General features: G+C 64.6%; 48 protein-coding genes and 1 pseudogene (1 of these 49 running past the window's edge). 16 read left to right on the plus strand and 33 right to left on the minus strand.

The window, feature by feature from the left end; translation table 11 throughout:
• The 6 genes from A3AC_RS0125755 to A3AC_RS0125780 all read right to left on the minus strand — a co-directional run.
• Positions 1-599, minus strand: the 5' portion of a protein-coding gene (locus A3AC_RS0125755; protein WP_025602320.1) for an ABC transporter ATP-binding protein. Its footprint begins 511 nt before the window's first position; only the first 599 of its 1,110 coding nucleotides appear in the window; its start codon is at positions 597-599; the stop codon falls past the left edge of the window.
• A gap of 108 nt (positions 600-707) precedes the next feature.
• Positions 708-1,409 carry an HAD family hydrolase gene (locus A3AC_RS0125760; RefSeq protein ID WP_025602321.1) on the minus strand — a complete coding sequence of 234 codons (702 nt, stop codon included), beginning with the start codon at positions 1,407-1,409 and terminating at the stop codon, positions 708-710.
• Positions 1,406-2,239 (minus strand): carbohydrate ABC transporter permease, encoded by an 834-nt coding sequence (locus tag A3AC_RS0125765; RefSeq protein WP_232231988.1) that lies wholly within the window; start codon positions 2,237-2,239, stop codon positions 1,406-1,408. Before A3AC_RS0125765 ends, A3AC_RS0125760 begins: the two co-directional genes overlap by 4 nt.
• Positions 2,240-2,277: 38 nt before the next feature.
• The gene (locus tag A3AC_RS0125770) at positions 2,278-3,213 is read right to left on the minus strand and encodes a carbohydrate ABC transporter permease (protein ID WP_013340363.1); all 936 of its coding nucleotides are present in this window, start codon (positions 3,211-3,213) and stop codon (positions 2,278-2,280) included.
• A gap of 193 nt (positions 3,214-3,406) precedes the next feature.
• Positions 3,407-4,729: an ABC transporter substrate-binding protein gene (locus A3AC_RS0125775; protein WP_025602323.1), complete on the minus strand. Its 1,323-nt coding sequence runs from the start codon at positions 4,727-4,729 to the stop codon at positions 3,407-3,409.
• Positions 4,730-4,808: 79 nt separating this feature from the next.
• Entirely contained in the window at positions 4,809-5,591 is a 783-nt protein-coding gene (locus A3AC_RS0125780) for an L-iditol 2-dehydrogenase (protein ID WP_025602324.1), read from the minus strand.
• 372 nt (positions 5,592-5,963) lie between these two features.
• On the opposite strand from A3AC_RS0125780, the gene A3AC_RS0125785 reads away from it, so the two are divergent.
• Genes A3AC_RS0125785 through A3AC_RS0125795 form a run of 3 tightly spaced genes read left to right on the plus strand, consistent with a single transcriptional unit; the run spans position 5,964 to position 8,660 of the window.
• The gene (locus tag A3AC_RS0125785; protein ID WP_025602325.1) at positions 5,964-6,923 is read left to right on the plus strand and encodes a metal ABC transporter solute-binding protein; all 960 of its coding nucleotides are present in this window, start codon (positions 5,964-5,966) and stop codon (positions 6,921-6,923) included.
• Entirely contained in the window at positions 6,920-7,885 is a 966-nt protein-coding gene (locus tag A3AC_RS0125790; RefSeq protein ID WP_025602326.1) for an ABC transporter ATP-binding protein, read from the plus strand. The genes A3AC_RS0125785 and A3AC_RS0125790 overlap by 4 nt, the downstream gene beginning before the upstream one ends.
• Positions 7,878-8,660 (plus strand): metal ABC transporter permease, encoded by a 783-nt coding sequence (locus tag A3AC_RS0125795; protein WP_025602327.1) that lies wholly within the window; start codon positions 7,878-7,880, stop codon positions 8,658-8,660. The genes A3AC_RS0125790 and A3AC_RS0125795 overlap by 8 nt, the downstream gene beginning before the upstream one ends.
• A gap of 55 nt (positions 8,661-8,715) precedes the next feature.
• Here the strand turns inward: A3AC_RS0125795 and fghA are convergent, their stop codons facing one another.
• The 3 genes from fghA to A3AC_RS0125810 form a co-directional block, all read right to left on the minus strand.
• Positions 8,716-9,567: an S-formylglutathione hydrolase gene (gene fghA, locus A3AC_RS0125800; RefSeq protein ID WP_025602328.1), complete on the minus strand. Its 852-nt coding sequence runs from the start codon at positions 9,565-9,567 to the stop codon at positions 8,716-8,718.
• A gap of 37 nt (positions 9,568-9,604) precedes the next feature.
• Entirely contained in the window at positions 9,605-10,711 is a 1,107-nt protein-coding gene (locus A3AC_RS0125805; protein WP_025602329.1) for an S-(hydroxymethyl)glutathione dehydrogenase/class III alcohol dehydrogenase, read from the minus strand.
• Between the two features lie 188 nt (positions 10,712-10,899).
• A complete protein-coding gene (locus tag A3AC_RS0125810) occupies positions 10,900-12,414 on the minus strand; it encodes a xylulokinase (RefSeq protein ID WP_025602330.1) in 1,515 nt (504 codons plus the stop codon).
• Positions 12,415-12,851: 437 nt separating this feature from the next.
• Between A3AC_RS0125810 and A3AC_RS0125820 the strand changes: the two genes are divergently transcribed.
• Positions 12,852-14,261, plus strand: coding sequence for a nucleobase:cation symporter-2 family protein (locus tag A3AC_RS0125820; protein ID WP_025602332.1), 1,410 nt, complete (start codon positions 12,852-12,854; stop codon positions 14,259-14,261).
• Positions 14,262-14,421: 160 nt separating this feature from the next.
• Here the strand turns inward: A3AC_RS0125820 and A3AC_RS0125825 are convergent, their stop codons facing one another.
• Genes A3AC_RS0125825 through A3AC_RS0125835 form a run of 3 tightly spaced genes read right to left on the minus strand, consistent with a single transcriptional unit; the run spans position 14,422 to position 20,398 of the window.
• Positions 14,422-15,951 (minus strand): efflux transporter outer membrane subunit, encoded by a 1,530-nt coding sequence (locus A3AC_RS0125825; protein ID WP_025602333.1) that lies wholly within the window; start codon positions 15,949-15,951, stop codon positions 14,422-14,424.
• Position 15,952: 1 nt separating this feature from the next.
• The gene (locus A3AC_RS0125830) at positions 15,953-19,147 is read right to left on the minus strand and encodes an efflux RND transporter permease subunit (protein ID WP_025602334.1); all 3,195 of its coding nucleotides are present in this window, start codon (positions 19,145-19,147) and stop codon (positions 15,953-15,955) included.
• An 18-nt stretch (positions 19,148-19,165) separates the two neighbouring features.
• Complete coding sequence (locus tag A3AC_RS0125835) at positions 19,166-20,398, minus strand: efflux RND transporter periplasmic adaptor subunit (RefSeq protein ID WP_025602335.1); 1,233 nt, start codon at positions 20,396-20,398, stop codon at positions 19,166-19,168.
• Positions 20,399-20,825: 427 nt separating this feature from the next.
• Here A3AC_RS0125835 and A3AC_RS0125840 point away from each other — a divergent pair, with 427 nt between their 5' ends.
• Positions 20,826-21,458 (plus strand): TetR family transcriptional regulator, encoded by a 633-nt coding sequence (locus tag A3AC_RS0125840; RefSeq protein ID WP_025602336.1) that lies wholly within the window; start codon positions 20,826-20,828, stop codon positions 21,456-21,458.
• A gap of 58 nt (positions 21,459-21,516) precedes the next feature.
• On the opposite strand, the gene A3AC_RS0125845 is transcribed toward A3AC_RS0125840, so the two are convergent.
• Complete coding sequence (locus A3AC_RS0125845) at positions 21,517-22,143, minus strand: cysteine hydrolase family protein (RefSeq protein WP_025602337.1); 627 nt, start codon at positions 22,141-22,143, stop codon at positions 21,517-21,519.
• Between the two features lie 207 nt (positions 22,144-22,350).
• Between A3AC_RS0125845 and A3AC_RS0125850 the strand changes: the two genes are divergently transcribed.
• A complete protein-coding gene (locus A3AC_RS0125850) occupies positions 22,351-23,334 on the plus strand; it encodes a helix-turn-helix domain-containing protein (RefSeq protein WP_035475879.1) in 984 nt (327 codons plus the stop codon).
• A gap of 332 nt (positions 23,335-23,666) precedes the next feature.
• Here the strand turns inward: A3AC_RS0125850 and A3AC_RS0125855 are convergent, their stop codons facing one another.
• The 6 genes from A3AC_RS0125855 to A3AC_RS0125880 form a co-directional block, all read right to left on the minus strand.
• The gene (locus A3AC_RS0125855) at positions 23,667-24,401 is read right to left on the minus strand and encodes a CoxG family protein (protein WP_025602339.1); all 735 of its coding nucleotides are present in this window, start codon (positions 24,399-24,401) and stop codon (positions 23,667-23,669) included.
• 31 nt (positions 24,402-24,432) lie between these two features.
• Complete coding sequence (locus A3AC_RS0125860) at positions 24,433-24,825, minus strand: DUF427 domain-containing protein (protein ID WP_025602340.1); 393 nt, start codon at positions 24,823-24,825, stop codon at positions 24,433-24,435.
• A 126-nt stretch (positions 24,826-24,951) separates the two neighbouring features.
• Positions 24,952-25,449 carry a hypothetical protein gene (locus A3AC_RS0125865; RefSeq protein WP_025602341.1) on the minus strand — a complete coding sequence of 166 codons (498 nt, stop codon included), beginning with the start codon at positions 25,447-25,449 and terminating at the stop codon, positions 24,952-24,954.
• 255 nt (positions 25,450-25,704) lie between these two features.
• On the minus strand, positions 25,705-27,213 hold the full coding sequence (locus tag A3AC_RS0125870) for a DegQ family serine endoprotease (protein ID WP_025602342.1): 1,509 nt from the start codon (positions 27,211-27,213) through the stop codon (positions 25,705-25,707).
• Between the two features lie 152 nt (positions 27,214-27,365).
• Positions 27,366-28,667: an ATP-binding protein gene (locus A3AC_RS0125875; RefSeq protein WP_025602343.1), complete on the minus strand. Its 1,302-nt coding sequence runs from the start codon at positions 28,665-28,667 to the stop codon at positions 27,366-27,368.
• Positions 28,668-28,671: 4 nt separating this feature from the next.
• Entirely contained in the window at positions 28,672-29,334 is a 663-nt protein-coding gene (locus A3AC_RS0125880) for a response regulator (RefSeq protein WP_025602344.1), read from the minus strand.
• Positions 29,335-29,803: 469 nt separating this feature from the next.
• Here A3AC_RS0125880 and dacB point away from each other — a divergent pair, with 469 nt between their 5' ends.
• The 3 genes from dacB to A3AC_RS0125895 all read left to right on the plus strand — a co-directional run bounded on the left by dacB (position 29,804) and on the right by A3AC_RS0125895 (position 34,036).
• Positions 29,804-31,519 carry a D-alanyl-D-alanine carboxypeptidase/D-alanyl-D-alanine endopeptidase gene (gene dacB, locus A3AC_RS0125885; protein WP_025602345.1) on the plus strand — a complete coding sequence of 572 codons (1,716 nt, stop codon included), beginning with the start codon at positions 29,804-29,806 and terminating at the stop codon, positions 31,517-31,519.
• 157 nt (positions 31,520-31,676) lie between these two features.
• Positions 31,677-32,690 (plus strand): sterol desaturase family protein, encoded by a 1,014-nt coding sequence (locus A3AC_RS0125890; protein ID WP_025602346.1) that lies wholly within the window; start codon positions 31,677-31,679, stop codon positions 32,688-32,690.
• Positions 32,691-32,785: 95 nt separating this feature from the next.
• Positions 32,786-34,036: an SGNH/GDSL hydrolase family protein gene (locus tag A3AC_RS0125895; protein WP_025602347.1), complete on the plus strand. Its 1,251-nt coding sequence runs from the start codon at positions 32,786-32,788 to the stop codon at positions 34,034-34,036.
• A gap of 149 nt (positions 34,037-34,185) precedes the next feature.
• Here A3AC_RS0125895 and A3AC_RS0125900 read toward each other — a convergent pair whose 3' ends face one another.
• From A3AC_RS0125900 to A3AC_RS0125940, 9 genes are all read right to left on the minus strand, one after another.
• Positions 34,186-35,256, minus strand: coding sequence for an L-threonylcarbamoyladenylate synthase (locus tag A3AC_RS0125900; RefSeq protein WP_025602348.1), 1,071 nt, complete (start codon positions 35,254-35,256; stop codon positions 34,186-34,188).
• A gap of 10 nt (positions 35,257-35,266) precedes the next feature.
• Positions 35,267-36,463: a 5-(carboxyamino)imidazole ribonucleotide synthase gene (locus tag A3AC_RS0125905; RefSeq protein ID WP_025602349.1), complete on the minus strand. Its 1,197-nt coding sequence runs from the start codon at positions 36,461-36,463 to the stop codon at positions 35,267-35,269.
• Between the two features lie 206 nt (positions 36,464-36,669).
• Positions 36,670-37,188, minus strand: coding sequence for a 5-(carboxyamino)imidazole ribonucleotide mutase (purE, locus tag A3AC_RS0125910; protein WP_025602350.1), 519 nt, complete (start codon positions 37,186-37,188; stop codon positions 36,670-36,672).
• 69 nt (positions 37,189-37,257) lie between these two features.
• A complete protein-coding gene (locus A3AC_RS0125915; RefSeq protein ID WP_025602351.1) occupies positions 37,258-38,148 on the minus strand; it encodes a phosphoribosylaminoimidazolesuccinocarboxamide synthase in 891 nt (296 codons plus the stop codon).
• Positions 38,149-38,290: 142 nt separating this feature from the next.
• The gene (gene fba / locus A3AC_RS0125920) at positions 38,291-39,355 is read right to left on the minus strand and encodes a class II fructose-bisphosphate aldolase (protein ID WP_025602352.1); all 1,065 of its coding nucleotides are present in this window, start codon (positions 39,353-39,355) and stop codon (positions 38,291-38,293) included.
• 226 nt (positions 39,356-39,581) lie between these two features.
• Complete coding sequence (gene pyk, locus A3AC_RS0125925; protein WP_025602353.1) at positions 39,582-41,018, minus strand: pyruvate kinase; 1,437 nt, start codon at positions 41,016-41,018, stop codon at positions 39,582-39,584.
• A gap of 535 nt (positions 41,019-41,553) precedes the next feature.
• On the minus strand, positions 41,554-42,747 hold the full coding sequence (locus A3AC_RS0125930; RefSeq protein WP_015003666.1) for a phosphoglycerate kinase: 1,194 nt from the start codon (positions 42,745-42,747) through the stop codon (positions 41,554-41,556).
• Between the two features lie 268 nt (positions 42,748-43,015).
• Positions 43,016-43,339 (minus strand): AzlD domain-containing protein, encoded by a 324-nt coding sequence (locus tag A3AC_RS0125935; RefSeq protein ID WP_025602354.1) that lies wholly within the window; start codon positions 43,337-43,339, stop codon positions 43,016-43,018.
• The gene (locus tag A3AC_RS0125940) at positions 43,336-44,082 is read right to left on the minus strand and encodes an AzlC family ABC transporter permease (protein WP_025602355.1); all 747 of its coding nucleotides are present in this window, start codon (positions 44,080-44,082) and stop codon (positions 43,336-43,338) included. Before A3AC_RS0125940 ends, A3AC_RS0125935 begins: the two co-directional genes overlap by 4 nt.
• Before the next feature lie 286 nt (positions 44,083-44,368).
• On the opposite strand from A3AC_RS0125940, the gene A3AC_RS0125945 reads away from it, so the two are divergent.
• The 6 genes from A3AC_RS0125945 to A3AC_RS0125970 all read left to right on the plus strand — a co-directional run bounded on the left by A3AC_RS0125945 (position 44,369) and on the right by A3AC_RS0125970 (position 49,154).
• On the plus strand, positions 44,369-45,292 hold the full coding sequence (locus A3AC_RS0125945) for a branched-chain amino acid transaminase (protein ID WP_025602356.1): 924 nt from the start codon (positions 44,369-44,371) through the stop codon (positions 45,290-45,292).
• Between the two features lie 44 nt (positions 45,293-45,336).
• Complete coding sequence (locus tag A3AC_RS0125950) at positions 45,337-45,531, plus strand: zinc-finger domain-containing protein (protein WP_013340400.1); 195 nt, start codon at positions 45,337-45,339, stop codon at positions 45,529-45,531.
• Between the two features lie 191 nt (positions 45,532-45,722).
• The gene (waaF, locus tag A3AC_RS0125955) at positions 45,723-46,748 is read left to right on the plus strand and encodes a lipopolysaccharide heptosyltransferase II (RefSeq protein ID WP_025602357.1); all 1,026 of its coding nucleotides are present in this window, start codon (positions 45,723-45,725) and stop codon (positions 46,746-46,748) included.
• A 168-nt stretch (positions 46,749-46,916) separates the two neighbouring features.
• Positions 46,917-47,363, plus strand: coding sequence for a nuclear transport factor 2 family protein (locus A3AC_RS0125960; protein ID WP_025602358.1), 447 nt, complete (start codon positions 46,917-46,919; stop codon positions 47,361-47,363).
• A gap of 50 nt (positions 47,364-47,413) precedes the next feature.
• Entirely contained in the window at positions 47,414-48,562 is a 1,149-nt protein-coding gene (locus tag A3AC_RS0125965; RefSeq protein WP_025602359.1) for a YheT family hydrolase, read from the plus strand.
• Positions 48,555-49,154 (plus strand): DUF2946 family protein, encoded by a 600-nt coding sequence (locus A3AC_RS0125970; RefSeq protein WP_025602360.1) that lies wholly within the window; start codon positions 48,555-48,557, stop codon positions 49,152-49,154. The genes A3AC_RS0125965 and A3AC_RS0125970 overlap by 8 nt, the downstream gene beginning before the upstream one ends.
• A 119-nt stretch (positions 49,155-49,273) precedes the next feature.
• On the opposite strand, the gene A3AC_RS0125975 is transcribed toward A3AC_RS0125970, so the two are convergent.
• A complete protein-coding gene (locus A3AC_RS0125975) occupies positions 49,274-51,034 on the minus strand; it encodes a M48 family metalloprotease (RefSeq protein WP_025602361.1) in 1,761 nt (586 codons plus the stop codon).
• 184 nt (positions 51,035-51,218) lie between these two features.
• Here A3AC_RS0125975 and moaC point away from each other — a divergent pair, with 184 nt between their 5' ends.
• Positions 51,219-51,695, plus strand: a complete 477-nt coding sequence (moaC, locus tag A3AC_RS0125980) for a cyclic pyranopterin monophosphate synthase MoaC (protein ID WP_025602362.1) — start codon at positions 51,219-51,221, stop codon at positions 51,693-51,695.
• 58 nt (positions 51,696-51,753) lie between these two features.
• On the opposite strand, the gene A3AC_RS0125985 is transcribed toward moaC, so the two are convergent.
• From A3AC_RS0125985 to A3AC_RS30575, 4 genes and pseudogenes are all read right to left on the minus strand, one after another.
• Entirely contained in the window at positions 51,754-53,538 is a 1,785-nt protein-coding gene (locus A3AC_RS0125985; protein ID WP_025602363.1) for a PglL family O-oligosaccharyltransferase, read from the minus strand.
• Positions 53,539-53,674: 136 nt separating this feature from the next.
• Entirely contained in the window at positions 53,675-54,307 is a 633-nt protein-coding gene (locus tag A3AC_RS0125990) for a pilin (RefSeq protein ID WP_025602364.1), read from the minus strand.
• Between the two features lie 137 nt (positions 54,308-54,444).
• Complete coding sequence (locus A3AC_RS0125995; RefSeq protein WP_025602365.1) at positions 54,445-55,149, minus strand: TerC family protein; 705 nt, start codon at positions 55,147-55,149, stop codon at positions 54,445-54,447.
• A 143-nt stretch (positions 55,150-55,292) separates the two neighbouring features.
• A pseudogene (locus A3AC_RS30575) lies at positions 55,293-55,388 on the minus strand (succinate--CoA ligase subunit alpha); the annotation flags it as partial.

Below are 55,388 nucleotides of genomic sequence, written 5' to 3' on the forward strand. Positions count from 1 at the left end.
AGCGTCATCGCTTCGACCTGATCGTGCGTCACGTAGATCATCGTGGTCTTCAGTTCGTCATGCAGACGCGCGAATTCCAGGCGCATTTTCACGCGCAGCGCGGCGTCGAGATTCGACAGCGGCTCGTCGAATAGGAACACCTTCGGCTTGCGCGTGATCGCGCGGCCAATCGCGACGCGCTGGCGCTGGCCGCCCGACAACTGCTTGGGCTTGCGATCGAGCAGATGATCGATATGCAGGATCTTCGCTGCGTTCTTCACCGCCGCGTCGATCTCCGGCTTCTTCGTGCCGGCGAGCTTCAGACCGAACGCCATGTTGTCGTATAGCGTCATGTGCGGATACAGCGCGTACGACTGGAACACCATCGCAATGCCGCGCTTGGCGGGCGGCACGTCGTTCATGCGCGCACCGTCGATGGTCAGGTCGCCCCCGCTGATGTCCTCGAGTCCGGCAATCATCCGCATCAGTGTCGATTTACCGCAACCGCTCGGGCCGACGAACACGACGAACTCGCCGTCCGCGATGTCGAGGTTGATGTCGCGCATCACCTCGGTGTCGTCGTAGGCCTTCCTGATGTTGCGCAGAGTTACGCTTGCCATGATGTGTCTCCGTGTAATGCCTGGGTGTTACTTTGTCGGTTGCTTGCCGGCTGCTTGTCTGTGGTGTGCTGAACGCGATTGCATTCGATGCGCGCGTGTTCTACGCGCTCAAGGCGCCGCGGCAGTTGCGCTCAGCGTCCATTGCGCGACGAGCTCCGGCAACTGATGCATGTCGTCGAATACATGACGCGCGCCCGCAGCATGCAGCTTGTCGATTTGCTCGTCGCTCGCATGACCTCCGCCGATAAAACCCAGCACCGTCATGCCGGCCGCGCTTGCCGCGCTCACGCCGGTAACGCTGTCCTCGATGACGAGGCACGCCGACGGCGCGAGGCGCAGACCTTGCGCCGCCGCCAGATAGACGTCGGGCGCCGGCTTCGGATTGGCCACGCTGTCGGCGCAGAACAAACGGTCGCCGAAGAACCGCACGAGGCCCGTGCGTGCAAGAACGGTTTCCACGTACGGCCGAAAACTGTTGCTCGCGCATCCTTTGACGAGCGGTACCTGCGCCAGCGCCCGCTCGATGCCCTGCACTGCCGGCGCCTGCATGGCCGCGGCTTCAACCGAACGGCGAATCGCGTCCATGTCGTCGAGGCCGAGGCTCTTGCCGAGCTGCATCGCCGTGCCCTCCAGCACTCTTTCGATGCGCAGCCCGAGCAGCGGCAGCACCACCGGTTCGATATCCGCGCCGGGCCAGCGCGCCTCGAGTTCCTGAACGAGCATGCGCGCCGCCACTGCTTCGCTGTCGATCAGGACGCCATCGCAATCGCAGATCAGCGCGAGATTTACTGCACTCGAGCCTGCCGTCATTTGACTGCCCCGAACGTGAGGCCGCGCACGAGCTGCTTCTGCGACAGCCAGCCGACGATCAGGATCGGCGCCACCGCAAGTAGCGAAGCCGCGGACAGCTTGGCCCAGAAGAGGCCTTCGGGACTCGAATACGATGCAATGAACACCGTGAGCGGCGCGGCGTTCGAGCTCGACAGATTGATGCTCCAGAACGCTTCGTTCCACGAAAGAATCACGAGCAGCAGCGCGGTCGACGCGAGCCCCGGCAGCGCCATCGGCATCAGCAGATAGACGATTTCCTGCCAGGTCGCCGCCCCGTCGATTCGCCCTGCCTCGAGAATGTCGCGCGGAATTTCGGCGAAGTAGGTAAACGACATCCACACTGCAATCGGCAGATTGATCAGCGTATAGACGATCACGAGACCCGATACGGTGTCGAGCAGACCGCTGTTTTTCCACAGCAGGTAGATCGGCACCAGCACGCCGACCGAGGGCATCATCTTGGTCGACAGCATCCACAGCAGCACTTTTTGCGTGCGGCGCGTGGGGAAAAACGCCATCGCATACGCGGCCGGCACGGCCAGAATCAGGCACAGCACCGTCACGCCGACCGAGATCAGAATCGAATTCCACGCGAACGAAAAGTAACTGCTGCGCGCGAATACCTCGCGAAAGCTGTCGAATGTCGGCGTGAAGAAAAGCGACGACGAATAGGCCTGCTGCTCGGTCTTGAATGCGGTGATCGTCATCCAGAAGATCGGGAAGAACAGCAGCAGCGCGACGAGCCAGGCGATCACGCCGGGAATCGCGCGGCGGATCGCGTGGAACGGCGACTTCGCCGGCACAGTCATGGGCGTCGCGCTTGACGCCGGAGTAGAAGCAACGTGGCTCATTTTTCGTACTCCCCTTTGAGGTTCTTCGCGAGCATCCGCACGAGGAAGAACGACACGATATTGGCCAGCACGACAGCGAGAATGCCGCCCGCCGACGCGAGACCGACGTCGAACTGTTGCAGGCCCAGCGAATAGATCAGGTACGAGAGGTTGGTGGTCGCGGTGCCCGGGCCGCCGCCCGTCGTCGTATAGATTTCGGCGAAGATGGACAGCAGAAAGATCGTCTCCATCATCACGACCACGGCAATCGCGCGCTTCAAGTGCGGCAGCGTGATGTAGAAGAACATCGCGAACGGCCCGGCGCCGTCAATGCGCGCCGCTTCCTTCTGCTCCTGATCGAGCGACTGGATCGCCGTGAACAGAATCAGGAACGCGAACGGCAGCCATTGCCACGCGACGATCATGATGACCGCCGTCAACGGATATTCGGCGAACCAGTCGATCGGCTGCAAGCCGATTGCACGCATGCCCTGCGCGATCAGTCCATACACCGGATGCAAAATCATGTTCTTCCAGATCAGCGCGCTCACCGTGGGCATCACGAAGAACGGAGCGATGGCGAGCAGGCGTGCCACGCCCTGGCCGTAGAACTTGCGGTCGAACAGAATCGCCATCAGCACGCCGCCTACCACCGTGATCACGAGCACCGAGACGATCAACTGCAGCGTGTGACCAATCGACGGTCCGAACGACGGATCGCCGGCCAGGAACTGATAGTTGTCGAAACCGGCAAAGCCCTTCAGATCCGGATTCAGCAGGTTGTAGCGCGAGAACGAGAACCAGATCGTCATGGCGAGCGGAATCGTCATCCATAGCACCAGGACGGCGACCGACGGCGACACGAGCCAGCGCGCCGAATTGGCCTTGCGGACTTCGCGTTCTTTTTCTGTCTGAGGATGGGCATGCATGAGAGGCAGGCGCAGAGGACGCATGATTGACCACCTGTTCGGTAATGCGCGGGCGGCACGAACCGCGCGAATGGCCGTAGCGCTTTGACTGCGAGCAAAACGGCATTGCGGCGTACGCGCGGCGGTGACAGCCCGCTGTACTGCGTGAGCCGGCTGACGGGCGCCAGCCGGCTTGTGCCACGCGACTTCAGTGGCGAGATTCGGCTCTAGCTCCGGATCACTTCTGGTAGCCGGCCTGCTTGACCGCGCGATCCGCGGTAGCCTGACCTGCCGCCAACGCCTGGTCGACGCTCATCTGACCGGCAATCGCACCGGAGATGCTCTGACCGACCACCGTGCCGAACGACTGGAACTCAGGAATCCCAACGAACTGCACACCGGTGTACGGTACAGGCTTTAACGTCGGATGATCCGGATCGGCCGATTCGATTGCCTTCAGCACGAAGTCGCCGAACGGTGCAGCCTGCTTGTACTCGGAGCGCGCGTAAGTGGATTGACGCGTGCCCGGCGGCACCGAGGCCCAGCCTTCGTCCTTCGCGACGAGCTCGATGTACTGCTTCGACGTGGCCCACGTGATGAACTTCTTCGCGGCGTCGGCCTGTTTCGACGACTTCGGAATCGCCAGCGCCCACGCCCACAGCCAGTGCGAACCCTTCGGCGTGACCGCGACCGGCGCGGCTGCGAAACCGACCTTGTCCGAGATCTGCGATTGCTGCTTGTTGTACAGCATGCCGGCTGCCACCGTCGCGTCTATCCACATCGCGCATTTGCCCGAGGACATCAGCGTGAGGTTTTCGTTAAAGCCGTTCGAGCTCGCTCCCGGCGGCCCGTTCTTTTTCAACAGATCGACATAGAACGTGATGGCTTTTTTCCATTCCGGCGAAGTGAGTTGCGCATGCCACTTTTCGTCGAACCAGCGGCCGCCGAACGTGTTCACGACGGTCGTGCCGTAAGCCATGTTCTCGCCCCAGCCCGCCTTGCCGCGCAGGCAGATGCCGTACACGCCGTTGGCTTTGTCGGTGAGCTTGTCGGCAAATTGCGCGATCTGGTCGTAGGTCGGCTGATCGGGCATTTTCAGGCCCTTGGCCGCGAACAGGTCCTTGCGGTAATACGTCATCGAGCTTTCGACGTAAAACGGCAGCGCGTACAACTGGCCGCCGGCAGAGAGGCCGTCGCGCGCGGTCTTGACCACGTCGTTGAGATCGTAGTCGGCGGGCAGGTTCGTGAGCGGCGTAAGCCAGCCGCGCTTGCCCCATTGCGGCGTTTCATAGGCGCCGATGGTCATCACGTCGAACTGGCCGCTGCCGGTCGTGATGTCGGTCGTGGCCCGCTGACGCAGCACGTTCTCCTCGAGAATCACCCAGTTCAGCTTGATGTCCGGATTCGCCTTTTCGAATTCGGGCGAGAGCTTCTTCAACTCGATCATGTCCGGATTGTTCAGCGTCGCGATGGTCACCGTGGCCGCCGACGCGCTCAGCGCAAAGCATGCCGCAGCGCCTGCGCTAACCATCTTGAGCGCGGACTTGAGGGCTGGTTTCATGTCTGTTGTCTCCTTTCTCGTGCGTTATGTGATGCTGCGTTTGTTGTACGAAATGGCGCTGGATAACGGGCCTTGGTGCTCAGCTCATCCAGTTGCCGCCGTCGACGTTAAGCGTTTGCGCGGTGATGTAGTCCGCATCCGCCGATGCGAGGAAGAGCGCCGCGCCCGTCAGATCCTCCGGCACGCCCATGCGCCCGAGCGGCACCGCTTCGCCGACGAGGCGCTTCTTCTCGCCGAGCGGCCGGTTTTCGTAACGGGCGAAGAGCGCGTCGACTTCCTTCCACATCGGCGTATCGACGACACCCGGCGCGATGCCGTTCACATTGATCTTGTACGGCGCGAGCGCGAGTGCCGCGGATTGCGTATAGCTGAGCACGGCGGCCTTGGTCGCGCAGTAATGCGACACGAGCGCTTCGCCGCGCCGCCCCGCTTGCGACGACATATTGATGATCTTGCCGCCGCGGCCTTGCTCGACCATGTGCCGCGCGACGGCTTGCATGAGAAAGAACATGCCTTTCACGTTGACCGCGAAGAGGCGATCGAACACGTCCCAGGATTCGTCGAGAATCGGGCGCATGTCGAAAAGCGCCGCATTGTTGAAGAGAATGTCGATCTGGCCGAAACGCTCCACGGTGCCCGCCACGATGCGCTCGATATCCTCGCGGCGCGTGACGTCCGCACTCACCGTCAGCACGCGCTCGCCATGCGAGGCGCGCAGCGTGTCGCCGAAACTGTCCGCCGGCTTGACGTCGACGAGCACGCATTGCGCGCCTTCGTCCAGATAGCGCCGCGCTACGGCTTCGCCTATGCCGCTTGCCGCGCCCGTCAGAATGGCCACCTTGTCTTGCAATCGTGCCGCCACGCTTTGTCTCCAGTTCAGTCCGCTTTTCGATGCGCGGTGAGCGAACGCTCATTGCGCGATCAATTGCTCTGTTTGTGATCGAATGATCGGATACGCACCGGGCCATGTCAAGGCGCTCTGTCAGATTTCGATGGTGCAGCGCGCAACGAGGGCTCGCCCCTCCTTGTACGCCGCTTACGCGCGTCTACTGACATCAAGACAAGATACGTTATATCATTGCGGACTCGTTTCACGACCCGCTTCCGTATCAGCACGACGCCTTGTGGCCGCGCGTTCCGAGCCGCCGCAACGGCGACGTCGCGGGCCTTTGCAGCGGCTTCAGACACCGCGCATGTGCGCGGCTCATTCAACCCTCTTGCAGCAGGACACACCATGAAGAAGATCGTCGCAATGTTGCTTCCGAAGTATGTCGCCGCCGTCACAACCGCGTTCGCGTTAAGCCATGCAGCTTTCGCCGCCGATGCGAAAATCCCCGTGGTCGCCGCGGAAAACTTCTACGGCGACGTGGTGCAGCAACTGGGCGGCGACCGGGTCGACGTGACGAGCATTCTCAGCAACCCCGACCAGGACCCGCATCTGTTCGAGGCAAGCGCGAAGACGGCGCGCGCGTTGCAGCATGCAAGCCTTGTGGTCTACAACGGCGCCGACTACGATCCGTGGATGGCAAAATTGCTGGCTGCGTCCAACAGCACGCAGGGCACCAAGCGCAAGACGATCGTCGCGGCGGAGTTGACCGGCAAGAAGGGCGGCGACAACCCGCATCTCTGGTACGACCTCGCGACCATGCCGAAGGTGGCGCACGCGGTCACGGAGGCGCTCGTCGCGGCTGACCCGGCGCACAAGTCGGCGTACGATGCGAACCTCGCGAAGTTTCTCGATTCGCTGAAGCCGGTTCAGGCCAAGGTCGCCGAACTGCATGGCCGCTACGCGGGCACGCCGGTCACGGCAACCGAGCCGGTATTCGGCTATATGTCGGATGCCATCGGGCTCGCCATGCGCAACATGCGCTTTCAGATGGCGGCCATGAACGACACCGAGGCGAGCGCGTCGGACATCGCCGCTTTCGAACGCGACCTGCGCGAAAAGCGCGTACGCGTACTGATCTATAACAGCCAGGCAACCGAGGCCCTGACCAAACGCATGTTGAATCTCGCGCAGCAATCGAAGGTGCCGACCGTGAGCGTCACCGAGACAGAACCCGCCGGCAGCACGTATCAGACGTGGATGCTGTCGCAGCTCGACGCGCTCGGCGCGGCGCTCGCCAAGGGCAACGCCGGCAATGCAGGCAACGCGAAAGCAGCGGCTGCCGGCGCCAAAGGAAAAAGCCAATGACTGTCACTGGCCGCAGCACGCCAGCCACTACGGCCGCGAGCGCAGCGGCGCTCGCGGCAAACCGCCCGCCCGTGCTCGAACTCGATCACGTCACGCTTGAACTCGGCGGCCGCACGATCCTGCGCGATACCGGTTTCGTCGTGAACCAGGGCGAATTCATCGGCGTGCTCGGGCCGAACGGCGCCGGCAAGACCACGCTGATGCGCGCGGTGCTCGGCCTCGTGCCGGCGGCAAGCGGCACGATCCGCGTGCTCGGGCAAGCCGTGGCACGCGGCAACGCGTCGATCGGTTATATGCCGCAAACGCGCAGCGCGCTTGCCGGGCGGCGCGTGCGTGGCCGCGATTTCGTCGCGATGGCGGCCGACGGCCACCGCTGGGGCCTGCCTCACGCCGACACGAAAACACGCGCGGACGTCGAACGCGTGCTTGAACTGGTGGATGGCCGCAAGCTCGCCGAGCGGCCACTCTCCGAACTATCCGGCGGCGAGCGTCAGCGCCTGCTGCTAGCGCAATGCCTGCTCGGCGCACCGAAGCTGCTGCTGCTCGATGAACCGCTGATCAGCCTCGATCCGCATCATCAGAAAAGCGTGGTCGAACTCGTGCGCCGCGTGCAGCAGGAGCTCGGCATCGCCGTGCTGTTCTCGGCGCACGAACTGAATCCGCTGTTGAACTCGCTCGATCGCGTGCTGTACCTCGGCAGCGGCGTCGCGGCGCTCGGCACCGTGGACGAAGTCATCACGCGGCCCGTGCTGTCGCGCCTCTACGGTTCGCCAATCGACGTGATGCGCGTGAACGGCCGCATCTTCGTGATGTCGGGCGGCGTGGAAGTGGAGAAGCACGATCACGAGCACGAACACGACGAGAACGGCGGACATTCGCATTCTCATGGCCATGCGCACGGCCATTCGCACGAGCACAGGCAGCAACACAACGCACGCGACGGACACAAGCACGATGTTTGAATACGACTTCATGGTGAACGCGTTTGCCGCGTCAGGAATCGTCGCGGTGCTCGCCGGCGTGGTTGGCTATTTTCTTGTGATGCGCGGACAAACCTTCGCGGGCCACGCGCTTTCGCACGTGGGTTTCACCGGCGCGACCGGCGCGGTACTGGTCGGCATTTCGCCGATCTGGGGCATGGTCGGCTTCACGCTCGCCGCAGGCGTCGGCATGGGCGCGCTAGGCGAGCGCCTCGCCGGACGCGATGTCGCCATCGGCGTGATTCTTTCGCTGTCGCTCGGCTTCGGTCTGCTGTTTCTGCATTTCTTCACTGCATATGCAACACAGGTCACCGCGCTCCTGTTCGGCAATGTGCTCGGCGTGAACGCATCGACGCTGGCAGTGCTCGCGGGCCTGGGCGTCGTCAGCCTGCTCGCGCTCGCGGCGATCATGCGGCCATTGCTGTTCGCATCGCTGCAGCCTGAACTGGCCGAAGCCAAGGGCGTGTCGTTGCGCCTCGTGTCGGTGCTGTTTCTGGCGATTGCGGCGCTCGCCGTGGCCGCGTGTACGCAGATCGTCGGCGTGTTGCTGGTCTTCACGCTGATGGTGGGCCCGGCCGCCGCCGCGCAAAACATGACCACGCGGCTTTCGGCCGGTCTTGTTCTCGCTGCCGGCCTCGCGCTTTTGCAAGCGTGGCTCGGCGTGACGCTCGCGTTCTATACCGACTGGCCGACGAGCTTCTGGATCACCGCGCTCTCAGCGGTGGTATATGGCGTGAGTCTGCTGAAGCGCCGCTGAACCCGCATACATTCGATGGCGGCCCGCGAAGGCGCCGCCATCGGCACAATGCACGTCAGCCGAGCAGCACCTTCGCGTGATGCGCGAGGTGGTCCTCGATAAAGGTCGAGATGAAGTAGTAGCCATGGTCGTAGCCCGCATGACGACGCAGCGTCAACGGCTGGCCTGCTGCGCGGCATGCGGCCTCGAACACGTCCGGGTACAACTGCTCGGCGAGAAACTGGTCGGCGAGCCCCTGATCGACCAGAATGCCCTCTGCGAACTTGCGCGACGCGCGCGCCACCAGTTCGCTCGAGTCGTATTGCTTCCACGTCGCGCGGTCGTCGCCGAGATAGCCGCTGAACGCTTTCTCGCCCCACGGGCAGCGCGTGGGCGCGGCAATCGGAGCGAACGCCGACACCGAGCGATAAATGTCCGGATTGCGCAGCGCCAGCATCAACGCGCCGTGCCCGCCCATTGAATGCCCGAAGATGCCGAGCCGCGATCCGTCGATGGGCAAGTCGTTCATAACCGTTTCGCGCAGCTCGTCGCGCACGTACGAGTACATCCGGTAGTGCCGCGCCCAGGGCTCCTGCGTCGCGTCGATGTAAAAGCCCGCGCCAACGCCGAAGTCCCACGCCGCGCTCTCGCCCGGCACGCCCGCGCCGCGCGGGCTCGTATCCGGCGCGATCAGCGCGACGCCATGCTGCGCGGCGAAGCGCTGCGCGCCCGCCTTGATCGCGAACGTCTCCTCGGTGCAGGTCAACCCCGCGAGGTAGAACAACGCGGGCACCTTCGCGTTCGCCTGCAAGGCCTGCGGCGGCAGGTACACCGAAAAGCGCATCGGCAGGCCGATAGTCTGCGACTCGTGCCGGTAGAAACGCTGCTCGCCGCCATGACAGGCGTGCGACGACAATAGCTCAAGCATCGTCTTCCTCCTTGTTGGGCGCTGCGGGTGAGCCGCGTTAGTACAGCACGACCGAGCGGATCGACTCGCCCTTCTTCATGAGATCGAAACCTTCGTTGATGCGCTCGAGCGGCAGACGGTGTGTGATCAGATCGTCGATATTGATCTTGCCTTCCATGTACCAGTCGACGATTTTCGGCACGTCCGTGCGCCCGCGCGCGCCGCCGAACGCCGAGCCCTTCCACTCGCGGCCGGTCACGAGCTGGAACGGACGCGTGCTGATCTCCTCGCCCGCCGCCGCCACGCCGATAATGAACGACTGCCCCCAGCCCTTGTGCGTGCATTCGAGCGCCTGACGCATCAGCTTCACGTTGCCGACGCATTCGAACGAATAGTCGGCGCCGCCGTCCGTCAACTGCACGATGTGATCGACCACGTTCTCGACTTCGTTCGGGTTGATGAAGTGCGTCATGCCGAACTTCTTCGCCAGTTCGACGCGGCCCGGATTGATGTCCACGCCGATGATCCTGTCCGCGCCGACCATCTTCGCGCCCTGGATCACATTCAGACCGATACCGCCGAGCCCGAACACGACCACGTTCGCGCCCGCCTCGACCTTCGCCGAATACACGACCGCGCCGACGCCCGTCGTCACGCCGCAGCCGATGTAGCAGATCTTGTCGAACGGCGCATCTTCGCGCACCTTCGCAACCGCGATTTCGGGCACGACGATGTAGTTCGAAAACGTGGAGGTGCCCATGTAATGAAAGAGCGGCTTGCCGTCGAGCGAGAAGCGCGAGGTGGCGTCCGGCATCAGGCCACGGCCTTGCGTCGCGCGAATCGCCTGACACAGGTTGGTCTTGCGCGACAGACAGAACTTGCACTGACGGCATTCCGGCGTGTAGAGCGGAATCACATGATCGCCCTTCTTCAACGTGCCGACGCCCGGCCCCGTATCGACGATCACGCCCGCGCCCTCATGGCCCAGAATCGCCGGGAAGATGCCTTCGGGGTCCGCGCCCGAGAGCGTGTAGTAGTCGGTGTGGCAGATGCCCGTCGCTTTCACTTCGATCAGGACTTCGCCGGCGCGCGGGCCTTCGAGGTCGACTTCCTCGATGGTCAACGGTGCGCCGGCTTTCCATGCGATTGCTGCTTTGGTCTTCATCGTAAATGCTCCTGTGAGTCGAAGATGCGTTGAACGCCGCGCCGCATCGGCTCGCGTTGCACAGCGATATACGACACGACACGACGCGCGAATATTGGGGGCCAAGCTCTGGGCAAAGCCTGTGCTGCGCGAGCTACAGGCTAACGCATGACAGGCGTCATGGTATTGCAAAGTGCGTCACGGCCTTGTCAGCGCGTGACATTGCCGCTTTGCCGGACAACTGCTGCGGCGGTGTCAAACCATGGTTCGACGCGTCCATACAGATCGAGAAAGCGTGCATAGCGCGCCGCGAGGGCGCGATCGCCGCGTGGGCTCGCCGCAAGCGTCGCGCCCGGTGCGAGCGCGGCGAGATCGTGCACGTGCCAGTGACCGCTTGCGATGCCGCCGAGAATCGCCGCGCCGCGCGGTGCCGCGTTCGGACAATCCACTGCGTGAAGCTCCGCGTTCAGCGCATCGGCGAGCAATTGCCGCCACCGTGCATCGACGGAACCGCCTCCTGCAAGTTTCAACGCCGTCACCGTCGCGCCGCTCGCGCGAATTGCGTCGAGACCCGCGCGCAGCGAAAAGGCGACGCCTTCGAATGCCGCGCGCATCATCGCGCCGCGCGTATGGTCCAGCGCGAGCCCGAGCCAGCCGCCGCGCGCCGACGGATTGAGCCACGGCGTGCGCTCGCCGGTCAGATACGGTAAGAAGGTCAGCGGCGCGGTTGCGGTTGCGGTTGCATTTGCATTCGCATGCGTGTTCGTGTCGAGCCCCGATGCGTGGCTCGGGCAAGCGCCGAACGCTTCGTCATATGCAGCGGCCCACTCGTACGACAGCCACCCACGCGCGCGTTCGAGTGCGATGCCGACGTTCTGCATCGCGGCCATCCGATACCAGTGATCGCTCGCCGCCCGATAGCGATGCAAGCCTCTGACAGCCGCGGGCTCATGCTCGGCGATTACGACGATCTGGCCGCCGGTGCCGGTCGTGAGGAGCGCGTCGCCGTCGCTTGCGAGGCCGCTGCCGAGCGCGGCGCACGGCGTATCCGCCGCGCCGGTTGCGAGCACGATGCCCGCGCGCAGGCCGAGGGCCTCTGCCGCGTCGCCCGACAGCACGCCCGCGGCCGCATACGACGGCCCTCCGGGCGCGAACCACTCGTGCGGGATGTAGAGCTGCTCGAGCAGCGCCGCGTTCCACGTGCCGTCGAGGTCGGCGAGCGCGGTCGCGCAGGCGTCGGAAGGATCGGTGGCAACCGCGCCGCCGAGCGCGACGCGCAGCCAGTCTTTGGGCTGCAGCGCCCAGCGCGTGCGGCGCGCGGACTCCGGTTCGTGCCGCACGATCCAGCGCAGCAACGGACCAGCCATACCCGGCGCCACCGGATTCGGCTGCGGTTCGGGCCACGCGTCGAGCAGATCGAGCGCGCGCGTGTCGGGCCACAGCATCGCGGGCCGCACGGCATTGCCCGCTTCGTCGATCAACACCACGCCATGCATCTGCCCTGAGAAGCCGATCGCTTTCACCTCACGGCGCAACGCTTCGGGCAAGCGCGCTGCAGCTTCGGTGAGCGCGCGCCACCATGTCTCGACAGAGGTTTCCGCCCACCCCGCGTGCGGCGTCTCGAGTGGATAAGCGACGCTCGCGACCGCCTGCTCATGGCCGTCTTCATCGACGATCGCGACTTTGAGGGAACCGGTGCCGAGGTCGATGCCGAGAAAACTCATGAGCGATAACGTGGGATCAGTTAAAGCACGAAGACCAGCACGAAGGACCGCGCTGAGGATGCGGCAAGCGCGAATTCTGAGGCGCCGCGCGGGATGCGCAAAGCCGTGCGGCCGCGAGCCGGCCAGCCGCGAATCGCGGGTTAACCCCGCCTCGCGGCGAGCCGCGCGAAAACGCGACTATGCGCGAGACCGGATACGGCATATCCATTCTCACATATATCGCCGCGGCTCGGGCACGCGGTGCGACCGGCTGCGCGGCGCGGCTGCAAAGGGCTGGACGGCGATCTCGCCGCCGCTCGCGGCGATTTCGAGCTTCTGGACGGAGCTACGCATATCGTCACCGGGAATGCCGGAATAGGCGCCAGCGGTCTTGTTGCGCTTTTTCGTCCCCGATACCTTGGAGTCCATCCCAAAACTAGACGGTGGAGAGAGACGTTATGCAATCGAACACGGTTCACCCGTGCGACGAGCGGCTGCCCGCAGGCCAGTTGCTTACCCTCGGCATTCAGCACGTTCTGGTGATGTACGCCGGCGCCGTCGCCGTGCCGCTGATCGTCGGCGCGGCCCTCAAACTGCCGAAGGACCAGATAGCGTTCCTGATCAGCGCCGATCTGTTCTCCTGCGGCATCGCCACCCTGATCCAGACGCTCGGCCTGTGGATCTTCGGCATCCGTCTGCCTGTGATCATGGGCTGCACGTTCGCGGCGGTCGGCCCGATGGTCGCGATCGGCACCAATCCGTCGCTCGGCATTCTCGACATCTTCGGCTCGACCATCGCCGCGGGCGTGATCGGCATTCTGCTCGCGCCGGCCGTCGGCAAGCTGCTGCGCTTCTTTCCGCCGGTCGTGATCGGCGTGGTGATCTCGGTGATCGGCTTGTCGCTGATGGGCGTCGGCATCAACTGGGCCGCCGGCGGCGTGGGCAATCCCGACTACGGCAATCCGGTCTACCTGGGCTTGTCGCTGATCGTGCTGATGCTGATTCTGCTCATCAACAAGTTTGCCAAAGGCTTTCTCGCCAACATCTCGGTGTTGCTCGGCATTGTCGCCGGCTTCGTGATCGCGCTCGCGCTCGGGCGCGTCGACATGGACGGCGTCACGCACGCGCCGTGGGTCGGCATTGTGATGCCATTCCACTTTGGCCTGCCGCACTTCGATCCGCTTTCCATTGCAACCATGGTCACCGTGATGTTCGTCACGTTCATTGAATCGACGGGCATGTTCCTCGCGGTCGGCGATATGGTCGACCGGCCAGTCGATCAGAAAACGCTGGTGCGCGGACTGCGCGTGGACGGACTCGGCACGCTGATCGGCGGCATCTTCAACTCGTTTCCGCACACGTCGTTCTCGCAGAACGTCGGCCTGATCGGCGTGACGGGCGTGAAGAGCCGCTTTGTCTGCGCGATGGGCGGCGTGATCCTCGTGCTGCTCGGCCTCTTTCCGAAGATGGCGCAAGTCGTCGCCTCGGTGCCGGCCTTTGTGCTGGGCGGCGCGGGCATCGTCATGTTCGGCATGGTCGCGGCCAACGGCATCAAGGTGCTGTCCAAAGTGGACTTCGTAAGAAATCACCACAACCTGTTCATCGTCGCGGTGAGCATCGGCCTGGGGCTCGTGCCGGTGGTGTCGCCGCACTTCTTTTCGAAGCTGCCGGCCGCCTTGTCGCCGCTGCTGCACAGCGGGATCCTGCTGGCTTCCGTGTCTGCGGTCGTGCTGAATCTGATTTTCAACGGCGTCAAAAGCGAGAAGAAGGCGCAGTGCGAAATCCGCAAGGCAGGCCATGATTTCGATGGACGCGGCGGCCAGGAACCGCAACGCGACGAAATGCTGCGCGCGGCGGATCTGCACTGAGGGTCGTCGCTCCGAGGCGGGCGACGGCGAAGCGCTGAACGCCGCCCGCAACCACGACTCAAGCTACTGCCAGCTATCGCTGTGACCCGCCGCCACAAAGAAAAACGCCACGGCATGCCGTGGCGTTTTTTGTTGCCTACGCGTCGAACTATCGCGACGCTCAGCCCGCGGTAGCAGCCGAAGCCGCCGCCGGCGCACTCGCCGCGCCGTAGTCGATCGGGGCATCGGCCGGACGCGGCTGGTCGCCGCTATGCTCGATCCAGCCGCCGCCGAGCGCCTGGTACAGCGTGACCAGGTTCTGCAGACGCTCCATGCGAGCGGTAATCAGCGACTGCTGCGACGAATACAGATCGGTCTGCGCGGTCAGCACCGACAGGTAACTGTCGACGCCATTCGTGTAACGCAGATTCGACAGATCCAGCCGACGCTGCTGCGCAAACGTATTGCGCTCGAGCGACTGGATCTGCTGATCGTACGTGCCGCGCGCGGCCAGCGCGTCCGCCACTTCGCGGAAGGCCGTCTGAATCGCCTTTTCATACGTGGCGATCTGGGCGTTCTTCTGGATGTTGGCGAGATCGAGGTTCGCCTTGTTCTGGCCGCCCTCGAAAATCGGCAAAGTGATGGACGGCGCGAAACTCCACGCGGCCGAACCCGGCTTGAACAGTCCGCCGAGCGTCGGGCTCAGCGTGCCGAAGCTGCCCGTGAGCGAAACCTTCGGGAAGAATGCCGCGCGCGCCGCGCCGATATTCGCGTTGGCCGCGAGCAAATTCTCTTCGGCCTCCATGATGTCGGGACGGCGCGTCAGCAGATCGGACGGCAGACCCGCCGGAATATCCGTGAGGAGATTCTGGTCGCTCAACGTGAGGCCCGGCGGCAGATCTGCCGGCAGCGGCTCGCCGAGCAGCAGCACCAGCGCATTCTCAGCCTGAGCGCGCAAGCGCTCCTGAGACTGCAGATTCGCGCCCGCTTGCTCGACCACGGTCTGCGCCTGGCGCAGATCCAGTTCGGAGCCCGTGCCGTTATCGAACTGCAGCTTCGTGATGCGGTACGACTCTTCGGCCGTCTTCAGCGTGCCTTGCGTGACTTTCAGCAGATCGTCGAGTTCGAGCACCGTCAGATACTGATTCGCGACCTGTGAAACGAGCGCGATTTCAGCTGCCTTGCGGGCCTGAGCCGTGGCCAGGTACTGCGCCAACGCCTGGTCCTTCAGACTCTGAATGCGCCCGAAAAAGTCGATTTCCCAGGAAGCATTCAGACCGACCGAATACGAATTGGAAATCGTATTGCCGAATATTGACAGGTCTTTCGGCGTGCGCGACTTGCTTTGCGAAGCGGCGGCGTCGAGCGTCGGGAACAGACCCGCGCGAACGATGCGGAACTGCGCCTGCGACGCCTGCATGTTCAGCACCGACACGCGCAGATCGCGGTTGTTCTTCAGCGCGATTTCGATCAACCGCTGCATGCGCGGATCGACGAAGAAATCGCGCCAGCCGATGTCGGCCGCGGCCTGGCCATTGGCGCTGCGCGCACCGGCCCCGCCCGGCTGGGTCGCGCCCGGCTGCGTTTCGTACACGCCGCCGGTCGGGAACGTGCTCGTCACCGGCGCGGCGGGGCGCTCGTACTTCGGCGCCATCGTGCAACCGGCGGCGAAGAGCGCGACCGCTACTGCAATCAAAGAGTGTTTTTGCATCTCAATGTCCGTCCTTGCCGGAGCCAGTGCTGTCCGGATCATGCGGATGGTGCTGGTTGTAGTGTGCAAGCGCCTCATCCGGGTCTTCCTTCTCGCCGCCGAACTTCGCGCGGATCACGACGAAGAACATCGGGATCATGAAGATCGCGAGGAACGTTGCCGTCAACATGCCGCCGATGACGCCCGTACCGATCGCGTGCTGGCTCGCCGAGCCGGCGCCGTTGCTGATCGCGAGCGGCATCACGCCGAGAATGAACGCGAGCGACGTCATCAGAATCGGGCGCAACCGCAGACGCGCCGCTTCCAGCGCGGCCTCGATCGGCCCCATGCCTTCGCTCTGTTGCAACTCGCGCGCGAATTCCACGATCAGAATCGCGTTCTTCGCCGACAAGCCCACCGTGGTCAGAAGACCGACCTGGAAGAACACGTCGTTTTCGAGCCCGCGCAGCGTTGCGGCCAGCAGTGCGCCGATCACGCCGAGCGGCACCACCATGATCACCGAGAACGGGATCGACCAGCTTTCATACAACGCCGCGAGACACAGGAACACGACGAGGATCGAGATGCCGTACAGGATCGGCGCCTGCGAGCCGGATTGACGCTCCTGCAGCGACAGACCCGTCCACTCGTAGCCGATACCCGCGGGCAGCTTCGCCACGAGCGCTTCCATGGCCGACATGGCCTGACCCGTCGACTTGCCCGCTGCGGCCGCACCCTGGATTTCCACCGCGGAAATACCGTTGTAGCGCTCCAGTTTCGGCGAGCCGTAGGTCCACTCCCCGCTTGCGAACGACGAGAACGGCACCATGCCACCCGCCGTGTTTCGCACGTACCAGGCGCTCAGGTCTTCCGGCTTCATGCGGAACGGTGCATCGCCCTGCATGTAGACCTTCTTGATCCGGCCGTCGGTATCGAGGAAGTTGTTCACGTATTGCGACGCCCATGCAATCGAGAACGTCTGGTCGATCGCGGAGAGCGACACGCCGAGCGCAGCCGCCTTTTCGTGGTCGATATTCACCTTGAACTGCGGCGTATCGTTCAGGCCGTTCGGACGCACCTGCGCCAGCGTCGGGTCTTTCGCGGCCATGCCGAGCAGCATGTTGCGCGCTTCCATCAGCTTTGCGTGGCCGACACCGGCGCGGTCCTGCAGCTCGAAGTCGAAGCCGGCGGCCGTGCCGAGTTCCGGAATGGACGGCGGATTCACCGGATACACCAGCGCACCCTTATAGCTGCCGAAGTGCATGAACAGGCGGCCCACCAGCGCCTGCACCTTTTCGTCCGCGTGCTGACGCTGCGCGTAGTCCTTCATCCGCACGAACACGAGACCGGCGTTCTGACCGCGGCCCGCGAAGCTGAAGCCGTTCACCGTGAAGGTCGACTCGACGATCGCCTTCTCGCTGTCGAGCAGATAGTCGGACACGTCCTTGAGCGCGCGCGCCGTGGTTTCCTGCGTCGAGCCCGACGGCGTTTGCACGAGCACGAACATCGTGCCCTGGTCTTCATCCGGCAGGAACGATTTCGGCAAGCGCACGAACAGCAGGCCGACCGCGACGATCACCACCATATAGATGATGAGCCAGCGGCCCGAGCGCTTGATCACGTGGTGCACGCCCGAGTGATATTTGTCGCGGCTCTTGTTGAAGGTGCGGTTGAACCAGCCGAAGAAGCCCTTCTTCTCTTCGTGATGACCTTGCGGAATCGGCTTGAGGATCGTCGCGCACAAGGCCGGCGTCAGAATCAACGCGACCAGCACGGACAGCACCATCGCCGCCACGATAGTCAGCGAGAACTGCCGGTAAATGGCGCCGACCGAGCCGCCCGAGAACGCCACCGGCACGAACACCGCCGACAGCACGAGCGCCACGCCGACGAGAGCGCCGGTGATCTGGTCCATCGCCTTGCGCGTGGCTTCGCGAGGCGATAAGCCCTCCTCCGCCATCACCCGCTCGACGTTTTCCACCACCACGATCGCGTCGTCCACCAGAAGGCCGATTGCCAGCACGAGGCCGAACATCGACAGCGTATTGATGGAGAACCCCACCACGCTCATGATCGCGAACGTGCCCAGCAGCACCACCGGCACGGCGATCGTCGGGATCAGCGTGGCCCGCAGGTTCTGCAGGAACAGGTACATGACGAGGAACACCAGCACGATACCTTCGAGCAGCGTCTTGACCACTTCCTCGATCGACAGACGCACGAACGGCGTGGTGTCGTACGGGTACTTCACGACGAGGCCGTGCGGGAAGTACTTCGACAGTTCGTCGATCTTCGCGCGCACCGCCTTCGCAGTAGCGAGCGCGTTGGCGCCGGTGGCGAGCTGGATACCGAAACCCGCGGTCGGCTGACCGTTGTACTTGGTGTCGAAGTTGTAGTTCTCGCCGCCAAGCTCGACGCGCCCGACGTCCTTGATGCGGACCTGCGAGCCGTCCGGGTTCACCTTCAACAGCACGTTGCCGAACTGTTCCGGCGTATTGAGCAGCGTGGCTTCCGTGATGGTCGCCTGCAACACCTGCCCCGGCACCGACGGCGTGCCGCCGAGCGAGCCGCCCGCGACCTGCACGTTCTGCGCCTGCAACGCGGTCTGCACATCCACCGGCGTGAGGCCGAAGTTGGTGAGCCTGTTCGCGTCGAGCCAGATGCGCATGGCGTACTGCGAGCCGAACAGCGTGACCGTGCCGACCCCGTCGATACGGCTCACCGGGTCCTGCACGTTCGACGCGACGTAGTTCGCGAGGTCGTACTTGCTCATGCTGCCGTCTTCGGACACGAAGGCCATGACCAGCAGGAAGCTGCTGCTCGACTTCGTGACCTTGGTGCCCAGCTGCTGCACGGCTTGCGGCAACAGCGGCGTGGCGAGTTGCAGCTTGTTCTGCACCTGCACCTGCGCGATGTCAGGATTGGTGCCGGCCGCGAACGTCAGCGTGATGGTAGCCGTACCAGAGTCGTCCGAAGTGGACGACAGATACAGCAAGTGGTCAAGACCACTCATCTGCTGCTCGATCACCTGCGTGACGGTGTTTTCCACCGTCTTCGCCGAAGCGCCCGGATAGGTTGCGCTGATCTGCACAGCCGGCGGCGCGATGGTCGGATATTGCGCGATCGGCAATGTAAATACCGATGCGATACCCGCGAGCATCAGGATGATGGCGATCACCCATGCAAAAATCGGGCGATCAATGAAGAACTTTGCCATGTGGCGGGCTCCCTGTTATTACGCGCCCGATGCAGCGGAGGCAGGTTGAGCCGTCTGCGCAGCGCCGCTGGCGGCCGGCGCGCCTTGAGCGGCTGCGCCCGAGGCTGGCGTGGCGGGAAGTTGCGCGGCAACGGCCTTGACCTGCATGCCCGGTTTCGCCTTGTCGGTGCCCTGCACGATCACGCGGTCGCCGGGTTTCAGGCCGCTCTCGACCACCCAGTTCGCACCGTAGGTGCCCGAGGTGACGAGCTGACGCAACGCAACCTTGTTGTCCTCGCCGACGACGAGCGCGGTAGGCTGCCCTTTCTGGTCGTGCGTAATGCCGACTTGCGGCACGACGAGTGCGTTCTCGTTCACGCCTTCTTCGATCTTCGCGCGCACGAACATGCCCGGCAGCAGCACCTTGTCCTTGTTCTGGAAGATCGCGCGAACCGTGACCGAGCCGGTGCCCTGGTCGACGGTTACGTCGGTGAACTGCAGCTTGCCTTTTTCCGAATACGTGCGGCCGTCTTCGAGGATCAGCGAAACCTTGGCGGCGTCGGGGCCGTTGGTCTTCAGACGCCCTTCCTGCATCTCGCGGCGCAGCTTCAGACCGTCGAGACTCGACTGCGTCAGGTCGACATAAACAGGATCGAGTTGCTGGACGGTGGCGAGCAAGGTCGCGGCGCTCGCCTGCACATAGGCGCCCGGCGTCACTTGCGAAACGCCGATCTGGCCGGTGACGGGCGACGTAACGTCCGTATAGCCGAGGTTGATCTGCGCGGTCTCGACCGCTGCCTTGCCGGCGGCGACGTCGGCGGCAGCCTGGCCTTGTGCGGCCACCGCGTTGTCGTAGTCCTGCTTGCTCACCGCGTTGGCGGCCACCAGCACCTTGTAGCGATTGGCCTGCGCCGTGGTGGACGCGAGGTTCGCCTGCGCCTTCGCGAGCGTGGCCTTCGCATTGTTCAACGTGGCGATGTACGGTGCCGGATCGATCTTGTACAGACGCTGACCCGCCTTGACCTGACCGCCTTCGGTGAACTCGCGGCGCAGCACGATGCCGTCGACCCGCGCGCGCACTTGCGCGACCAGGAAGGCACTCGTGCGGCCCGGCAATTCGGTGACGACAGGTACGGTAGTCGGCTGGACGGTGACGACGCCAACTTCGGGCGTCTGCTGCGGCGGGGCAGATTGTTTTGGTCCGCACGCTGCCAGCAATACGGCAGCCGTCGCGGCACTGATTAAGCGGAATGGAACCCGTTCGACGCGCATGGAGCGACCTCTGTCTATGACTGAGAATGAAAAAGTGCGCGCATCCCTACCTCGGGGACGACGGCGCACACAGGCGTCTTGCGACGCTCGACCGGGAGCCCGTGAATGCGTACCGAAATTACGAGGCACTTTGGGCGAAATGCGCCAAACCGGGAAATGCCGCACGGCGCCGCCCGTTCGGGCACGGCGCGAAAAGCTTGTGAAAGGCAACAGTGACGGATATTAACCGGTCGTCACGGCTTGGGCTATCCGATCGTGGGGTGCTATTATATATACATTCACGAATGAATGTAAAAGTACGTTACTTCTCTCGCGGCCCAAGGCCAGCAAGAAAGTCTCCACGAAACACGTCGCGGCAACCGGATTGTCATCTGGCGTACTTAAAAGTGCTCGGGAAAACCCCACAATCAGGGCAGGTCATACCAATATGGTCCGAAGAACCAAGGAAGAGGCGCTGGAGACGCGCAACAGCATTCTCGACGCGGCAGAAAGAGTGTTTTTTGAAAAAGGCGTATCGCGCACGTCGCTCGCGGACATCGCGCAGGCGGCCGGCGTCACGCGCGGCGCCATTTATTGGCATTTCGCCCACAAAAGCGATCTCTTTACCGAAATGTTCGACCGCGTGCTGCTGCCGCTCGACGAGCTCAAGGCCGCCTCGCTGGACCCCAACGAGCCCGATCCGCTGGGGCGTCTGATGGAAGTCTGCACGGTGTGCGTGCGCGACACCTTGAACAATCCGCGCCGCCGACGCGTGTTCGACATCCTGTTTCTGAAGTGCGAGTTGGTGGAGGAAATGGGACCGGTGCTCGTGCGCTATCAGACCAACATGCGCGAAGCGCTGACCAAGATTGAAGCCGCCTTGCGCAATGCGATCTCGAAGGGACAGTTGCCGGCGGATCTCGATACCAGGCTCGCCGCGGCCATGGTGCATGCGTTTGTCGGCGGGTCGCTGCGCGACATGCTGTTCCTGCCCGATGCAACGGATTTCGCGGCGCTCGGCGAGCGCATGGTCCAAGGCATGTTCGACGCGCTGAAGCTGAGCCCGATGCTGCGCAAGTGAGCGAGCATCGGGCAGGCCTCTGGTTGCGGCTCGTGAGCCGCAACCGTCGCCGTGTGCTTTACCTATTCCTGCTGCGCGCTTTCTGATTCGACGCATAGATGTTGCCGCACTCGAGCGGCGCGCCGCTTTGAAGCGCGGCGAGCCATTCGCCGGTGCTTGCCACTGCCGCGAAGCGCGATTGCAGCACCACGCAAAACACCCGGTGAATGTCCTCGGCGCTCGCAAATCCCGCGCTGTTTTCATAGGGCACGGAGCCGGTCGCATCGTGCAGGAACTCGACGGCAAGCCCGGCGTGGACCGCATGATTGATCGTCGACGCATCGCAGTTGTGCGTCATGTAGCCGACCACGGTCAGCGTGTCGATGTTGCGCGTGGCGAGCCAGTCGGCGAGGTCGGTGCCGGTGAAGGCGCTCGGCAGCGACTTTTCCACGTAGTGATCGCGCTCGCGCGAAGCGACCACCGGGTGCAGCTCGGCGCCCTCGCTGCCGCGAGCGAAGAGCGGCGAGCCGGCAGGCGCAAAGTTCTGCACGACAACGACCGGCACGCCCGCGGCGCGCGCCGCATCCATCGCACGGCCAATGTTGGCAAGCGAGCCCTGGACCTCCGGAAATTCGATCGGCAGATCGCCGCTCACATATTCGTTCTGCACGTCGATGACGAGCAGCGCACGGCGCGGGGTGGTCATGGCAAGACTCCTGTGAAAGGTTATTGAGATCGCGCGCCGCCGTAGCTTGCGCGTTCTGAAGACAAGCTTCGAAGCGGCCAGGCAGGAGCGGCAACGACGCATTGTTCCTCCCGGCCGCCATCGATAACAGCGGCCCGTTTGACAACATTCGCTAGAATCGGGCCATTAATGTTCGCCAGCCCACCGCCGTTTCGTGAGGTGACACTCATGGCTGTTTCCGCTGCAAAACGGCCCCCCGGCTCGCACGTCGTCGCGGTGATAGCGTTCGACCGCATCAGTCCCTTCCACCTCTCCGTGCCGTGCGTGGTTTTCGGCGAAGACCGCAGCGGTGGCGGCGTGCCGCATTTCGACTTTCGCGTCTGCGCGGCCGAAAAAGGCCCGCTCACGACCACCGCGGGCTTCTCGATTGCCGTCACACATGGCCTTGAAGCGCTCGAGCAGGCGCAGACGATCATCGTGCCGAGCTGGCGCGATCCCGACGAGCCTCCGCCCGCCGCCTTGCTCGACGCGCTGCGCGCGGCCCACGCACGCGGCGCGCAACTCGTCGGCCTATGCCTCGGCGCATTCGTGCTGGCCGCGGCCGGCATTCTCGATGACCGTCCGGCCTCGACGCACTGGGCGTGGGCCGACGACTTCGCGCGCCGCTACCCGCTCGTCAGGCTCGACCGCGACGTGCTTTATGTCGACGACGGCAACGTGCTGACATCGGCGGGCACGGCCGCGGGTCTCGACTGCTGCCTGCACGTGCTGCGCAAGATGTGCGGCGCCGAGGTGGCGAACTTCGTCGCGCGCCGGCTGGTGGTGTCGCCGCACCGGCAAGGCGGGCAGGCGCAGTACATTCAGCAGCCGGTGCCTCCAAACGTCCGCGAAGACCGGCTGGCGGGACTGCTCGACTGGGTGCGCGGCAACCTCGGCGCCCCGCACACGCTGGACAGCCTCGCGGCGCGCGCGCTGATGAGCCGCCGCACTTTCACGCGACGTTTCCGGCTCGCGACCGGCACGACTGTCGGTGCGTGGGTGCTCGCGCAGCGGCTCGAGCGCGCGCAGCAGTTGCTGGAGAGTACGGACGAGTCGGTGGAGGCGATTGCGGGCATTGCCGGGTTCGGGTCGGCGGCTTCGTTGCGCCAGCATTTCGCGGACGCGTTTCGCACGTCCCCCTCCGCGTGGCGCAGGGACTTTCGCGGTGTGTGATGCGGTATGGTGAAGATGGCGGCTCGTCGGGCGTCGTTGCGGTTACTGGTACTGGAGGTGCAAGCGGCGTGAGGACAGCGCCAACGCGCTAAGCGGAAGCAACGCGCTTTCGTAGTGGGCCACCGCGATTTCGTAGTCGCGCGGGCGCGACACTCATCCTCAGGTGCGGGGGGCGAGACGCCTCTTCACACGCGGGCGCGATACTCCGCGCCAAGCGCCGCCACGATGATCCGCCTCATGCGCCGCCGACACACTCCATCGCAAGCGCCCACGCCCAGCACCCTAGAACATCACCCGCCCGTCCCACGATCACACGCGCGCCCAGCGTCCCTTCAACGCTCGCTGATCCAGCGCGCCACATACAACAATAGCGCGACCAGAAAAATCATCGCCGCCCATGCCCAGTTCGGCACCGCATGCGGGGTTGGCTCGGGGTGCGAGACGCCATGCGACACGCTCGCCGCCCGTCCGCCGAGCGAGCCGCCGTGTTCGGCGCGCGTGCGCCGCGCAATGCCGCCCAGCGTGATGGGCCGCAGGAACACGTGCTGACGGCGCGCCGCCGATCCTCGCGCGCGATTCGGACCCTGCCCATGCTTCGCGCGTACGACGGCGCTGAACTCGGCGAAGAAATCGTCGGCGAGTTGGCGAAGCGCGTTTTCAAGCTGACGCGGGGACAACTGCGCGAGCGGTCCAGACGACGTCGCCCATAGCGTGTAGTCGATCCGCGTGCTGCGCTCTGCGCCGCGCGCTGCGCCGTCTTCCGCGCGCAGGCGCACTTCGATCTGTCCGCGCAGCGAGCCGACACCCTCGGCGCGCGCCTTGAAGTTGATGGTGCGGCGCTCGGCATCGGCCGGGCCCGAATCCTGGCCGGCGACATGCGCGCGCGCTTCATAACGTGCGCGCAACGGCCCCAGCGGAACCGTCATGGTGAGCGCGTATTCGCCGTGCGAAAGGCGCGTGAACGACTCGCAGTTATCGAGGCTGGCGCGCAGGAGCGCGAGGTCCTGCAACGCGTCCCAGACATCGGACGGCGCAAGTGGAATCCGTAACGCGTCGTTCAGTTCCATCCCAGCCTCCCGATGAACACGCGACACCGGATCAGGACGTCTGATCGATGCGGTCGACGCGCGATGAGTAAAACGCGAGATACCCTTTGATTCTCGCCGCCTGCTCGAACGGCGTCTCGTAACTCCACACCGCGTTTTCGATCAGGCCATCTTCGGTACGCAGGTGGAAGTACGACGCGTCACCTTTGAACGGGCAGTGCGTGGTGTGGGTCGAGCGTTCCAGCCGCGCCATGTTCACGTCTTCGCGCGGAAAGTAGAACACGTCGGGCAGACCGGTTTCGCTGAGCGTCAGCGCCGCGTGCGTGTCGGCCATCGTTACGCCGCCATGGATTACCCGCACGCGGTGATCGTTGCCGCTGATCGCCATGGCGTGCCCGCCGGCGGCTTTCGCGGGGCTTGCGTGAGGTGTCAAGGCATCGTCCATGTCTCGGCTCCGTAAAGTGTGCGGTCGTGCAAACAGCAAAGCCACGGGACAGGCCCGTGGCTTCATTATCGGCCAAAGTTCCGGCGATTGCGCGGCCTCCTTGCCGATGCGCGGCCGGCTACGGGTTTACTGGGTGTTCCAGTAGAACGCCGCTTTGGCCGAGCCCTTCGCCGGCACCGTCAGCGCCTTCGACTGATCGCGGTCCTTGTACGACGCATGCACCGTGTAGCGGCCCGGCCGCAGCTTCACGAGCATGTACGGTCCGCGCGACGCGGTGTTCAACACCTCGCCGTTATGGGCATCGACGATCCGCACGTGGACATCGGCGAGATAGTCCGAGCCCGGTCCTGTGAAGCGCAGCGACAGCGGCCACTGGCTTTGCGCCTGTTGCAGCGCCTTGGATTCGTCGAGACCGACGCCGCCCGAGACGAACGAGACGTCGCCTTGCTGCTGGATTTGCGGCAGACCTCCACCGTTGACGTTGCCTGCGCTCGTCTGGTCGGTGGTGGTGCCGCCGGTGACTTCGCTCGCCTGCTGCGCGTACGCGCCGCCCACCAGACCGAGAGTGAGCGCCACGCTGGCCGCGGCGGCTACGATCTTTCGCTGAGTGCGTTGGTTTTTCATCGGTTCGCTCCTTATTGACATCCTTCGCCCGGCGCTCGTTGATACGACGGGATTCAGGATGGACGCAACCTGCGTGCCACGCTGCCGCCAGCCGGGCCGGCCAACGTCTGCGAGGCACGCCACCTGCCGCAAGACGCCCGTCTTGCGGTGCCCGTCCGTAAAGAAAAATGCCGGTCTGTCTGCAGTAAGTGCAAACAGACCGGCAAGCATTACTTCATCCGATGTTTAGAACCGGAATTCGTCCCGGCGCGGGGATCAGCCGAGATCCACCGGCACGAAAATCTGCGAGTTGTCGCGCTGGATCAGCAACGCGATGCTGTTGCCCGCGCCCGCGACCATCTGCTTCAACTGATCGACGCTCGTAACCGGCCGGCCGTTGACCGCGAGGATGACGTCGCCCGGCTGAATGCCCGCGCTTTCCGCGGCGCCGCCCGACTGCTGCACGAGCAGGCCGTGCGAGATCGACGCGCTGCTCTTTTCTTCCGGCGTGAGCGGACGCACGGCCACGCCGAGACGGCCTTGCAGTTGCGTCGGCTGGTCGGCCTTGTCGGAGGCAAGCTTGCTGTCCGACAACGAGCCGATCGTCACCTTCAGATCCTTCGTGCCCTTGTCGCGCCACACTTGCACCGTTGCCGTGCTGCCCGGCGCGAGGCCTGCGATCTGCGAGGGCAGCGCCGAAGAATCCGTCACCGGCTCGCCGTTCACCGAGAGAATCACGTCGCCCGGCTGCAGGCCCGCCTTCGCGGCCGGGCCGCCCGGATCGACGGAGCTGACGAGCGCGCCTCGCGGCGTTTGCATGCCGAACGAGTTCGCGAGCGTCTGGTTCATGCCCTGCACCGCGACGCCGAGCCGCCCGCGGCTCACGTGACCGGTCTTGACGATCTCGTCCTTGACCTTGATCGCCTCATTGATCGGGATTGCGAACGAAAGTCCCTGGAAGCCGCCGGTCTGCGAGTAGATCATCGAATTGATGCCGATCACTTCGCCTTGCAGATTGAAGAGCGGCCCGCCCGAGTTGCCCGGATTCACCGGCACGTCGGTCTGAATGAACGGCGTGTAGTTTTCGTTCGGCAGCGAACGCGACTTCGCGCTGATAATGCCGGAGGTCACCGTATTGTCGAAGCCGTAAGGCGAACCGATCGCGACAACCCACTGCCCGACCTTGCTCTGACGCGGATCGCCGATCTTCACGATGGGCAGATTGCTCGCGTCGATCTTGAGCACGGCCACGTCGGACTGCTTGTCGGCGCCGACCACCTTGGCCTTGAATTCGCGCTTGTCGGTGAGCTTCACGGTCACGACGTTCGCGCCGTCCACCACGTGCGCGTTGGTCAGGATATAACCGTCGCTGCTGACGATAAAGCCTGAGCCGAGGCTCGCGCTCGGTTGATCGGGCACATCGCCGCCGTCGCCGCCTTGCATGCCGGGCATATTGCCGAAGAAGTGCTTGTAGAACTGGTAGAACGGATCGCTAGGGTCGATCGGCAACTGATTGCCGCCCATGCCACCATTGCCGCGCAGCGCCGTGCGCTTCACGACATGCTTTGCGCTGATGTTGACGACCGCCGGCCCATAGGTTTCGACGAGGCCGGAGAAATCGGGAATGCCGGTTTTGGCGGCGGCTTCGGCGGGCATCATTGCGGCTTGCGCCGGCGTGATGACCTGCGGCGCGGGCACGTCGCGATGGCCCGCCACATAGCCGGCGGAAAGCGCTACGGCGACAGCGGCTGCGACAGCGCTGCGGGACAAGGTTTTCGCGTTCATTGTGTGCTCCTGACTGGAGAAAGAATCTCGGATGTCAGGAAGCGTAAGCGGCATCGCTTAAAAGAGTCTTAAGCAGCGACAGATCCTGTATCGATGCGTTTAGCCCTTGTTTGAAGGGCTTTTCCGTCGAAAGCAAGTTGAAAACTTCGCGCTCAGAAACGCACGGTGACCTGGAGCCCACCCGCGGGTGATTCGTCGAGCGACACCGCCGCGTGATGTTGTGTTGCGATGCGCCGCACGATCGCCAGCCCCAACCCGCTTCCGGCAACGTCCGTCCGCACCCGGTTCTCGCCTGCGCCCGCGCGATAGAAGCGGTCGAACACGCGCTCGCGCTCGGCGGGCTCGATGCCCGGTCCGCTGTCGGCGATCCGCGCGACCGGATGCCCGTCCTCCACATGCAGGCTCACGTCGACGCGTCCGCCGCGCGGCGTGTACTTGGTTGCGTTGTCCACGAGATTGTTGAACATCACGCGCAACGACTCCGGATCGCCAATCACGGTAGCCGCCTCGCTCGCCTCGATGCCTAGATCGACGCCGCGATTTTCCGCGAGCGGCGCATAGGCGAGCACGCAGTCCGAGAGCAGCGCGCGCAGGTCGACGGCATCGGTCACGGCAAGGCCGTCGGGCTCGGAGCGCGCGAGCGCGAGCAGTTGTTCGGCGAGGCGCGTGGCTCGGGTCACGCCGGCTTGCAGATCGGCAAGCGCTTCGCCACGCGCGGCGTCGTCTTTCGCGCGCCCGACCAGCTGCGCCTGAATCTGCACGGCCGCGAGCGGCGTACGCAGTTCATGCGCGGCATCGGCGACAAAAGCCTTCTGGATGTCTAGTGCAGTCGCGAGCCGCTGCAGCAGTCCGTTCAGTGCACGCACGAGCGGCTGCACCTCGAGCGGCAGGCGCTGATCGGGCAATGGATCGAGCGCCTCGGGATGCCGTGTGTCGAGCGCGCTCGTCACCCGCCGCAGAGGACGCAGCCCGCGTCCGATGATCACCCACACCGCGAGCCCGAGCACCGGCAGCAGCACGATCAATGGCCACAACGTGCGCAACGCGACGTCGGCGGCGAGCCGGTTGCGCACCGAAATCGGCTGCGCCAGTTGCACGACGTTATCGCCGACAATCGCGCCATACACGCGCCAGTCGCCGCGTTCCGTGTGTTCGGTCGAGAACCCGAGTTCGGCGCGCGGCGCAAGCGGCGCGCGCGGACGCGAGTAGTACATGAGCACGCCGTTGCGGTTCCAGATTTGCAGCACGATGCCCTCGTCGCCGGTATCGCGCGAACCCAGCACCTGCGAGAACGGTTCGGCCGGCAGCGCCGCTGCGATCTGCTCCAGTTGGTAATCGAACAGTTCGTTGGCTTCGGCAAGCGCCTGGCGATAGATCAGCCAGCCCGCAATGCCGACGCCGAGCAGCACGAGCGCGAGCAGCCACACCAGCAATTGACGGCGGATAGATCGCATCGGCTCAGGCTTCCTTCGCGATCATGTAGCCGAGCCCGCGCACATTGCGGATCAGGTCCGCGCCGAGCTTCTTGCGCAGCGCGTGAATATAGACCTCGACGGTATTGCTACCGATCTCCTCGCCCCAGCCGTACATTTTTTCCTCGAGCTGGCTCTTCGACAGCACTGCGCCCGGCCGCGCGAGCAGCGCCTCCAGTAGCGCAAACTCGCGCGCGGACAGCGCCACCGGCGCGCCGTCGAGCGTCACCTGATGCGATGCGGGGTCGAGCGTGAGATTGCCGTGGCGGATGGTCGAATCGCTGCGGCCGGACTGACGGCGGATCAGCGCCCGCATGCGCGCGCCGAGTTCGTCGAGATCGAACGGCTTGACGAGGTAATCGTCCGCTCCGGCGTCGAGGCCCTTCACGCGGTCGGCCACCGCGTCGCGCGCCGTGACGATCAGCACCGGCAGCGCGTGCCCGCGCGCGCGCAGCGTGCGCAGCACGTCGAGACCGTCGCGCTTGGGCAGGCCGAGGTCGAGCAGCACCAGATCGTACGGCTGGCTCGTCGCCGCGCTGAGCGCCGCTTCGCCGTCTTCCACCCAGTCGACCGCGAAGCCTTCGCCGCGCAGCGCCTTGCGCACACCTTCGGCGATCATCCGGTCGTCTTCGACTAGCAAGATGCGCATGGTCACGTTCCCTCAACATTCGATGATGCCGCATTCTAGCGCCCGCCCCGCGATGCGCGCCGCGCGACGCTTTTTTCACCGCAGGCCGGCGGCATGTCACTACAATGGGCGCTTTGCGTCGCGCGGCGGTTTGCAAGGCTGCGTGCGGCTTTGCCTGCGAGCTTCAGGCGCTGCGTGGGGTTTCGCTCGCTGCGTGGGGTTTCGCTCGCTGCGTAGGATTCGCTAGCTGCGTGGGGATTCGCTAGCTGCGTGGGGATTCACTCGTCGCGTTGGGATTCGCTCGCTGCGCCGGGACTTCGCTCGCGGCACTGGCACGAACGGTCAGCGCCGCGTTCGCCACGGCGAAGCGGGCAGCGGCCTTGCGAATGCGCCGCGCAGGCACTCGCTGCGCGACCTTTTCACGCTTTGTCTTCACCGCTTTGAATTGCCGCGTGCTCCACGCCCTGACATTTTGCTTTCTCGCCCGTTCATGACGCACGCTTTCCTGTCTTCCGTCGCACGCCATATTCGTCACGCGGCGCTGCTTTCACGCCTGACGTCTGCTTTCACCGCTTTCACCGCTTTCACTGCTTTCCGGACCGACGCTTCCGTTACGATGTCGCCGCGCCGCGGCGCTTTGCGCGCGAGCGCGCGGCTGCTCGTGTGCGCCGCGCTCGCGGGCGCGGCGTCCCTGCCGGTTGCCGCCGAAGCGCGCGTCAAGGCCACGCATCCGGGCGTGAACGTCAGCACCGTGTTGCCGCAGTCGGTGATGACCGGCCTGCAGCGCGCGCACGTACCCTTGTCGTCGATCAGCGTGGTCGTCGAAAAAGTCGGCGACCGCACGCCGGTCATCGCGTTGAACGCCGGCAAGCCGATGATGCCCGCGTCGACGATGAAACTCGTCACCACCTACGCCGGCCTGTCGATTCTCGGCCCCGACTACCGCTGGCGCACGAGCGCCTATGCCGACGGCACGCTCGACGCCAGCGGCGTGCTTCACGGCAATCTGTACATTCAGGGCACGGGCGATCCGAAGCTCGTGCCGGAGGAACTGATCGACCTCGTGCAGAAGATCCACAAGGCGGGGATTCGCGGCATAGACGGCGCGCTCGTGCTGGACAAGCGCTACTTCGATGTGTCGACACGCGACCTGCCCGCCTTCGACGACGACGTCAGCGCGCCGTACAACGTCGGCCCGGATCCGCTGCTGTACGCGTTCAAATCGCTGTCGTTCACGCTGACGCCCTCGCCTGACGGCACGGTGGCGATCGACGTGCTGCCCGCGCTCGCGCAACTGCAGATCGACAATCAGATGCGCGCGGTCAACGGCCCTTGCCGCGGCGAAGCGGCTTCTGTCTCGCCGACGGTCACACCGACGCCTAACGGCACGGTCGTTGCCTCGTTCGCCGGCGACTATCCGCTGCGCTGCGGCCCGCGCACGGTCAACGTCGCGGTGCTCGATCATTCGGCGTTTTTTGCGGGCGGTTTTCTCGCGCTGTGGCAGCAAACCGGCGGCACCTTCAGCGGCGCCATGCGCGAAGGCGCGGTGCCGGTCGGCGCGAAACTGGTGGCCACGCATCAGGGGCCGCTGCTATCGGACATCGTTCGCGACATCAACAAGTTCAGCAACAACACCATGGCGCGCAATCTGTTCCTGTCGATCGGCGCGGCCGAAGAAAAGCCGCCCGCGACGCCCGCCAAATCCGCGCGCGCGATCGAGGCATTCCTGCGCCGCGACAGCGTCGAGATGCAGTATCTGTCGCTCGACAACGGCTCGGGCCTCTCGCGCGACGAGCATCTCACCGCGCTCTCGCTCGCCGATCTGCTGCAACGGGCCAACGCGAGCCCGGTCGCTCAGGTGTTCGTGCAGTCGCTGCCGATTGCCGGCGTCGACGGCACCATGCGCAACCGCCTCACCAACCAGGGCGCGGGCGGCAACGCGCAGATCAAGACAGGCACGCTGCGCGACGTGCGGGCGATCGCCGGCTACGTGGCATCGGCGGACGGCAACAGCTATGTCGTGGTGAGCTTCATCAACGATCCGCACTCCGAAGCTGCGCGCGCGGCGCACGACGCATTGCTCGAATGGGTCTATCAAGGGCCGAGCACGGGCTTCAGCAGAGTCTCGGCGCCCGCCGCCGAACCGGCGAGCGCGGCACCGCGTGTGAAGCCCAGGAAAAACCCGCGCAGACGCGAGGCCCATTGAGGATTCCTTCTAGCGAAGGCCGCGCGCGGCAAGCGCTGAACCGTGTACGCTGTCGGGCAGTGTTCGAGCCGCGCGGCGCGCTTGAACCATAACAACAACACACGACAGAACACCGCGGCATGTCACGCGGCGGCAAGAGACCACGGAGGAAGACACCATGCAATTCGATGCCGAATTGCTGCTGCTCGCCATGGCGCCAGTCTTTCTCGCATGTATCGGCTGGGAGGCGTGGCACCTGCGGCGAACGCGCCCCGGCGCGGCGCTCTACAGCTGGCGCGACACGCTTTGCAATGCGGCGCTCGCGCTACTGCAGCAAGCCGCCGACAAGCTCGCGTGGCTCGCCATCATCCCCGTCTATGCGTTTTTCTACGACCACTACCGCGTGCATACGTGGCACGCGGGTTGGCTCCCGTTTGCCGTGCTGTTCGTTGCACAGGATCTGCTCTACTACGCGTTTCACCGTTGCAGCCATCGCGTGCGCTGGTTATGGGCCGCGCATGTCGTGCATCACTCGTCGGAGCGGCTGAATTTTTCGACAGCCTTCCGCCAAAGCCTCATGTATCCGCTCGCGGGCATGTGGCTCTTCTGGATTCCGCTTGCCATGCTTGGCTTTCCGCCGAAGCAGATCGTCGCGATCGTGCTGATCAACCTGGGCTTCCAGTTCTTCGTGCACACCCAGGTGGTCCGCAAGTTCAGCGGTAAATTCGGCTGGCTCGAATACGTGTTCAACACGCCGTCCATCCACCGCGTGCACCACGCGCGCAACGACCGTTATATCGACCGCAACTATGCAGGCGTGCTCGTGATCTGGGACCGGCTGTTCGGCACCTACGTCGATGAAGACCCGCGCGAGCCGCCCGTCTACGGCATCGTCGAGCCGCTTCATACGTACAACCCGCTGAAGGCGACGTTCCACGAATGGGCGTCGATGGCGCACGACTTTGCGAACGCGCGCGGCGTGCCCGACAAACTGCGCGCGCTGTTTGCTCCGCCCGCGTGGGCCGCCCGTTTTCATGCGCGGCGCATGGCGAGCTCAGCAGCTTGTTCAACCGCTGGCGCAACAGCCGGCTCAGCAGCTCGTTCCACGGCCGGCATGGCTGCTACCGCGGTCACGCCTTCGCAAGCAAGCATCAACGACAACAACGATATTTCCAGCACGACGCAGACGTAAAAAGATTCTGTAAGCTGTCGTCACGCCGCCGACGCGGCGGGCGCGGCCTGCAATACATGGCGCAAGGGCCAGACATACGAGGAGATGTAGCCAACATGAAGCAAACAGCATCGAGGAAACAGCATTGGTTGCGCGTCACGCAAATCGCCGCCGCAAGCGCCGCATTTGCGCTGCTCGCCGCTTGCGGCGGTGGCGGCGACGACAACAACTCAGGCAGCAGCACGCCGGCGGGCGGCGTCAAATTGCAGGTGGTCTCGTTCGGCGACAGCCTGTCGGATGTCGGCACATATGCGCCCGTCATTCAGTCGAGCTTCGGCGGCGGCCGCTTCACGACCAACCCGGGCGAAGTGTGGACGCAAAAGGTGGCAACGTATTACGGCGACACGTTGAAGCCGGCCTACCTCGGCGGCTTCGGGCAGCCGCTCGTCGCGGCGGGTGGCTACGGTTATGCGCAGGGCGGATCGGACGTGGTCAATGCGCAGGGCAAAGGCTGGGCGCCGAACAACATGGCTGCGACGACAGTGCCCATCGTGACTCAGGTCGCGAACTACCTGAACGCACATAGCAGCTTCAACTCGAATCAGCTCGTGCTGGTGAACGGCGGCGCAAACGACATCTTCCAGTTCGCGGAAAACACCGCCAACCTGACGGCGCTCGCCACCGCGCTACAGACGCAATTCCCGCTGCTCGTGCAGGCCGGCACGCTGCCGAACACGCAGGCGGGTCAGGTAGCGTTCATCGTCAGTTATCTGTCGAAACTGCCTAACCCGCAGGTCGCTCAAGCTGCTACTCAGCTCGCGACGCAGGTGAAGACCATCGTCAACTCGGGCGCGACTCATGTGGTGGTCTCGACCGTGCCGGACATCGGCAACACGCCGCTCGGTGTCGCCGCGAACGCAAGCACGCCGGGTTCGGCTGCGCTGCTGACGGGCATCGCCGCCGCGTACAACTACATGTTCGTGCAGAACCTGACGGCGCTTGGCCTGCTCGGCACGGGCAAGGTGATCGTGGTCGATGCGTTCGCGTGGCAGGATCAGCAGTTGCCGAACTACAAGGCGCTCGGCTTCACGGTGTCGAACACCGGCACAGCCTGCAACCTGACCGCCATGCAGAGCAACGCGACCGCTTACGCCCGCGCCAATCCGAGCGCGACCAACGGGCTGACTCCGGAGCAGTATGGTGCGCAGTTCGGTTCTTCGCTGTTCTGCTCGCCGCAGACCTACACGGTGGCCGGCGCGGACCAGACCTATATGTTCGCGGACACCGTCCATCCGAGCACGCACATGCACGCGTTGTTCGCGCAGTACGTGCAGCAGCAGATCGCGGCTACCGGCCTCGGCAAATAAGCCGAAAGCGGCCGCGCGGCGCGCGGTCGTTTTTTGCCCGGAAAATTGAAAAACGCCTGGCTTATCGATCGATCCCGTCGATTCGAAAGCCAGGCGTTTTTTATTGGCGCTTCTGACGCGCGTGCCTTTGACAAGTGGGGCGGAAAAGCTCAGCCCTGGCTTTGCGCCTCGAACGCCGCGGCTGCCCGGCCGAGCCGGTCATTCACTGCAATCCATTCGATCGTATCGGGCAGCTTCTCGATCAGAATACGCGCGACGTTCGCGCGATCCAGCGCCCGCAGCAAGCCATACAGCTCGCGCGCGTACACGTGAGGATCTTCGGGCGCGGCGATGAAATGCACGCCCTCGGCGTCGGCCCATTGCCCCGCTCGCGATGCCCGCGCGACGAGCGCGACGCGCTCGCCGGCTGTGCGCGCGGCGAGCAACGGCTCCAGCACATTGAACGGCAGCAACGCGAGTGGCGTGCGCGGCGCGTAATGCGCCTTCAGCGTACCCGAGGCGCGCGGCGCGGTCGCGTCCGAGCCGTCAGGCAGGCGCGGCGCTTCGCCGAGCACATCGGCGATTTCTTGCGGCGTGACACGGCCCGGCCTCAGCAACGCGGGAAAGCCGCGCGACAAATCCAGAATGGTCGACTCGATACCGACGTCCGACGCCCCGCCGTCGAGCACATGAATCGCGCTGCCGAACTCGTCGCGCACATGCTGCGCGGTGGTCGGGCTCACGTGCCCAAAGCGGTTCGCCGACGGCGCCGCCACGCCGCCATGCCCGTTGCGCAAGACGCTGAACGCCTCGAGCAGCGCTTGCGCCACCGGGTGCGACGGACAGCGCAAGCCGACTGAATCCTGGCCGCCGCTGACAGCCGCAGGAATGCGCGCGGCGCGCTTGAGGATCAGCGTGAGCGGTCCAGGCCAGAACGCGTCGATCAGACGCTGTGCCTCTTGCGGCAAATGCTCGACCCAATATGCCGGATCGCCCTGCGGCGCCAGATGCACGATCACCGGATGATTCGCCGGCCGGCCCTTTGCCGCGTAGATGCGCGCGACGGCGTCCGGATTCTGGGCATCGCCGCCGAGACCATACACCGTCTCCGTGGGAAACGCGACGAGGCCGCCCGCATCGAGCAGCGCCGCGGCATGCTCGATCTGCGCGGCGCTGACGGGCAGCGCGTCGGCGGCTTCGGGAGGCAGGCCGGCCTGAACCGGTTTCTGTCGATCTGGCATGGCGCGCGCGTCAGCTCGTGGCGATATGCAGAAGCCGCGCGCAATCGCGCGCCGCTGTGCGGGCTTCGTCGAGCGTCGCAGCCGTGAAGTTCACATGGCCCATCTTGCGGCCGCAACGCGCCTCTTCCTTGCCATACAGATGCAGACGCGCGGCCGGCATGGCGGCCACCTCGTGCCATGGCGGCGTGACCGACGCGCCCTTCGGACCGTCGGGAAACCAGATGTCGCCGAGAATGTTCAGCATGACGGCCGGCGAATGCTGGCGCGTGTCGCCGAGCGGCATGCCGGTCATTGCGCGCACCTGCTGTTCGAACTGGCTGGTCGCGCACGCGTCGACGGTGTAGTGACCGGAGTTGTGCGGACGCGGCGCCATTTCATTGGCCACGAGCGAGCCATCTTCGAGAATGAAGAATTCGACGCACAGCACGCCGACATAGCCGAGCTTGTCGGCGATCTGCAGCGCGGCCTGTTGCGCCTGCTCGACAAGCGTCGGGCTGGCGTCCGGCGCCGGCACGATGGTGTGCGACAGCACGCCGTCGCGGTGCGTGTTCTGCGCAAGCGGATAGACGACCGACGCGCCGCTTGAGCCGCGCGCGATCAGCGCGGACACTTCGAACTTGAGCGGCAGGCGCTTCTCCAGCACGCACGGCACGCCGCCAAGCGACGCATGCGCCTCGCGCACTTCGTCCGCATTGCGCACGCGGACCTGGCCTTTGCCGTCGTAACCCATGCGAGCCGTTTTGAGGATGCCGGGCAGCACCGCTTCGAGCTGCGCATCGTCGAGCGCGGCAAGCGCGTCCGACGACTCGATCACGACATGCGGCGCCACCGTCACGCCCGACGACGCGATAAAGCGCTTTTCGGCGATGCGGTCCTGAGCCACGGCAACGCAGCGGCCCGCCGGGCTCACGAAAGTCGTCTTCGCGAGAAAGTCGAGGCTCGCGGCCGGGACGTTCTCGAATTCCGTCGACACGGCCGCGCATAGCCGCGCGAGTTCGGTCAACGACGCTTCGTCGTCATAGGCCGCGCGCAAATGGCGGTCGGCGACCGCGCCCGCGGGGCTGGTTTCGTCGGGATCGAGCACGGCGACGCGGTAGCCCATTGCCTGGGCGGCAAAGCAGAACATGCGGCCGAGCTGGCCGCCACCGACCATGCCAAGCCATGCGCCGGGCAGAATCGGTGAAACCGGTGTGTTGTCTGGATTCATCTTGGTGGTCGGTCGCGGCCGGACGTGCATTCAATTCTGCAATGGCACGCGCGCGGCCGGTTGGTCAGACAGGGGACGTCCTGTAACTATCGCTGAGCAATCGGGCCGGGTCTCGCCTGGTTGTTCGGCCGGCCGTTTGGCCGGTTGTTGGGCCAGCTCTTTGGCCGGGGTCGGTCCGCTTATCAGCGCATCAATCAAACCGGCGCTTACAGCGCCGGCAACACCATCGCGTGAGCCGCTTCGTTCTGGCGCACGCGGAACGCCGCCAGCTTTTCCGCATATTCCGCGCTAGTGCCGCTCAGTATCGACACTGCGAAGAGCGCCGCATTCGCCGCGCCCGCTTCGCCGATCGCAAAGGTCGCGACCGGCACGCCCTTCGGCATCTGCACGATCGAATGCAACGAGTCGACGCCCTTCAGGTACTTGCTCGCCACCGGCACGCCGAGCACCGGTACCGTGGTCTTGGCGGCCAGCATGCCCGGCAGATGCGCCGCACCGCCCGCGCCCGCGATGATCGCGCGGATGCCGCGCTCGCGTGCACCTTCAGCATAGGCGAACATTTCGTCCGGCATGCGGTGCGCGGAAACCACCTTGGCTTCGTACGGCACGCCGAATTCCTGCAGAATCGCCACGGCGTTTTTCATGACTTCCCAGTCGGAACTGGAGCCCATCAGCACGCCGACAACCGGCGCACCATGCGTATGGGCGGTTTGTGCTTCACTCATCTTGCGGCTTCCTGTTTGCGGCTTGCTGTTTGCGGCTTCCTGTTTGCGGCTTGCTGGTCGCGGATTCGGTCAGGCGAGCTTGTGCCCGGTCAGACGTTCGAGCGCTTCCTGGTATTTCTCGCCCGTCTTTTGCACGACGTCGTCCGGCAGTTTCGGCGCGGGCGGCTCTTTCGCCCAGTCCTGCGTTTCGAGCCAGTCGCGCACGAACTGCTTGTCGAACGAGGGCGGATTGGTGCCCACTTTATACTGGTCGGCCGGCCAGAAGCGCGACGAGTCGGCGGTGAGCGCCTCGTCCATCAGGTACAGCTTGCCGTGGTTGTCGAGACCAAACTCGAACTTGGTATCCGCGATGATGATGCCGCGCGTGGCCGCATAATCCGCCGCTTCCTTGTACAGCCGGATCGAGATGTCGCGGATCGTGGCCGACAGTTCGGTGCCGATGCGGCGCTCCATCTCGTCGTACGTGATGTTTTCGTCGTGATGACCCATTTCGGCCTTGGCCGCCGGCGTAAAAATCGGCTCCGGCAGTTTCTGCGCGTTCTGCAGACCCGGCGGCAGTTGCACGCCGCACACCGAACCGGTCGCCTGATAGTCTTTCCAGCCGCTGCCGGCGAGATAACCACGCACCACCGCTTCAACCAGAATCGGCTCGAGGCGCTTCACCACGACCGCGCGGCCCTTGACCTGCTCGACTTCGTCCGCCGCGACCACCGACTCGGGCGCCACGCCCGTCAGGTGATTCGGCACCACGTGCTTGAGCTTCTCGAACCAGAAGTTCGCCATTTCGTTGAGCACGCGTCCCTTATTCGGAATCGGCTCGCCCATGATGACGTCGAACGCCGACAGACGGTCGGTCGTGACGATCAGCAACTGGTCGTTGCCCACCGCATAGTTGTCGCGGACTTTACCGCGGCCGAGCAGCGGCAGCGAGCGGAGCGTGGATTCGTAGAGGGTAGACATCGTCGTGGTTCGCTAAAAATGAGGCAAAAAGTGTGACCGGAACAAAAGGGAAACGCCGTTCCCCGGATGATGCGGGAACGGCGATCTAACGACAACCTGGCCGAACGGCCAGGCGCAGAGCCAGCGCTGACGCAAATGCCGCTTAGCGGACGACTTGCGCGAGTTCGCCCGACTTGTACTTCTCCGCAATTTTATCAAGCGAAACGGGCTGGATCTTGCCAGCCTGGCCTTCGCAGCCGAACTGCGTGTAGCGCTCGATACAGATCTTCATGGCGGCTTCGCGCGCCGGCTTCAGGTAGTCGCGCGGGTCGAACTTGCCCGGATTGGTCGCCATGTAGCGGCGGATCGCGCCGGTGATCGCCAGACGCAAGTCGGTGTCGATATTGACCTTGCGCACGCCGTGCTTGATGCCTTCCTGGATTTCCTCGACCGGCACGCCGTAGGTTTCCTTCATGTCGCCGCCGAATTCGCGGATTTCCGCGAGCAGTTCCTGCGGCACCGACGACGAACCGTGCATCACCAGGTGCGTGTTCGGAATGCGCTGGTGAATTTCCTTGATGCGCTGGATCGACAGAATGTCGCCCGTCGGCTTCTTGCTGAACTTGTACGCGCCGTGCGACGTGCCGATCGCGATGGCGAGCGCGTCGCACTGCGTGAGCTTGACGAAGTCGGCAGCCTGTTCCGGATCGGTCAGCAGTTGCTCGCGGGTCATCGTGCCTTCCGCGCCGTGGCCGTCTTCCTTGTCGCCCTTCATGGTTTCCAGCGAACCGAGCACGCCCAGTTCCGCTTCCACCGTGACGCCGATCGAGTGGGCTGCTTCCACCACCTTGCGCGACACGTCGACGTTGTACTCGTACGACGCAACCGTCTTGCCGTCGGCTTCGAGCGAGCCGTCCATCATCACGCTGGTGAAGCCGCTGCGGATCGCGGCCATACAGACCGCCGGCGACTGGCCGTGGTCCTGATGCATCACGACCGGAATGTGCGGATAGGATTCGACCGCTGCTTCGATCAGATGGCGCAGGAACGCTTCGCCCGCGTATTTACGCGCGCCGGCCGAAGCCTGCATGATGACCGGAGCGTTGACCTTGTCGGCCGCGGCCATGATCGCCTGCACCTGCTCCAGGTTGTTCACGTTGAATGCCGGGAGGCCGTAGCCGTTTTCAGCGGCATGGTCCAGCAGTTGACGCATTGATACGAGAGGCATGCTGTAACTCCTTAGATTGAAACGAATTCTTTGCCGCCGGCATCTTCTGGGCGATTTTATCGCGAAGCAAACCGCACACCCATTGAGGCGCTGGCCGCTGCGCGCAAGACATGGTTTCATGCTCCCGCGCGACAAGGGCCAATGCGCCGCGACGCAAACGAAACGTCGCGGGTACGACAGCCTGCTTCGCTCAATCAAGCCTGTGCCGGTCGAGCAGTCCTGCAGATCAATACGGCTCGCCGACCCGTACGATCTTCAGCGTATTCGTGCCGCCGGCCTGGCCCATCGGCTCGCCGACAGTCAGCACCACCATGTCGCCACGCGACGCGTAACCCTTGCTGACCACTGTCTCCAACGCCTGTTGCAACGCCGTGTCGCGGTCGGTGTTGGTGTCCAGATGCAGCGAAGTCACGTTGCGGTACAGCGCCATGGCCCGCTCGCTGCCGACGCGCGGCGTGAGCGCGAAAATCGGCACATGCGTCCAGTGACGCGACATCCACAGCGCCGTCGAGCCGGACTCGGTCAACGCCACGATCGCCTTCGCGCCCAGGTGATAGGCGGTGAAGAGCGCGCCCATCGCGATGGACTGGTCGATGCGCGTGAAGGTGCGGTCGAGGAAATCCTTGTCCAGTTCCGACTGCTCCGACTTCTCGGCTTCGACGCAGATCGCGGCCATTGTCTCGATGGTCTGCACCGGGTACTTGCCTGCCGCCGATTCCGCCGAGAGCATCACCGCGTCCGTGCCGTCCAGCACCGCGTTGGCGACGTCCGACACTTCCGCGCGCGTGGGCACCGGCGCGTAGATCATCGACTCCATCATCTGGGTCGCGGTGATCACGAACTTGTTCGACTCGCGCGCCATACGAATCATCCGCTTTTGCAGCGCGGGGACTGCGGCATTCCCCACTTCCACGGCGAGATCGCCGCGCGCGACCATGATGCCGTCCGACGCGTCCAGAATGCCTTGCAGCGCCGGAATGGCTTCCGCGCGCTCGATCTTGGCAATCATCTTCGGCTTGATGCCATACGGCGCGCCGGCGATGTTCGCCAGTTGGCGCGCCATTTCCATGTCGGTCGCGTTCTTCGGGAACGATACCGCGACGAAATCGACGCCGAGCGACATTGCCGTGCGGATGTCTTCCATGTCCTTGGCGGTCAGCGCGGGTGCCGACAGACCGCCGCCCTGGCGGTTGATGCCCTTGTTGTTCGACAGGTCGCCGCCGATCTTCACGATCGTATGGATTTCGTTGCCGATCACGCGCTGTACATTCAGCACGATGAGGCCGTCGTTGAGCAGCAGCACGTCGCCCGGCTTCAGGTCGCGCGGCAAGTCCTTGTAGTCGAGGCCGGCGCGTTCCTGGTTGCCGAGCTCGCAGTCCGCGTCGAGGATGAAAGGCTCACCCGAGGTAAGCGTGACCTTGCCGTTTTCAAATTTGCCGACCCGGATCTTCGGGCCTTGCAGGTCCGCCATGATGGCGACCTCGCGGCCCGCCTGGCGAGCCGCCTCGCGCACGAATTCGGCGCGCTGGCGGTGGTCGTCCGCGGTGCCATGCGAGAAATTGAGCCGCACCACGTCGGCGCCTGCCTGAATCATTTGCAGCAGAATCTCCGGCGTGCTGGAAGCCGGTCCGATGGTAGCGACAATCTTGGTGGCGCGATGCATGAGTCTCCTCGTCTGGATAGGATCGCTGGAAAGAGCGCTGCGAGTCGGATGCGGAGGCTGCGCACCGAAAGATGCTGCCGGGGGCTGCGCGCCGGTTGAAACCAGCGTCGCTTTATGGGGTGAAGCGGTGTTCGACACCGGCACGCGCAGTGCCGGCGGGGGTGCCGGGGCGACTTGGGCTTCCGGGAGTTCCGTGGATGGCGCGGCGGATTCGTCAATTGCAATGCTGGACGGTTCCGCCGGGCTTTCCGCGGTGGTCGACTCCACGGACGCGACAGGCGCCTCGGGCTCTTCTGAATGACTGGCCGCCGGCGCGGCTTCGCCGGCACCCGTCAGGGAGGTCGCCAGCGCGGCGGCAACCGTGCTGGCAAGCTCGGACTCTCTGGCCGCCGTGGCGGTGGCGGTGGCGGCGGTGGCCGCAGTGGCCGCGGAGCGCGCCGTGCGCTCCCCTGCCGTCGCTGCCGCTGTGTCGCGCGGCTTGCCGCGCTGACCGTTCGCTTTTGCAGGCTTCGCCGTTGGGGAGCGCGCTGCCACGTTAAGCCCGCGATTCCAGAACTTCGACAGCCGGCAGCTTCTTGCCTTCCAGGAACTCGAGGAAGGCGCCGCCGCCCGTGGAGATATAGCTGACCTTGTCGTGGATGCCGTACTTGGCGATGGCAGCGAGCGTATCGCCGCCGCCCGCAATCGAGAACGCCGACGACCTCGCGATAGCGTCGGCCAGCGTCTTCGTGCCGTTGCCGAACTGGTCGAATTCGAACACGCCGACCGGGCCGTTCCACACGATGGTGCCGGCTTTTTCCAGTTGCGCGGCGAGCGTCTTCGCGGTTTCCGGTCCGATGTCGAGGATCATGTCGTCGTCCTCGACGTCGGCGACGGCCTTGATCTCGGCCTTGGCGGTCGGCGAAAACTCCTTCGCCGTGACCACGTCGGTGGGAATGGGCACCGAGGCGCCGCGCGCCTTCGCTGCGTCGATAATGGCTTTGGCTTCGCTCACCAGATCGGCTTCGGCGAGCGACTTGCCGATCTTCAGACCCGCGGCCAGCATGAACGTGTTCGCAATGCCGCCGCCCACGATCAGCTGATCCACTTTCTCGGCCAGCGACTTCAGAATAGTCAGCTTGGTCGACACCTTGGAACCAGCGACGATCGCCACCAGCGGTCGCTTCGGCGCGCCGAGCGCCTTGCCGAGCGCTTCGAGCTCGGCAGCCAGCAGCGGACCAGCGCAAGCCACCGGCGCATACTTCGCGATGCCGTGCGTGGTCGCTTCGGCGCGGTGCGCGGTGCCGAATGCGTCGTTCACGTAGATGTCGCAGAGCTTCGCCATTTTTTGCGCAAGCTCGTCGGAATCCTTCTTCTCGCCCTTGTTCACGCGGCAGTTTTCCAGCAGCACGACCTGGCCCGGCGCGACGTTCACGCCGTTTTCCACCCAGTTGGCGACGAGCGGCACGTCGCGGCCCAGCAGTTCCGCGAAGCGCTTCGCGACCGGCGCGAGCGAGTCTTCCGGCTTGAAATCGCCCTCGGTCGGACGGCCCAGGTGCGACGTGACCATTACGGCGGCGCCGGCGTCGAGCGCGGCCTTCACGGCCGGCACCGAGGCGCGGATGCGGGTGTCTTCGGTGATGTTGCCTTGATCGTCTTGCGGCACGTTCAGATCGGCGCGGATGAACACTCGTTTGCCGGACAGCTTGCCTTCGGCGATCAGATCGGAGAGACGCAATACCTTGTTCATGGGCGGTTGTGTGCGAGTTGATGGGAAGGCGGTGGCGGACGGCGCACACGGCTTTCGGCGCAGTGAACTCCAGCGCGTCGGCAGGGCGGCTCCACGAGGTGGAACGCCGGCGACAAGGCCGCGGCGCAGGCGCCAGGCATCGGCGCGGTCATCCCGGAAAGGGGCATTTTAACTGATCCGAACTACCTTCTGACCCGCGAGCGGGCGAATCCCCCGTATTCGAATGCCGCACTGCCATGCTGCGTCGCAGCATGGCAACCACCCTCGGTTACATGAACAAACGCAGCAGCGTGAAAACGACCATTCCAACGACGATCGTCCCAAGCATGGTGCGGCGCCACAAAAACCACGCGAGGCCCGCGAGCGCCGCATAGAACTCGTGGTTCGACGGCGCAAACGAGAGGCCCTCGGGCGTGCCGAGCACATCGGGCAAGACCACGGCGGCGAGCGCCGCAGCGGGCGCATAGCGCAGCATGCGCTGCACGCGGCCGGGCAAAACCGTGCGCTCGCCGCCGATTAGAAACATCGCGCGTGTCACGGCGGTGACGAAGGTCATGCCGAGAATGGCGAGCCAGATTTCCACGGACGTCATTGCGAATCCCCCGCGCCGCTGCGAATGCGCCGCAAATCGGCGCGCTCGGCCATCAGGTCCGCGGCGCTGCCCGCGATGATCGCGGCGATCACCGCGAGCGGCAGCCCAAGCCGGTACGGCAGGTCGAACGCGAGCAGCGCCACGATTCCAGCGATGCACACCGCGACCAGCGTCGAACGCGTGGCAATAGCCGCCACCATGATCGGCAGAAGCGCAAGCGTGCCGGCGAGCGCGAGCCCCCAGTTGTCCGGAATCAGGCTCGCGAGCAGGATGCCCGCAATCGACGCCACCTGCCACGACAGCCAGCTGCTCACCGCCATGCCCCAGAAGTACGCCTCCTTGCCCGGCACATAGCCGGTCGCAAAGTTCTTCTTCACGAACAGCAGATAGATCACGTCGCCGTTGAAGTAGCCGAGCAGGATGCGCCGCCACATCGACAGATAGGAAAAGTGCGGCGCAAGGCCGACGCTGAAGATCACGAAACGCGTATTGACCATGGCGGCCGTGAGCAGCACCGTCCAGATCGGCAGCTTGGCGGCGAGCAGCGGCAGCACCGCCAGTTGCGACGAGCCGGCGTAACACAGGAGCGACATGGCGAGCGCCTGCGGCAGCGTGAGCACGGACTTGCTCATCGCGATGCCGGTGACGAGGCCCCAGGAGCAGATCGCCATGAGCGTGGGCGAATAGTCGCGTGCGCCCTCGCGGAAGGCACGGCGATCGATGTCTGACAGACGAGCGAGCATGAGGCGGAAAGCGCGGGCGCAGAAAGCCGCGATGGGAAAATTTGGGGAAAATCGGCGCCAGCTCGTCGAGCACCCGCTGGCGCATCCGGATGCGAATTATGCGTGCGCCGAATTATAGCGCCCGGCATGCGTCCAAATGCCCGTTTCGTGTGCAAAAGACGCTAAAATAACGCTCTTCGCTGCACCCCATCGGAAATTTCCGGCGCGTCCGGCTTTCCGCGCCCCGGCGCCTCGCGCATCCACGGGCTTGGGGTTTCACACCAACACGCACCTGCTGGAGAACCGTATGTCAATGGCCGACCGCGACGGCAAGATCTGGATGGATGGCAAGCTGATCGACTGGCGCGATGCCAAGATCCATGTGCTGACCCACACGCTGCATTACGGCATGGGCGTTTTCGAAGGCGTGCGCGCCTATAAGACGGCCGACGGCGGCACCGCGATTTTCCGTTTGCAGGAGCACACCAAGCGTCTCCTGAACTCGGCCAAGATTTTTCAGATGGGCGTGCCGTTCGACCACGAAACGCTCGCCGCCGCGCAGCGCGAAGTGGTCCGCGAGAACAAGCTCGAGTCGTGCTATCTGCGCCCGATCATCTGGGTCGGTTCGGAAAAGCTCGGCGTGTCGGCCAAGGGCAACACCATCCATGTGGCCATTGCCGCGTGGCCGTGGGGCGCTTACCTCGGTGAAGACGGCATCGCCAAGGGCATCCGCGTGAAGACTTCGTCGTTCACGCGGCATCACGTGAATGTGTCCATGGTCCGCGCGAAGGCGTCGGGCTGGTATGTGAACTCGATCCTCGCGAACCAGGAAGCCATCGCCGACGGTTACGACGAAGCGCTGTTGCTCGACGTGGACGGCTATGTGTCGGAAGGCTCCGGCGAAAACTTCTTCCTCGTGAACAACGGCAAGCTGTACACGCCTGACCTGTCGTCGTGCCTCGACGGCATTACGCGCGACACGGTCATCACGCTCGCGCGCGACATGGGCATTCCCGTGATCGAAAAGCGCATTACGCGCGACGAGGTCTACACCTGCGACGAAGCGTTCCTCACCGGTACCGCCGCCGAAGTCACGCCGATCCGCGAACTGGATAACCGCACCATCGGCTCCGGCGCCCGCGGCCCGATCACGGAGAAGCTGCAGTCTGCGTTCTTCGACGTCGTCAACGGCAAGAGCGAAAAGTACGCACACTGGCTGACCAGGATTTAACGCGCATTGCGCCGCACGCACCCTGCATACAACGAGAAAGTCTCATGAGCGATATCAAGGAAATGCCGCTGGTCGAACTGACGGCAAAGGACCTCCCGGCGTACTGCCCGAACCCGGCCATGCCGCGCTGGAGTTCGCATCCGCGCGTCTTTATCGACGTGTCGCACGGCGAAGCGCGCTGCCCCTACTGCAGCACGCGTTACAAGCTGCGCGACGGCGAAGTGATCAAGGGTCACTGAACCTCGCGTACTGAACGCGAGCCGTTCGCCCGCGGCATCGGCTGTCCCGCCGGTTGCTGCCTCGCCCGCTGCTGGGGCTTTCGCCGGTATTCGTAGCGGCGAATCGCCCCTTTTCCTTTATTTTTATTTATCCGAGGCACCCCGCGCATCGCGCGCGAGGCGCTTCGTTTCGACACCGGACAATCACTCTGATGCGTCGCGCGTTGGTTATCGCACCGAACTGGATCGGTGACGCATTGATGGCGCAGCCGCTCTTTGCGCGCCTCGTGAAGCTGCATCCCCGCATCGCGATCGACGCGGTCGCGCCCTCGTGGGTTGCGCCCGTGCTAGAACGCATGCCGGAAATCCGCGACGTCTACGCCACCGACCTCGCGCACGGCAAGCTGCAGATGCTGCGCCGCTGGCAGCTCGCGAGCGACTTGCGCGACGTCGGCTACGACGCGGCCTACGTACTGCCGAACTCGCTGAAGTCGGCGCTGATTCCGTGGATGGCGGGCATTCGCCTGCGCATCGGCTATACCGGCGAAAGCCGCTACGGCCTCCTGAACGTGCGCCACGCGAATCCGCGCAAGGATGAGCGCCCGCCGATGGTCGGCCATTACGCCGCCCTCGCCTACGCGCCGGGCGCCAGAATTCCCGACGACCTGCCGATGCCGCGGCTCGACGCCGACCTGAACGAGGCGGCGCGCGTCTCGGCCCGCTTCAATCTCGACACGCGGGTGCCGTTGCTGGTGTTCTGCCCGGGCGCCGAATACGGCCCGGCCAAGCGCTGGCCACCCGAGCATTTCGCCGCGCTCGCGCAAATGGTCGGCCAGTCGTTCCCATACACGCAGATCGTCGCGCTCGGTTCGCCGAAAGACGCGCCGCTTGCGCAGGCCATCGCCGAAAAAGCGCCGAACGTGCGCAACCTGTGCGGCCAGACCGCGCTTGGCGAAGCCTGCGCGCTGATCGCGCGGGCCAATGCCGTTGTCACGAACGATTCGGGGCTCATGCACGTCGCTGCCGCGCTGCGCCGGCCGCTCGTGGCCGTCTACGGTTCGACCGATCCGCGGCACACGCCGCCCCTGTCGGAGCTTGCGAAGGTACAATGGCTTCATCTCGAATGCAGCCCCTGTTTTCAGCGCGAGTGTCCGCTCGGTCATCTGAACTGCCTGAAGCAGTTGAGCGCCGAGCAGGTTTTCGGCGATTTACGCGGCATGTTGCTCGCGCAACGCTGAGCCGGCTGACACTTGCATGCAACACCGCACGCCCCTGAGCGCGTCGCGTCATGTTCGCGCCTTGCGGCGCGGGCATTCTGGCGCTCGGGTGCGATCGTCCGGTGGTCCGGACTGTCCCGCTCACCGCTGCCTTGCAACCGCGCGCCGCGCACAAGAGACTGACGAGCCATGCCACGTTTTGCCCACATCTTCGAAGCCGCCGCCGATACCCTCAACGCCTATTACCAGGCCGTCGCCGAGGTCAATATCGACAGCCTGATGGGCCTGTGGATCGACGAAGAGTTCGTGAGCTGCATTTGTGCCGACGGCTCGCATCTGCATGGCCTCGACAGCATTCGCACGGGCTTGCAGGTGCTGTTCGAAGCGGCGCCGGTCTCTATCGAACCGCTCGACATTCGCGTCTACGACAGCCTCGGCACCGTCGTCTACGCAATCGCGGAGGCACATCGGCCCGTCGACCCGAAAGCCGCGCCCACGATGGTTTTCACCACTTATGTGATGGTCCACGAACGCGGCGAATGGCGCATTGCGCACATCCACGCGAGCCCAATGCCCAATGAAGCCGCCAGCCAGTTCGCCACCAAGATGCGGCATGGCCAAGGGTCGCTCCACTGAAGCGCTGCGCGCCGCCACGCTTTCGCTTTGAATCCCGCTCCTGAACCGGCATGAGCACGCCCCGCAGCAAGTCCTCTTTGCGGACGACACGAGAGCAGACCGCTACGTCGGGTATAGCCGGCGTCGAGGCCGCTATCCAGTCCACTGTCGACGCCACTATCGACGCGAGTCTGGAAGCCGCCAAAGACCTGCTCTACCGCGCGCCGCTGTGGTTGCCGAACAAACATGTGCAGACCATCGTGCCGTCGCTGTTCGCGCGCCGTCCCGCTGTGTCGTTTCGCCGCGAGCGCTGGGACACGCCTGACGGCGATTTCATCGACGTCGACTGGGTTCGGCACGACGACTCGCCGGCCTCGGCCATGACAGGCGACGCTGCGCGTCCGGTTCCCGCTGCTAACGCGCCGTTGCTCGTTCTGTTTCACGGCCTGGAAGGCAGCTCCGCTTCGCATTACGCATCCACGTTGATGGCAGCCGCGCGCGATTATGGCTGGCACGGCGTCGTGCCGCACTTTCGCAGTTGCAGCGGCGAGCTCAATCGCCTGCCGCGCTTCTATCATCTGGCGGACAGCAACGAAGTGGATTGGATCCTGCGACGCCTGCGCGCCGTGCACCGCGGGCCGCTGGTCGCCGCGGGCGTGTCGCTCGGCGGCAATGTGCTGTTGCGCTGGCTCGGCGAGCAGCGCGAGGATGCGGCGTGGGTAATCGCCGGCGCCGCCGCGGTTTCCACGCCCATCGACGTGCACGCAGGCGGCCACGCGCTGTCGCAAGGCCTCGGCATGATCTACACGCGCAACTTTCTGAAGACGCTCAAGCAGAAGGCCGAGCAGAAGCTGGCGCAGTTTCCCGGCCTGTTCGACCGCAACGCGATGCTTGCGAGCCGTACCATGTACGAGTTCGACAATGTCGTCACGGCGCCGCTGCACGGCTTTCGCGATACCGACGACTATTGGAGCGTGGCCACCACGCGCCCCTTGCTGCCGCACATTCAGGTGCCCACGCTCGTGCTGAATGCGCGCAACGATCCGTTTTTGCCGGCGAGGGCGTTGCCGGCGCGGCATCAGGTGTCGGCGGCGGTGGAACTTGATCAGCCGAGGCACGGCGGTCACGCCGGCTTCATGACCGGACCGTTTCCCGGCCGGATCGACTGGCTGTCGCGGCGCGTGTTGGGCTTTCTGGAGCAACACGTCGATCATGGATGACATCGTCAAGCAGGCTTTGGCCAAATGGCCAAACGTTCCCAGTTGCACCGGCTGGCTGATGCTCGACCGGCGCGGCCAGTGGCGCATGCGCGACGAAGCCGCACAGGCGAGCGGCTCGCCGGGCGTGCCGATCCGCCACGAAGCGCTGCTCGGCTTCATCAACCGCAACTACGAGTGCGACGAACGCGGGCAATGGTTCTTCCAGAACGGACCGCAGCGGGTGTACGTGGAACTCGGCTATACGCCTTGGGTCGTGCGCTTGTCGGTCGACGCGGACGGCGTGCTCGCATTGACAGATCAGGCAGGTAACCGTTTCGAACCCTCAGTCGTGTATGCCGACGACGAGGGCGGCATTCTGTTTGCCGGCGCCTCGGGTCATTCGGATCCGTCGGGTCTGCGCGCGCCGCCGCGAATCGCCGTGCTGCACGATCACGATCTGGAAGTTTTCGCGGACCACACGACGCTCGCCGACGATTCCGTTAGCGGCGAGTTCCACTGGAACGGCGGCACCACGTTGCCGCTGCAGCCGATAAGGCGTGGAGAAGTCGCGTCGCGCTTCGGTTTTGTAGAGAGCCCGGCGGCGAACGTCTGACGCGTGCATCCCGGGCAAGCGGCCTGTCTGCGAAAACACCTGTCGCAACGGGTTAGTCGTCGCTCCGGCGGCGAAGGTGCTCTCGCCGCCGGACGCCGCAGTGTTGCGACACTTCGCGGTTAGCTCTTTTCATCCAGCCGCTCTTCCTTGTAGCGGTTCTCCATTTCATGCAGCCTCGCGTCGACGGTGGCAAGGTCGTAATAGCCGATCGTCTTCATATCGCGCGCGTCCTTCAATTGACGGATCGCCGAGGGCCACGCGCCTTCCAGCGCGAACTTCTCGGCGAGCGCGCGATGACGCGTGAGCGCATCGCCCGTCCCGGCGCTTGCCTGCGCGAGGTACAACCACCATGCCGGCTGATCGGGCTGCGCCCGGGTCTCTTTCTGCGCCAACGCCTGCGCCTCGGCAAAGCGCCGCAGGCTCAGCAAGGTGCGAATGTGCATGTCGATGGCGGCGTTCGATTGCGGCCAGCGCTTTTGCGCAAAGTCGGCAAGACGCACCGCCTCCTCGTCGCGGCCGGCACGCCGCGCGATGTCGGCGGCAAGCACGTCGAGACTCGGCGAACTGCGTGCGGGGTCGCCCTCCGCCTGCGCCCCCACGGCAAACGCATCACGCGACGAAGCGAGCGACCGGGCCGCGTCGTCGTAACGCTCAAGCAGCATCTGGCCATACGCGATGCCATACCAGTTCGCAGCAACGTTCGGCGCCGTGCGGTCTTCGATCTCCGAGCGCAAGCGCGAGACCTCGTCGGCGTACTCGCTGCGCGAGCGGTCCTGCAACATGCGAGCTCGTGCGCGCACGAAGCCGTACTCGCTCGCCTGATGCGGCTGGCGGTAAGGCGCGCGCCGCGCGCGGTCTTCCATGTCGGCGATCCGCTCGCCAGTCAGCGGGTGCGTGCGAGCGTACGCCGGAATGCCGGTGTCGCTCATCGCCGCACGGTCGAGGCGGCCGAAGAACGTGGTCATCGCATACGGATCGTAGCCCGCGCCGGCGAGCAGCAAGAAGCCGACACGGTCCGCCTCGTGTTCGGCCGAACGCGAAAAGCGCAACTGGTTGTCGACCGCATAAGCCTGGCCGCCGATCGCAATCGCACTGCCCAGGTCGCCGCTATGCGCGAGCACGCTCGCGAGCACGCCGAACAGCATGCCCGCGAGCGCCGCGTAGCCGCTGCGCTCGCCGGTCGTAATCATCCGCGAGATATGGCGTTGCAGGACGTGACCCATCTCGTGGCCGAGCACTGACGCGAGTTCGGACTCCGTTTGCGTCGCGACGATCAGCCCTGTGTTCACGCCAATGAACCCGCCGGGCAGCGAAAACGCATTGATCTGCGCGTCGCGCACCGCAAACAGGTCGAAGTCCGGCCGATAGCCGCCGATGTAGAGCGCGTTCGCCGCCGCAGCGAGTTTTGCGGCGACCGAGTTCAGGTAGTCGCGCACCAGCCAGTCGTCGAGATAGTCGGGGTCGCGGCGCAATTCGCGCATCACGCGTTCGCCGAGCTTGCGCTCGGCTTGCGGCGTGAGCGTCCCCGCGCCGCCGCTGCCAAGGTCGGGCAATTGCTGCGTGGCGATTGGCGCACGCCAGCCGGTGTTGGCGCCGCTATTCGCGCCGCGGTTCCCGCCTGAGTTGCCTGAGTTGCCTGAGTTGCCTGAGCTGCCGGAAAAGCGGCTTTGCGCGCCGCCATACACGCCGAACACGCCTTGCGCGATGTCGGACGGCACCAGCGGATCCGCGTACGACTCCACCGGTCCGCTGACGAGCGGCGGCTCGGCGGACTGCCCGGCAGGCCCGGCGCTGGACGCGGCGCGCGCCTGCGCGAACGCAGCAGGCGGCGCCGCAAGCGTGACGCACAGCAACGCAGCAAGAAACCGTTTGGGACGCATTGCGAGTTCGTATGACGGAGTCGAATGGCGATGCCCGCCGCCCGGATGAACGCACGACTAAGATAGCGGACAAGGCGCAATTGTAATCAGTCGACGCGCGGCTCAGGCATGCTCGGGTGCGCCGGGCTGCCGCGCCGCACTGCTATCGCACTGCTATGATAGGCGCCCTCTGAAGGAGCCAACCATGCCTGATCTCACTCATTTCGATGCTGCCGGCAAGGCGCATATGGTGGACGTCGGCGGCAAGCAGGAGACCAAGCGCGTCGCCATCGCGCGAGGTTCGATCCGCATGCTGCCGGAAACCTTCGCGCTGATTCGCGACGGCAACGCAAAGAAGGGCGACGTGATCGGCATCGCACGCATTGCCGCGATTCAAGGCGCAAAGCGCACCGCCGATCTGATTCCGCTGTGTCATCCACTCGCGCTGACACGCGTGAAGGTGGACTTCGAACTGGACGAGAAACTGCCCTCCGTGCATTGCACCGCGCAGGTGGAAACGCTCGGCAGAACCGGGGTCGAGATGGAGGCGCTCACCGCCGTGCAGGTCGGGCTGCTGACGGTGTACGACATGTGCAAGGCGGTGGATCGCGGCATGACGATCACCGATGTGAAGGTGATGGAAAAGCACGGCGGGAAGTCGGGGGATTGGGTGGCGGAGTGACCGCGCGCTCGCGGTCGCCATCCTCTATGCGCCGCTGCCACCTTCACAAAACCGCGACTCACTCATCGTCGCTGTCGTCTTCCTGCTCGACGTCGCCCGACGGCATGCCGTAACGCTTCACCAGCTCTGCCTTGAAGCCGGCGAGCGTCTTCTGTTCATCGCAGAGTTGATACAGATAGCTCAACTGCGACGGCCAGTCTTTCAGTTCCTCGGCGAAGATTTTCAGTCGCTCGACAGTATCGAATGCCGCGGCCGTATCTCCACTCAACGCCTGTAGCACCGCATAACGGCGCAGCACCGTTTCGCCGGGCAGGAGCGCCATCGCTTGACGATGCATCGCCAGCTTGTGTTGAAGGTCCATCGAGTTCATCGGAAGAAGCGTTGCCATGCCGTACCCGCCCCATGCCCCGAACAGAAACGATGGTTCCGCTTGATATTGCTCAGCCGGACGCGTGCCGTAATACAGCACCTCCGCGCGGGCGTAATCGCGATACACCGGATACAGCGCGGCAATGCCGCCGAACACGACCACGGCGAACACGCCGAACGACAGCCGCGCGGGCACGAGCCGCAGCGGGCGTGTCTCGAGCAGGCCAAACACGAACATGGCCGGCAGCAGGAAGAACATGTACTGCTGCGGATATTCGACGAGCGCATGCATGACAAGCACGCCAATCAGCGCAATGCCGAATATGCGGGCCGCGCTCTGCGGCGCACGCACCACGCGCACGAGCCACGCAATGAGGCCAAACAGCACGATCGCGAGGCCAATCAGACCGGTCTTCGCCAGCAGGTCGATAAAAATGTCGTGCGAGTTATTGGCGATCTCCACATGGCCGAGCGTCTTCGCGAACTGATACTGGTAGCTCGGAAACTCGCCCCAGCCGACGCCCAGCAACGGGTGCGTGCGGAACATCGTCCAGCCGTATTTCCACAGCGCGAGCCGCGGCGCGATCTGGCCGGCGTCCTTGAAGCGATCCGCCGCGGATTGCCCGAGTTCGAGGTGATAGCGCACGTTGGCCCAACGAATCAGCGCATTAACGACGAAGAACATCACAGCAAGCGCAATCGGAATGAGCCATTGCCGATGGCTGCGGCGCAACTGCGGTTCAGCGCGCGTCTGTGCAAACGCCATCCAGAACCCGGCCACGACGATCACGCCCATTTGCAACCACGGACCCCGCGAGACGGTCAGCGCGAGCCCCACCGCGAAAATGGTCGAGACCAGCGCCCACATCGCGACGGCGATCCGGCGCGTCTGCACTAGGTACAGCGCGCCTGCCATCGCGAACGCGATATAGGTGGCGAGGTGATTCGCCTGCGCCATGTTGCCGAACGGCCGGCGCTCCACCGTCACGTTATACGCGACGACGAGCGGCGACACGCGAGCCTCGAGGTGAAAGAGCTGAATGACCTGGCAGAACACCGCAAACAATCCGCCAACAATGAGTGCGCAGGCCGCCCAGCGCAACGCGGTCTCGCTGAGCTTCGCGCGCGCAAAGCCATAGCCCGCATGCGTCGCCATGAAGGCGGCCAGCAGAAAACCGCCGCCGAGCCAGTTCATCGACGGCTGCGAGACCGGCAGCAGCACCGATTGTGCGACCAGCAGCAGGCCGAACAGCAACGGAACAAGCGCCACCACGGGCGACGCAAAACCGATGCGCGGCTGCGAGCCCGCCACCAGGAGGACCACGCCTGCGCCCATCAGCAGATACAACGCGAGCGCGGTGAATTCAGCGTAAAACGTCGGGATCGGATACGTGTGGTTGACGACTGCATAAGGCAGCACCAACGCGAGAGCCAACAGAACGAGAGAAAGATAGCGCGCGAAAGGTGTGGGCATCGAGTAAGCGGGTTGGGCGTCAGCAACCGGCGCACTATACAAAAAAATCCTTGCGCTGTGCGCCGGCTGGGCTTAAATATCCCGAAAATCAGCGATTTACGCTTGAGCCTCTAGCTTTGCGTGCAAGCGCCGTACGTTACGCGCGACACTCGGGCGGCGCGAGATTCGACGGCAATGTGGGCGCCTGCGTGGGCGTCGGCCCTGCACCGGGCGCAGGCAACGACGACGAGGTCTTGCCGCCAGCAAAGCATTCCCACGCGAGCGCACCGGCCTGCACCGAGCCCTTGGTCAACGCGACGCGCGCCGTAGGCGCATCGATGTTGTCGGGCACCGACGGCACGAGCGTGATCGTGTTGGAACCGGCCGGCGCGACACGCGTCGTGAAGGCGACGGTGATCTGGCCGCTGTCGTCGTCGATATGAACGGATTCGACGTTGCGCGTGGCGGGCGGCGACGCATAGCCTCCGCCGAACGCGTTGCCGCTCGCCGCGTTTTCCGAAACGGCAAGCCGGGCCGAGGCCGCGAGCGACAGGCCCTCGCCCACGCGGCTGCGCGCGAGATAGTCCTGATACGCGGGAATCGCATAGGCGGCAATCACGCCGACAATCGCAAGCACGATCATCAGTTCGATCAGCGTAAAGCCGAAGCCGAGGCGCGAGCCGACGCGGCGGCAAGCTCGCGCGAGTCTCGCGGACCAGCGCGCTCGAGCAAGCCGCGAGTGCGCCCGCGTGGACTGGGAATAAGGGGAGTAAGGCAAGGTGACGATCATCGGCAGGCTCCTGAAACGAAAAACGCCTGCTCCACGGATCGGGAACAGGCGCTTCCATCGTAGCGAGCGACGCTCGTGTCAGACAGTCAGCCGAATGGCTAACCTCGAGTTCCCGGAGACACATACTGCATGCCGCCTCAGGCCGCGGCGGATTTCGCGTTGCGGCGCTTGATCACATAGCCAAGAATCACGACGAACAGCGCACCGGCGACGCTCATCCCGTATTCGGCAAGAGGCGTGTCGAGGACCGGCCAGCGGTCGCCGGCAGGATCGTTGATGATGAGGCCGCCCGCGATCCAGCCGAGCAGCGCTGCGCCAAGCGTGATCACAATCGGGAAACGATCCAGCAGTTTCAGCACCAACTGGCTGCCCCACACGATCAGCGGAATACTCACCACCAGACCGAAGATCACCAGCGCGAGCCGATGCTGGGGGTCGGCGGCCTCGGCCGCGCCTGCGATGGCGATCACGTTGTCGAGACTCATGACCGCATCCGCGACGATGATCGTCTTGATCGCCGAGACAAGCTTGTCGGCAGGCTTCACGTTCTCATGCGCGTCATGCGCCGGCGCCATCAGACGAACGCCGATCCACAGCAGCAGCAACCCGCCCGCAAATTTCAACAAGGGCACGTCGAGCAGCGCGACCGCGAACGCAATCAGTATCACGCGCAGCAGAATCGCGCCGGCCGTGCCCCACAGCACGCCCTTCGTGCGTTGTGCAGGCGGCAAGTTGCGGCAAGCAAGCGCGATTACGACGGCGTTGTCGCCACCCAGCAGAATGTCGATGACGATGATCTGAATGACTGCGCCCCAGTGGAGCGTGGCGAGGAACTCGAGCATGAGCAAAAGAATAAGAAGGAACGGGAGGCGCAGACAATAAAAAAGCGGAGGAGTGTTGAACTCCCCCGCTTCGAGCCGCACGCCAACGAAAGGATCTCGTAAGCGTATCAAAAAAGGCGCCGCAACTGGGCGCCAGTTTCGATTTACAACATCGCCTTCAGAAGACGCGCCATTTCCGACGGGTTCTTCGTGACCTTGATGCCGCAGGCGTCCATGATTTCCAGCTTCGCTTCGGCCGT

It is taken from the genome of Burkholderia sp. WSM2230 (assembly GCF_000472445.1).
Lineage (GTDB): Bacteria > Pseudomonadota > Gammaproteobacteria > Burkholderiales > Burkholderiaceae > Paraburkholderia.

Excerpts from the sequence above, each read along its gene's own strand:
- A3AC_RS0125760 (WP_025602321.1), bottom strand. The coding sequence starts at position 1,409 with ATGACGGCAGGCTCGAGTGCAGTAAATCTCGCGCTGATCTGCGATTGC.
- A3AC_RS0125765 (WP_232231988.1), bottom strand. The coding sequence starts at position 2,239 with ATGACTGTGCCGGCGAAGTCGCCGTTCCACGCGATCCGCCGCGCGATT.
- A3AC_RS0125770 (WP_013340363.1), bottom strand. The coding sequence starts at position 3,213 with ATGCGTCCTCTGCGCCTGCCTCTCATGCATGCCCATCCTCAGACAGAA.
- A3AC_RS0125775 (WP_025602323.1), bottom strand. The coding sequence starts at position 4,729 with ATGAAACCAGCCCTCAAGTCCGCGCTCAAGATGGTTAGCGCAGGCGCT.
- A3AC_RS0125785 (WP_025602325.1), top strand. The coding sequence starts at position 5,964 with ATGAAGAAGATCGTCGCAATGTTGCTTCCGAAGTATGTCGCCGCCGTC.
- A3AC_RS0125790 (WP_025602326.1), top strand. The coding sequence starts at position 6,920 with ATGACTGTCACTGGCCGCAGCACGCCAGCCACTACGGCCGCGAGCGCA.
- A3AC_RS0125795 (WP_025602327.1), top strand. The coding sequence starts at position 7,878 with ATGTTTGAATACGACTTCATGGTGAACGCGTTTGCCGCGTCAGGAATC.
- fghA (WP_025602328.1), bottom strand. The coding sequence starts at position 9,567 with ATGCTTGAGCTATTGTCGTCGCACGCCTGTCATGGCGGCGAGCAGCGT.
- A3AC_RS0125805 (WP_025602329.1), bottom strand. The coding sequence starts at position 10,711 with ATGAAGACCAAAGCAGCAATCGCATGGAAAGCCGGCGCACCGTTGACC.
- A3AC_RS0125810 (WP_025602330.1), bottom strand. The coding sequence starts at position 12,414 with ATGAGTTTTCTCGGCATCGACCTCGGCACCGGTTCCCTCAAAGTCGCG.
- A3AC_RS0125820 (WP_025602332.1), top strand. The coding sequence starts at position 12,852 with ATGCAATCGAACACGGTTCACCCGTGCGACGAGCGGCTGCCCGCAGGC.
- A3AC_RS0125825 (WP_025602333.1), bottom strand. The coding sequence starts at position 15,951 with ATGCAAAAACACTCTTTGATTGCAGTAGCGGTCGCGCTCTTCGCCGCC.
- A3AC_RS0125830 (WP_025602334.1), bottom strand. The coding sequence starts at position 19,147 with ATGGCAAAGTTCTTCATTGATCGCCCGATTTTTGCATGGGTGATCGCC.
- A3AC_RS0125835 (WP_025602335.1), bottom strand. The coding sequence starts at position 20,398 with ATGCGCGTCGAACGGGTTCCATTCCGCTTAATCAGTGCCGCGACGGCT.
- A3AC_RS0125840 (WP_025602336.1), top strand. The coding sequence starts at position 20,826 with ATGGTCCGAAGAACCAAGGAAGAGGCGCTGGAGACGCGCAACAGCATT.
- A3AC_RS0125845 (WP_025602337.1), bottom strand. The coding sequence starts at position 22,143 with ATGACCACCCCGCGCCGTGCGCTGCTCGTCATCGACGTGCAGAACGAA.
- A3AC_RS0125850 (WP_035475879.1), top strand. The coding sequence starts at position 22,351 with ATGGCTGTTTCCGCTGCAAAACGGCCCCCCGGCTCGCACGTCGTCGCG.
- A3AC_RS0125855 (WP_025602339.1), bottom strand. The coding sequence starts at position 24,401 with ATGGAACTGAACGACGCGTTACGGATTCCACTTGCGCCGTCCGATGTC.
- A3AC_RS0125860 (WP_025602340.1), bottom strand. The coding sequence starts at position 24,825 with ATGGACGATGCCTTGACACCTCACGCAAGCCCCGCGAAAGCCGCCGGC.
- A3AC_RS0125865 (WP_025602341.1), bottom strand. The coding sequence starts at position 25,449 with ATGAAAAACCAACGCACTCAGCGAAAGATCGTAGCCGCCGCGGCCAGC.
- A3AC_RS0125870 (WP_025602342.1), bottom strand. The coding sequence starts at position 27,213 with ATGAACGCGAAAACCTTGTCCCGCAGCGCTGTCGCAGCCGCTGTCGCC.
- A3AC_RS0125875 (WP_025602343.1), bottom strand. The coding sequence starts at position 28,667 with ATGCGATCTATCCGCCGTCAATTGCTGGTGTGGCTGCTCGCGCTCGTG.
- A3AC_RS0125880 (WP_025602344.1), bottom strand. The coding sequence starts at position 29,334 with ATGCGCATCTTGCTAGTCGAAGACGACCGGATGATCGCCGAAGGTGTG.
- dacB (WP_025602345.1), top strand. The coding sequence starts at position 29,804 with ATGACGCACGCTTTCCTGTCTTCCGTCGCACGCCATATTCGTCACGCG.
- A3AC_RS0125890 (WP_025602346.1), top strand. The coding sequence starts at position 31,677 with ATGCAATTCGATGCCGAATTGCTGCTGCTCGCCATGGCGCCAGTCTTT.
- A3AC_RS0125895 (WP_025602347.1), top strand. The coding sequence starts at position 32,786 with ATGAAGCAAACAGCATCGAGGAAACAGCATTGGTTGCGCGTCACGCAA.
- A3AC_RS0125900 (WP_025602348.1), bottom strand. The coding sequence starts at position 35,256 with ATGCCAGATCGACAGAAACCGGTTCAGGCCGGCCTGCCTCCCGAAGCC.
- A3AC_RS0125905 (WP_025602349.1), bottom strand. The coding sequence starts at position 36,463 with ATGAATCCAGACAACACACCGGTTTCACCGATTCTGCCCGGCGCATGG.
- purE (WP_025602350.1), bottom strand. The coding sequence starts at position 37,188 with ATGAGTGAAGCACAAACCGCCCATACGCATGGTGCGCCGGTTGTCGGC.
- A3AC_RS0125915 (WP_025602351.1), bottom strand. The coding sequence starts at position 38,148 with ATGTCTACCCTCTACGAATCCACGCTCCGCTCGCTGCCGCTGCTCGGC.
- fba (WP_025602352.1), bottom strand. The coding sequence starts at position 39,355 with ATGCCTCTCGTATCAATGCGTCAACTGCTGGACCATGCCGCTGAAAAC.
- pyk (WP_025602353.1), bottom strand. The coding sequence starts at position 41,018 with ATGCATCGCGCCACCAAGATTGTCGCTACCATCGGACCGGCTTCCAGC.
- A3AC_RS0125930 (WP_015003666.1), bottom strand. The coding sequence starts at position 42,747 with ATGAACAAGGTATTGCGTCTCTCCGATCTGATCGCCGAAGGCAAGCTG.
- A3AC_RS0125935 (WP_025602354.1), bottom strand. The coding sequence starts at position 43,339 with ATGACGTCCGTGGAAATCTGGCTCGCCATTCTCGGCATGACCTTCGTC.
- A3AC_RS0125940 (WP_025602355.1), bottom strand. The coding sequence starts at position 44,082 with ATGCTCGCTCGTCTGTCAGACATCGATCGCCGTGCCTTCCGCGAGGGC.
- A3AC_RS0125945 (WP_025602356.1), top strand. The coding sequence starts at position 44,369 with ATGTCAATGGCCGACCGCGACGGCAAGATCTGGATGGATGGCAAGCTG.
- A3AC_RS0125950 (WP_013340400.1), top strand. The coding sequence starts at position 45,337 with ATGAGCGATATCAAGGAAATGCCGCTGGTCGAACTGACGGCAAAGGAC.
- waaF (WP_025602357.1), top strand. The coding sequence starts at position 45,723 with ATGCGTCGCGCGTTGGTTATCGCACCGAACTGGATCGGTGACGCATTG.
- A3AC_RS0125960 (WP_025602358.1), top strand. The coding sequence starts at position 46,917 with ATGCCACGTTTTGCCCACATCTTCGAAGCCGCCGCCGATACCCTCAAC.
- A3AC_RS0125965 (WP_025602359.1), top strand. The coding sequence starts at position 47,414 with ATGAGCACGCCCCGCAGCAAGTCCTCTTTGCGGACGACACGAGAGCAG.
- A3AC_RS0125970 (WP_025602360.1), top strand. The coding sequence starts at position 48,555 with ATGGATGACATCGTCAAGCAGGCTTTGGCCAAATGGCCAAACGTTCCC.
- A3AC_RS0125975 (WP_025602361.1), bottom strand. The coding sequence starts at position 51,034 with ATGCGTCCCAAACGGTTTCTTGCTGCGTTGCTGTGCGTCACGCTTGCG.
- moaC (WP_025602362.1), top strand. The coding sequence starts at position 51,219 with ATGCCTGATCTCACTCATTTCGATGCTGCCGGCAAGGCGCATATGGTG.
- A3AC_RS0125985 (WP_025602363.1), bottom strand. The coding sequence starts at position 53,538 with ATGCCCACACCTTTCGCGCGCTATCTTTCTCTCGTTCTGTTGGCTCTC.
- A3AC_RS0125990 (WP_025602364.1), bottom strand. The coding sequence starts at position 54,307 with ATGATCGTCACCTTGCCTTACTCCCCTTATTCCCAGTCCACGCGGGCG.
- A3AC_RS0125995 (WP_025602365.1), bottom strand. The coding sequence starts at position 55,149 with ATGCTCGAGTTCCTCGCCACGCTCCACTGGGGCGCAGTCATTCAGATC.